General features: G+C 72.5%; 38 protein-coding genes (1 of these 38 only partly in view). 28 read left to right on the forward strand and 10 right to left on the reverse strand.

Annotation, left to right across the window (positions count from 1 at the left end):
* Positions 1–445, forward strand: the end of a protein-coding gene (locus tag VMF51_RS00940) for a GNAT family N-acetyltransferase (RefSeq protein WP_325472502.1). The gene continues 578 nt to the left of window position 1, outside the view; 445 of the gene's 1,023 nt are visible here — the last part of the coding sequence; its start codon lies beyond the left edge, outside the window; its stop codon occupies positions 443–445.
* Between the two features lie 52 nt (positions 446–497).
* On the opposite strand, the gene VMF51_RS00945 is transcribed toward VMF51_RS00940, so the two are convergent.
* Positions 498–1,841: a S1C family serine protease gene (locus VMF51_RS00945; protein ID WP_325472503.1), complete on the reverse strand. Its 1,344-nt coding sequence runs from the start codon at positions 1,839–1,841 to the stop codon at positions 498–500.
* A 254-nt stretch (positions 1,842–2,095) separates the two neighbouring features.
* Here VMF51_RS00945 and VMF51_RS00950 point away from each other — a divergent pair, with 254 nt between their 5' ends.
* Positions 2,096–4,528 carry a collagen-binding domain-containing protein gene (locus VMF51_RS00950; protein WP_325472504.1) on the forward strand — a complete coding sequence of 811 codons (2,433 nt, stop codon included), beginning with the start codon at positions 2,096–2,098 and terminating at the stop codon, positions 4,526–4,528.
* Positions 4,529–4,599: 71 nt separating this feature from the next.
* Here VMF51_RS00950 and VMF51_RS00955 read toward each other — a convergent pair whose 3' ends face one another.
* The gene (locus VMF51_RS00955; RefSeq protein ID WP_325472505.1) at positions 4,600–5,889 is read right to left on the reverse strand and encodes a citrate synthase; all 1,290 of its coding nucleotides are present in this window, start codon (positions 5,887–5,889) and stop codon (positions 4,600–4,602) included.
* 235 nt (positions 5,890–6,124) lie between these two features.
* Between VMF51_RS00955 and rplM the strand changes: the two genes are divergently transcribed.
* The 6 genes from rplM (at position 6,125) to VMF51_RS00985 (ending at position 11,298) form a co-directional block, all read left to right on the forward strand.
* On the forward strand, positions 6,125–6,568 hold the full coding sequence (gene rplM / locus VMF51_RS00960) for a 50S ribosomal protein L13 (RefSeq protein ID WP_325472506.1): 444 nt from the start codon (positions 6,125–6,127) through the stop codon (positions 6,566–6,568).
* 35 nt (positions 6,569–6,603) lie between these two features.
* Positions 6,604–7,101, forward strand: coding sequence for a 30S ribosomal protein S9 (rpsI, locus tag VMF51_RS00965; protein ID WP_325472507.1), 498 nt, complete (start codon positions 6,604–6,606; stop codon positions 7,099–7,101).
* Between the two features lie 124 nt (positions 7,102–7,225).
* Positions 7,226–8,569 carry a phosphoglucosamine mutase gene (gene glmM / locus VMF51_RS00970; protein ID WP_325472538.1) on the forward strand — a complete coding sequence of 448 codons (1,344 nt, stop codon included), beginning with the start codon at positions 7,226–7,228 and terminating at the stop codon, positions 8,567–8,569.
* Positions 8,570–8,591: 22 nt separating this feature from the next.
* Complete coding sequence (locus VMF51_RS00975) at positions 8,592–9,497, forward strand: ATP-binding cassette domain-containing protein (RefSeq protein ID WP_325472508.1); 906 nt, start codon at positions 8,592–8,594, stop codon at positions 9,495–9,497.
* Entirely contained in the window at positions 9,494–10,288 is a 795-nt protein-coding gene (locus VMF51_RS00980) for an ABC transporter permease (RefSeq protein ID WP_325472509.1), read from the forward strand. Before VMF51_RS00975 ends, VMF51_RS00980 begins: the two co-directional genes overlap by 4 nt.
* A complete protein-coding gene (locus tag VMF51_RS00985; protein WP_325472510.1) occupies positions 10,285–11,298 on the forward strand; it encodes a GNAT family N-acetyltransferase in 1,014 nt (337 codons plus the stop codon). The genes VMF51_RS00980 and VMF51_RS00985 overlap by 4 nt, the downstream gene beginning before the upstream one ends.
* Here VMF51_RS00985 and coaA read toward each other — a convergent pair.
* Positions 11,285–12,274 carry a type I pantothenate kinase gene (gene coaA / locus VMF51_RS00990; protein ID WP_325472511.1) on the reverse strand — a complete coding sequence of 330 codons (990 nt, stop codon included), beginning with the start codon at positions 12,272–12,274 and terminating at the stop codon, positions 11,285–11,287. The two genes, VMF51_RS00985 and coaA, sit on opposite strands and share 14 nt — an antisense overlap.
* A 106-nt stretch (positions 12,275–12,380) precedes the next feature.
* On the opposite strand from coaA, the gene glmS reads away from it, so the two are divergent.
* Together glmS and VMF51_RS01000 are read left to right on the forward strand one after the other, a co-directional pair.
* Complete coding sequence (gene glmS, locus VMF51_RS00995) at positions 12,381–14,225, forward strand: glutamine--fructose-6-phosphate transaminase (isomerizing) (protein WP_325472512.1); 1,845 nt, start codon at positions 12,381–12,383, stop codon at positions 14,223–14,225.
* 7 nt (positions 14,226–14,232) lie between these two features.
* On the forward strand, positions 14,233–14,583 hold the full coding sequence (locus tag VMF51_RS01000; RefSeq protein ID WP_325472513.1) for a holo-ACP synthase: 351 nt from the start codon (positions 14,233–14,235) through the stop codon (positions 14,581–14,583).
* Positions 14,584–14,622: 39 nt separating this feature from the next.
* Here VMF51_RS01000 and VMF51_RS01005 read toward each other — a convergent pair whose 3' ends face one another.
* Complete coding sequence (locus VMF51_RS01005; RefSeq protein ID WP_325472514.1) at positions 14,623–15,543, reverse strand: hypothetical protein; 921 nt, start codon at positions 15,541–15,543, stop codon at positions 14,623–14,625.
* 124 nt (positions 15,544–15,667) lie between these two features.
* On the opposite strand from VMF51_RS01005, the gene VMF51_RS01010 reads away from it, so the two are divergent.
* The 7 genes from VMF51_RS01010 (at position 15,668) to tsaD (ending at position 23,021) form a co-directional block, all read left to right on the forward strand.
* Positions 15,668–17,047 (forward strand): NAD(P)H-hydrate dehydratase, encoded by a 1,380-nt coding sequence (locus tag VMF51_RS01010; RefSeq protein ID WP_325472515.1) that lies wholly within the window; start codon positions 15,668–15,670, stop codon positions 17,045–17,047.
* A 16-nt stretch (positions 17,048–17,063) separates the two neighbouring features.
* Positions 17,064–18,230, forward strand: coding sequence for an alanine racemase (gene alr / locus VMF51_RS01015; protein WP_325472516.1), 1,167 nt, complete (start codon positions 17,064–17,066; stop codon positions 18,228–18,230).
* Entirely contained in the window at positions 18,227–19,267 is a 1,041-nt protein-coding gene (locus tag VMF51_RS01020; protein ID WP_325472517.1) for an alpha/beta hydrolase, read from the forward strand. The genes alr and VMF51_RS01020 overlap by 4 nt, the downstream gene beginning before the upstream one ends.
* Positions 19,264–20,703 (forward strand): tRNA (adenosine(37)-N6)-threonylcarbamoyltransferase complex ATPase subunit type 1 TsaE, encoded by a 1,440-nt coding sequence (tsaE, locus tag VMF51_RS01025; protein WP_325472518.1) that lies wholly within the window; start codon positions 19,264–19,266, stop codon positions 20,701–20,703. The genes VMF51_RS01020 and tsaE overlap by 4 nt, the downstream gene beginning before the upstream one ends.
* 9 nt (positions 20,704–20,712) lie before the next feature.
* A complete protein-coding gene (gene tsaB, locus VMF51_RS01030) occupies positions 20,713–21,345 on the forward strand; it encodes a tRNA (adenosine(37)-N6)-threonylcarbamoyltransferase complex dimerization subunit type 1 TsaB (RefSeq protein ID WP_325472519.1) in 633 nt (210 codons plus the stop codon).
* On the forward strand, positions 21,342–21,797 hold the full coding sequence (gene rimI / locus VMF51_RS01035) for a ribosomal protein S18-alanine N-acetyltransferase (protein ID WP_325472520.1): 456 nt from the start codon (positions 21,342–21,344) through the stop codon (positions 21,795–21,797). Before tsaB ends, rimI begins: the two co-directional genes overlap by 4 nt.
* 177 nt (positions 21,798–21,974) lie before the next feature.
* Positions 21,975–23,021: a tRNA (adenosine(37)-N6)-threonylcarbamoyltransferase complex transferase subunit TsaD gene (gene tsaD, locus VMF51_RS01040; protein ID WP_325472521.1), complete on the forward strand. Its 1,047-nt coding sequence runs from the start codon at positions 21,975–21,977 to the stop codon at positions 23,019–23,021.
* A gap of 75 nt (positions 23,022–23,096) precedes the next feature.
* Here tsaD and VMF51_RS01045 read toward each other — a convergent pair whose 3' ends face one another.
* Positions 23,097–25,259, reverse strand: coding sequence for an MMPL family transporter (locus tag VMF51_RS01045; RefSeq protein WP_325472522.1), 2,163 nt, complete (start codon positions 25,257–25,259; stop codon positions 23,097–23,099).
* A 158-nt stretch (positions 25,260–25,417) separates the two neighbouring features.
* On the opposite strand from VMF51_RS01045, the gene VMF51_RS01050 reads away from it, so the two are divergent.
* From VMF51_RS01050 to VMF51_RS01060, 3 genes are all read left to right on the forward strand, one after another.
* A complete protein-coding gene (locus VMF51_RS01050) occupies positions 25,418–26,518 on the forward strand; it encodes an S-(hydroxymethyl)mycothiol dehydrogenase (protein WP_325472523.1) in 1,101 nt (366 codons plus the stop codon).
* On the forward strand, positions 26,515–27,138 hold the full coding sequence (locus tag VMF51_RS01055; protein ID WP_325472524.1) for an MBL fold metallo-hydrolase: 624 nt from the start codon (positions 26,515–26,517) through the stop codon (positions 27,136–27,138). Before VMF51_RS01050 ends, VMF51_RS01055 begins: the two co-directional genes overlap by 4 nt.
* 136 nt (positions 27,139–27,274) lie before the next feature.
* A complete protein-coding gene (locus VMF51_RS01060) occupies positions 27,275–27,892 on the forward strand; it encodes a hypothetical protein (protein WP_325472525.1) in 618 nt (205 codons plus the stop codon).
* 33 nt (positions 27,893–27,925) lie between these two features.
* On the opposite strand, the gene VMF51_RS01065 is transcribed toward VMF51_RS01060, so the two are convergent.
* Positions 27,926–29,095, reverse strand: coding sequence for a class I SAM-dependent methyltransferase (locus VMF51_RS01065; protein ID WP_325472526.1), 1,170 nt, complete (start codon positions 29,093–29,095; stop codon positions 27,926–27,928).
* 199 nt (positions 29,096–29,294) lie between these two features.
* On the opposite strand from VMF51_RS01065, the gene groES reads away from it, so the two are divergent.
* Positions 29,295–29,588 (forward strand): co-chaperone GroES, encoded by a 294-nt coding sequence (gene groES, locus VMF51_RS01070; protein ID WP_325472539.1) that lies wholly within the window; start codon positions 29,295–29,297, stop codon positions 29,586–29,588.
* 81 nt (positions 29,589–29,669) lie between these two features.
* Positions 29,670–31,295 (forward strand): chaperonin GroEL, encoded by a 1,626-nt coding sequence (groL, locus tag VMF51_RS01075; protein ID WP_325472527.1) that lies wholly within the window; start codon positions 29,670–29,672, stop codon positions 31,293–31,295.
* Positions 31,296–31,390: 95 nt separating this feature from the next.
* Here the strand turns inward: groL and VMF51_RS01080 are convergent, their stop codons facing one another.
* The 3 genes from VMF51_RS01080 to VMF51_RS01090 all read right to left on the reverse strand — a co-directional run bounded on the left by VMF51_RS01080 (position 31,391) and on the right by VMF51_RS01090 (position 34,867).
* Entirely contained in the window at positions 31,391–32,743 is a 1,353-nt protein-coding gene (locus VMF51_RS01080; RefSeq protein WP_325472528.1) for a hypothetical protein, read from the reverse strand.
* Complete coding sequence (locus VMF51_RS01085) at positions 32,743–33,273, reverse strand: SigE family RNA polymerase sigma factor (RefSeq protein WP_325472529.1); 531 nt, start codon at positions 33,271–33,273, stop codon at positions 32,743–32,745. The genes VMF51_RS01080 and VMF51_RS01085 overlap by 1 nt, the downstream gene beginning before the upstream one ends.
* 73 nt (positions 33,274–33,346) lie before the next feature.
* Complete coding sequence (locus VMF51_RS01090) at positions 33,347–34,867, reverse strand: hypothetical protein (RefSeq protein ID WP_325472530.1); 1,521 nt, start codon at positions 34,865–34,867, stop codon at positions 33,347–33,349.
* A 97-nt stretch (positions 34,868–34,964) separates the two neighbouring features.
* On the opposite strand from VMF51_RS01090, the gene VMF51_RS01095 reads away from it, so the two are divergent.
* Positions 34,965–35,867 (forward strand): GNAT family N-acetyltransferase, encoded by a 903-nt coding sequence (locus tag VMF51_RS01095; RefSeq protein ID WP_325472531.1) that lies wholly within the window; start codon positions 34,965–34,967, stop codon positions 35,865–35,867.
* A gap of 197 nt (positions 35,868–36,064) precedes the next feature.
* On the forward strand, positions 36,065–37,567 hold the full coding sequence (gene guaB, locus VMF51_RS01100) for an IMP dehydrogenase (RefSeq protein ID WP_325472532.1): 1,503 nt from the start codon (positions 36,065–36,067) through the stop codon (positions 37,565–37,567).
* 9 nt (positions 37,568–37,576) lie between these two features.
* Here the strand turns inward: guaB and VMF51_RS01105 are convergent, their stop codons facing one another.
* Positions 37,577–38,494 carry an NAD(P)-dependent oxidoreductase gene (locus VMF51_RS01105; protein WP_325472533.1) on the reverse strand — a complete coding sequence of 306 codons (918 nt, stop codon included), beginning with the start codon at positions 38,492–38,494 and terminating at the stop codon, positions 37,577–37,579.
* 50 nt (positions 38,495–38,544) lie between these two features.
* Between VMF51_RS01105 and VMF51_RS01110 the strand changes: the two genes are divergently transcribed.
* The 4 genes from VMF51_RS01110 to VMF51_RS01125 all read left to right on the forward strand — a co-directional run.
* Positions 38,545–38,904, forward strand: coding sequence for a helix-turn-helix domain-containing protein (locus tag VMF51_RS01110; protein ID WP_325472534.1), 360 nt, complete (start codon positions 38,545–38,547; stop codon positions 38,902–38,904).
* A gap of 46 nt (positions 38,905–38,950) precedes the next feature.
* Complete coding sequence (locus VMF51_RS01115; protein WP_325472535.1) at positions 38,951–40,057, forward strand: GuaB3 family IMP dehydrogenase-related protein; 1,107 nt, start codon at positions 38,951–38,953, stop codon at positions 40,055–40,057.
* A 7-nt stretch (positions 40,058–40,064) separates the two neighbouring features.
* Complete coding sequence (locus VMF51_RS01120) at positions 40,065–40,850, forward strand: carbon-nitrogen hydrolase family protein (protein ID WP_325472536.1); 786 nt, start codon at positions 40,065–40,067, stop codon at positions 40,848–40,850.
* A 75-nt stretch (positions 40,851–40,925) separates the two neighbouring features.
* On the forward strand, positions 40,926–42,178 hold a 1,253-nt coding region (locus tag VMF51_RS01125; RefSeq protein WP_422656552.1), incomplete at its 3' end, for an IS30 family transposase.

The following is a 42,178-nucleotide window of genomic DNA, read 5'->3' on the forward strand; positions in this document are numbered from 1 at the left end:
GGAGCTGCTGCAGGGCTGGGCCGAGATCACGGCGAGCCTGATGACCGAGGCGCCGACCGGCGAGCTGGACGTCGAGCCCGAGGCCGCCAGCCCGGAGGCCGTCCGCGCCGGCGAGGCCGTGACGGCCAAGCAGGGCCGGACGAAGGTCAACACCGTCGCGCTGACGGCGGACGGCGAGCTGGTGGCGTACTCGGACCTGGCCCTGACCGAGCACGAGTCGGACCGCGCCTACCAGTGGGGGACGCTGGTGCGCCGCGACCACCGCGGCCACCGGCTGGGCATCGCCGTGAAGGTCGCCAACCTGCGGCTGCTGCAGGCCGAGCGCCCCGGCCTGGGTCGGTTGATCACCTACAACGCCGAGGTCAACGAGCACATGGTCGGCGTCAACGACCTGCTGGGCTTCGTGCCGGTGGCGCGGCTGGGCGAGTTCCAGAAGCACCTCTGAGACCCGCCCAGCCGACCGTTCCCCCCACCGGATCCGTCCCCCCACGGTCGGATCAGGACTTGGACGACGACCCGTCGGAGTCGAGCTTCAGCTCGGCGGTCTTCTCGGAGCCGTCGCGCTGGTAGGTGACGGTGACGGTGTCGCCGGGGCGGTAGGACCGGATGGTGGCGATCAGGTCGTCGGAGCTGGAGATCAGCTGGTCGTCCACCTTCGTGATGACGTCGGACGCCTTCAGGCCGGCCTTGCCGGCCGCCGAGCCGTCGCCGATCTCCTGGATCTGCGCGCCCTCGGTGCTCGCCTGCTCCTGCTGCTGTGAGGGGCCGCCGTTGCCGCCCTGGGCGGCGCCCACGTCGGAGACGGTGATGCCGAGCCGGGCGTGGGTCGGCTCCTCGCCGGCCACGATCTGGTCGACGATCGGCATCGCGTCCGAGATCGGGATCGCGAAGCCGAGGCCGATCGAGCCGCCCTCCTGGCTCTGCCCGAACTGCGACGAGGAGCTCGTGGTCTGGATCGAGGAGTTGATGCCGACCACGTGGCCGGCCATGTCGACCAGGGCGCCGCCGCTGTTGCCGGGGTTGATCGCCGCGTCGGTCTGGATGGCGGGGTACGCCGTGGTGTTGCCGTTGCCGTCGCTTCCGACGTCGACGGGGCGGTTGAGCGCGCTGACGATGCCGCTGGTGACGGTGGCGTCGAGGCCGAACGGCGAGCCGATCGCCACGACGCCCTCGCCGACCGACAGGTCGTCGGAGGAGCCGAGCGTGGCGGGCGTGAGGCCGTCGACGTCCTGGGCCTGGATCACCGCGACGTCGGTGAGCGGGTCGGTCCCGACGACCTCGGCGGCCGCCTTCGTGCCGTCGTTGAACGACACCGAGATCCGGCCGCCCTCGCCAGCGAGGGAGACGACGTGGTCGTTGGTCAGGATCTGGCCGTCCGAGCTCAGGATGATCCCGGAGCCCGACCCGGAGCCGCTCGACCCGCTGACGTCGATCTTCACCACCGACGGCAGCACCGAGGAGGCGACCGACTCGACGCTGCCGTCGGCTGCCGGGGTGTCGGGGGTGTCGGCGACCTGGGCCGTCGTCCGCGAGGACGGGCTGGTCCCGGCGGCCGGCTCGTCGTCGAGGGCCGACCAGGCGGCCGCACCACCGACGCCGGCGGCGCCGCCCACGAGGAGCGAGGCCGCGACGACCGCGGCGGCGAAGCCCTTCCGGCCCCGGCGCGGCGGCTGGTGCGCGAGCACCTCGGTCTGGGCGGGCGCCGTGGCCGTTCCCGGAGGCGGGAACGACGGGGGCGGCGGCGGAGGACCGAACACGGGGTGGCTCGCGGTGTCGGTCGGCTGGTCCTGGGGGCTGCCGGGGTAGACCGGCTGGGTGTCGTCGTGGTGGCGGTCGCTCATACCGACGAGAGTGGCCGTCGAGCCTGTGATGATGCTGAGACGGACCTGGAAGAGCGCGAAGAAGCGTCCCCGCCCCGGTGCTGTGCGCCGCGTCACGCCCCGCGGAGCGGCCCGGCAACTGCGCGCCACCAGTCCGCCCACAGCGCGGTAACAGGTCCTCAACAGCCCTTCCCGAGGTGCGTGCGGGCTGCCAGGGTCACGGTGACGACGAGACCTGGGGGGCTTCTTTCGTGGGAACGACTGCACGTGTCCGCGTGGCCGCATCGGCCGCACTGGCACTCGCACTGGCCGGGCTGACGGTGTCGGTGAGCGGGTCGCCCGCCGTGGCCGGCACGGCGTGCGTGAACACCGTCCACCCGTTGGGCCAGGCCACCGGCTGGACCGAGTTCGTCGAGGGCGACGGCTACCGGACGTCGGAGTCGGAGGGGTCGGTCGCCTACGGCGGCGACCTCCCGACCGGGATGACGATCGGGTCCGACCTGACCGTCGCCAAGACGGTCCCGACCCTCGTCGTGGCCGGCACCCACGGCCAGTGGTTCAACCTCAACAAGGGCAGCGCGTACGTCGTCCCGAAGTCGGGCGTCAACCACAACAGCGGCGGCGGCTACCTCGCCACCAACCCGATCGACTTCCCGGCCGCGTTCACCCAGCTGCGCGCGGCCTCCGCCCAGTGGGGAGCCGCGGCGGCCACCGGCACGCTCGTCGAGCAGAGTGACGTGGTCAACCGGATCATCGTGCTGCGTGGCGCCGACCCGAGGCTCAACGTCTTCACGCTCACCCAGGCCGAGCTGAGCGCCGCGAAGACCATCGCGTACGACGTCCCGACCGGCGCCGCGGTGCTCGTCAACGTCCGCGGGGCCGCGGTGAGCATCACCAGCAAGATGACCCTGACGCCGGGCGGAGCCCAGCCGACCACGGCCGGGGTGCGGGCGCGCGGGCCGTTCATCTGGAACTTCCCCGACGCCACCAGCGTGAGCTTCGACGTCGGCTCGGACTTCGGCGGACACGTGATCGCGCCCCGCGCCGACGTGACCGTGCAGCTCGGCGTGCTCGTCGGTCAGGTCGTGGCGAAGTCGTTCCGCTCGCCGAACGAGACCCATGTCGCGTTCCTCCCGGCGACCGTCTGCCTGCCCGGGCCGACCACGCCGACCGTTCCCACGGAGCCCGACCGTTCCGACGTCACCGTCGCCAAGGCCGTGTCGGCCGCCAGCCCGCGCGGCGGCGACCAGGTCACCTACACGCTCACCGCGCGCAACCTGGGTGCGGCCGCCGCAACGGGCGTCGTGGTCCGCGACGTGCTGCCGGCCGGTCTCACCGTGGAGTCCCTGTCGAGCGGCTGCGCGATCGTCGGACGCACGGTCACCTGCACGGTCGGGACCCTCGCGCCCGGCGCGTCGCGGGCGTACGCCGTCGTCGTCACCGTGGACCCCGTCGCGGGTGCCGGCGCTCCGGCCGACCGCTGGGCGCTGCACGAGCTCACCCCGACCAAGCACGAGTGGCACGTCGACCTCGAGGCGGGGGAGACGAGGACGGTCTCGGTCGGCTGTCCGGTCGGCGGCGCGATCCTCAGCGACGGCCAGCTCCGCGTCGACCACGTCGACCAGGGCACCGGCGCGCTCACCGACGTCCGGGTGCTGCGCCAGGAGGCCACCGGCCTCGGGACCTGGAAGGCCGTCGTACGCAACGACGCCACCGGGCGCGCGCAGGCCAAGGCCTTCATCGTCTGCCTGCCGCCGACGACCGAGGTCACCCAGGGCCACCGCCACGCGCTGGACGCGGACACCGCCCCGGTGACGTCGGCGTACACCTGGGCCGCGGGGCGGCGTACCGCCACCCTGTCCTGCCCGGCCGGGACCGTCCCGATCGCTCCCGGCTACACGACGACCGGCGGCGCTCCGCGCTGGTCCGGTTCCGAGCCGTCCGGTGCCACGGGCTGGCGGTTCGTCTTCGACCTCGACGAGGCCACCACCGTGGTCCCCTCGATGCGCTGCCTGCGCCGGGAGGTCTCGGCCGCCGGCGGGCACACGCACGACCTGGTGCTCCAGCACGTCGCCCGCACCGTCACCGTCCCGCCGGGCCAGGTCGTCGAGGAGCAGGTCGTCTGCTCCGATCTCGCGAAGGGGATCACCGCCACCTGGTCGCTGCCGGCCGGCGTCGTCCACCTCGGCAACGACCCGCGGCTCAAGGCCCGTGCCTTCCGGCTGCTCAACACGACCGGAAGCGCGCAGCAGGTGCTCCTCGACCTGGAGTGCCTCGGCGACCGCCCCGGTCCGGAGGTCCGCGGCCACGACCTGCCGGTCGTCGTCGACAACACCGCCACGGTGACCTCGACCTCCGAGGACGCCAACCCGGCCAACAACAGCGCCTCGGTCTCGATGAGCGTCCAGCCCGGCGCGGTCACCGCGACCGCGCTGGCCGCCGCCCGGACGACCCGGCGGGTGGCCGTGGTCCGCATCGTCTCCTCGATGCCCGGCACCGGGACGGTGCTGCTGCGCTCCCAGCGGGCCGTGCTCGCCCGGGGCAAGGTGGCGCTGCGCGCCGGGACGGTCACGGTCGCGACGGTGAAGCTCACGAAGAAGGGCCGCAAGGTCTTCCGCAAGCGCCGCGCGGCCCGGACGGTCGACGTGGTCGTCGTGCCCGCCCGCGGTGCTCGCGACGTACGACGGGTCGTGCTGCGGCGCGGCTGACGCTCAGCGCCTGAACGCCACGACCCCCGACGGTGAGCCGTCGGGGGTCGTGGTGGGTGGTGCGGTGCTCGTTACCGCCAGCGCTCGGAGGCCGGGACGAAGTTCAGCGTCCGGTCGCCGGTGTAGATCTGCTTCGGGCGCGCGATCTTCTGCTCCTTGTCCTGCACCAGCTCGTTCCACTGGGCCAGCCAGCCCGGGGCGCGGCCGATGGCGAACAGGACGGTGAACATCTCCGGCGGGAACTGCAGGGCCTCGTAGATCAGGCCCGAGTAGAAGTCCACGTTGGGGTAGAGCTTGCGCTTGACGAAGTACTCGTCCTCGAGCGCGATCTTCTCCAGCTCCTGGGCGATCTCGAGGAGCGGGTTGATCCCGGTGACCTCGAAGACGTCGTCGCAGGCCTTCTTGATGATCTTGGCGCGCGGGTCGTAGTTCTTGTAGACGCGGTGACCGAAGCCCATCAGCTTCTCGTCGCCGTTCTTCACGCCCTCGATGAAGGCGGGGATGTTCTCCTTGCTGCCGATGCGCTTGAGCATCCGCAGCACCGCCTCGTTGGCGCCACCGTGCAGCGGGCCGAAGAGGGCGCCGACGCCCGCGGCGACCGCGGAGTACGGGTCGACCTGCGAGGAGCCCACCGAGCGGACCGCGTTGGTGGAGCAGTTCTGCTCGTGGTCGGCGTGCAGGATCAGCAGCACGTCGAGGGCCTTGACCAGGCGCTCGTCGGCCTCGTACTTCTGCTCGCTCATCTTGAACAGCATGGAGAGGAAGTTCGCGGTGTAGCCGAGGTCGTTGTCCGGGTAGACGAACGGCTTGCCCTGGGCGTGCCGGAACGACCACGCGCCGAGCGTCGGCATCTTGGCGATCATCCGGACGATCTGCATGTGCCGGTTGTCGGCGTCCGAGATGTTGCGCGCGTCGGGGTAGAACGTCGAGAGGGCTCCCACCGACGCCATCAGCATCCCCATCGGGTGCGCGTCGTAGCGGAAGCCCTCCATGAACGACTTGACGTTCTCGTGGACGAACGTGTGGTACGTGATCTCGTGGACCCACGAGTCGTACTCGGCCTTCGTCGGGAGCGAGCCGTGGACGAGGAGGTAGGCGACCTCGAGGAAGGTCGACTTCTCGGCCAGCTGCTCGATCGGGTAGCCCCGGTACTCGAGGATGCCCTTCTCGCCATCGATGTAGGTCACGGAGGACCGACAGGACGCGGTGTTGACGAAGCCCGGGTCGTAGACGGCGAGGCCGGGAGTCTCTTCCGACGCCTTGATCTTCCCGAGGTCGGCAGCGCGGATGGTGCCGTCGACGATCGGTACGTCGTACTCCTGTCCGGTGCGGTTGTCACGGACGGTGAGGGAATCAGTCACCCGGGCAACTTATCCGTTGCCGATGAACCGTCGACACCCGGTGTCCGCCTCGCGGTCCCCTCGAGGTTTTGACCCCCGTGCTGAGTGGCCCGTATCTTGAGTGGTCGCGCCCCTGCCGCTCTCTCCTCGAGGGCAGACCCGGACGAGTTGGAACCGGGCAGTGTTCGTCAGAAGGCGCAGCACCACCACCCGATCGGCATCCCGGACGGGTCCCTACGAACGAGAAGGCTCTCCTGTGCGCACGTACAGCCCGAAGCCCGGTGACATCCAGCGCGCGTGGCACGTCATCGACGCCACCGACATCGTCCTCGGCAAGCTCGCCGTCACCTCGGCGAACCTGCTGCGGGGCAAGCACAAGGCGATCTTCGCCCCCCACGTCGACACCGGTGACTTCGTCATCGTGATCAACGCGGAGAAGGTCGCGCTGTCCGGCACCAAGAAGACCACCAAGATGGCCTACCGCCACTCCGGCTACCCGGGCGGCCTCTCGGCCACCCCGATCGGTGAGCTGCTGGAGAAGGACGCCCGCAAGGCGATCGAGAAGGCCGTCTGGGGCATGCTCCCGAAGAACAAGCTCGGTCGGCAGATGCTGAAGAAGCTGAAGGTCTACTCCGGCCCGACGCACCCCCACACGGCCCAGCAGGCCGTGCCCTTCGAGATCACCCAGATCTCCCAGTAATCGCATCCGTCGACGAGATCTGAAGAGGAATCACAGTGCCTGACAACACCGAGGTCGAGGAGACCTTCGAGACCAACGAGCAGGGCGTCGCCTACAGCTCGGAGAGCGCCCCGTCCGCCGACGCCCCGCTGCGTCCCGCGACCATCGCTCCCGCCGGCGCCACCGGCCGCCGCAAGGAGGCCGTCGCCCGCGTGCGGATCGTCCCTGGCACCGGCCAGTGGACCGTCAACGGCCGCACGCTGGAGTCGTACTTCCCGAACAAGCTGCACCAGCAGGTCGTCAACGAGCCCTTCGCCGAGCTGCAGCTCGACGGCCGCTTCGACGTCATCGCCCGCATCCACGGCGGCGGCATCACCGGCCAGGCCGGCGCGCTGCGCCTGGGCGTGGCCCGCTGCCTCAACGCGGTCGACGTCGAGGCCAACCGCCCCGCGCTGAAGAAGGCCGGGCTGCTCACGCGTGACGCCCGCGTCATCGAGCGCAAGAAGGCCGGTCTCAAGAAGGCCCGTAAGGCGCCCCAGTTCAGCAAGCGCTGATTCTGGAACGCGTGCCGGGCACCTCGCGGCGTTGCCGCCGCTCGACGACCCGCTCCGCTCAGAGGTCGCCTTCGCAGCGGCGCCTTGCGAGGCACTCCGGCACGCGTCCCAGAAAGTCGTGATGATGACGAAGCTTTTCGGCACGGACGGGGTCCGGGGTCTGGCGAACGGTCAGCTGACCGCTTCGCTGGCCCTGGACCTTTCCGTTGCCGCCGCCCGGGTCCTCGTCGACCGCGGTGGGTACGCCGGTAAGCGGCCGCTCGCCGTCGTCGGCCGGGACACCCGGATCTCGGGTCAGTTCCTGGAGCACGCCGTGGTGGCCGGTCTGGCCTCCGCCGGCGTCGACGTGGTGCGCGTCCGGGTCGTCCCGACGCCCGGCGTCGCCTACCTCACCGACGCCCTCGGGGCGGACGTGGGCGTGGTCATCAGCGCCTCGCACAACCCGATGCCCGACAACGGCATCAAGTTCCTCGCCCGGGGCGGGGTCAAGCTCGACGACGCCATCGAGCAGGCCATCGAGGAGCTGATGGGTCAGCCCTGGCAGCCGCCGACCGGCGGCGACGTCGGGCGGGTCACGCCGTACGCCACCCCGATCCAGGAGTACGTCGGCCACCTGGTCGCGACGACCAAGCCGCTCAGCGGCCTGAAGATCGTCCTCGACTGCGCCCACGGCGCGGCGTCCGAGGCCGGGCCGATGGCGCTGCGCGAGGCCGGCGCCGAGGTGATCGCGATCCACGCCGAGCCCGATGGCCTCAACATCAACGACGGCTGCGGCTCGACCCACCTCGAGCCGCTGCGCGCGGCCGTGCTGGAGCACGGTGCCGACGCCGGCTTCGCCCTCGACGGCGACGCCGACCGCTGCCTGGCGGTCGACCACCGCGGCGAGGTCGTGGACGGCGACCAGATCATGGCGATCCTGGCGCTGGGCCTGCGCGACGCCGGCCGGCTCGCCGACGACACCGTCGTCGTGACCGTGATGAGCAACCTCGGCTTCGTCCGGGCCATGGAGCGGCACGGCGTCACCGTCCGGCAGACCGCGGTCGGTGACCGCTACGTGCTGGAGGCGATGAACGCCGGCGGCTTCTCGCTCGGCGGCGAGCAGTCCGGGCACGTCATCCAGCACGACTACGCCACCACCGGCGACGGCATCCTCACGGCCCTGCACGTGCTGGAGCGGATGGTCGTGACGGGGGAGTCGCTGGCCTCGCTGGCCGCGGTGATGACCCGCTTCCCCCAGGTGCTGCTCAACGTCGCCGGGGTCGACCGGACCCGCACCGACGACCCGGCCCTGCTCGCCGCGGTCGCGGCCGAGGAGGCGGCGCTGGGCGACAGCGGCCGCGTCCTGCTGCGGGCCTCCGGCACCGAGCCGCTGGTCCGGGTGATGGTCGAGGCCGAGACCCAGGATCGCGCCCAGGGCGTCGCCGAGCGGCTGGCCGACGTCGTCCGGGACCGGCTCGCCCTGACCTGAGCAGTCTCCCTAGGGTGGGGCCATGTCGACCGGGCCGACCTTGACCATCCAGGGCGTGACCAAGCAGTTCGGACAGGTGCGGGCGGTCGACGACCTCTCGTTCACCGTCCGACCCGGTGTGGTGACGGGCTTCCTGGGACCCAACGGCTCCGGCAAGACCACCACCCTGCGGATGCTTCTCGGCCTGGCGCAGCCCACGGCGGGTCGCACGCTGGTCGACGACCGCCCGTACGTCGAGCATCCGCGACCCGCCCGCCTGGTCGGGTCCTCGCTCGAGCCCGGCTTCCATCCCGGCCGTACGGGTCTCGCCCACCTGGAGTCGTACGCGCCGCAGGTCGGCGTGAGCCGCGCTCGCTGTCGCGAGGTGCTCGACCTCGTCGGCATGGGGGCGTACGCCGACCGCCGGGTCGGCGCCTACTCGATGGGCATGAAGCAGCGGCTCGGCCTCGCCACCGCTCTGCTCGCGGACCCGCCCGCCGTCGTGCTCGACGAGCCCGCGAACGGCCTCGACCCCGAGGGCATCGTGTGGATGCGCGGGCTGCTGCGCCGCTTCGCCGCCGAGGGCCGCACCGTACTGGTGTCGAGCCACGTGCTCAGCGAGGTGCAGCACACCGTCGACGAGGTCGTCGTCATCGCCCGCGGCCGGCTCGTGCACGCCTCCTCGCTGGCCGACCTGGCCGCCACCGCCGAGGCCGGGACCCTGGTGGTGGCCGCCGACCGGGCGCGGCTCTCCCGACTCGCCGCCGACCGCGGCTGGCGCGCCGAGCCGGAGGGCGACGGTCTCCTGCTGCGCGGGGTCACCGCCGCCGAGGCCGGCGCCGCGTGCTTCGCCGCGGGGATCGAGCTGCACCAGCTCGCCACCCGGGGCGAGGACCTGGAGGCGGCCTTCCTCCGCCTGACCGCGCTCCCCGAGGCGGAGGCGGCATGAGGGCCGCGCTGCTCGCCGAGCACCGCAAGCTGGTCTCCACGCGGCTGTGGTGGATCCTGCTGCTCGGCATGGGGGTCTACCTCGCGTTCATCGGGGCGGTGATGGCTTTCTCCTTCACACTCACGGGCGAGGACGCCGGGACGCCCCCGCTCGCGGGTCGCGACGCCGCGACCGCGACGTACTCCCTGGTGAACGCGATCGGCTACGTCTTCCCGCTCGTGGTCGGCAGCCTCTCGGTCACCACCGAGTTCCGGCACCGCACGATCACCCAGACCCTGCTCGTCGAGCCGCGCCGCAACGTCGTCGTCTCCGCGAAGCTGCTCGCGACCGTGCCGGTCGGTCTCGCGCTCGGACTGGTCGGGGTGTTCGCCCTGGTGGCGACGAGCGCTCCCGTGCTGGCCTGGCGCGGCGACGGGGCCTACCTGAGCGACCCCGAGGTGATCGCGGTGCTGGTCCTCGGCGTCGTCACGACCGCGCTCTGGGCGGTCATCGGGGCCGCGTTCGGCATGCTGCTGACCAACCAGGTCGCGGCGGTCGTCGTCATCCTCGCCTTCACGCAGCTGGTCGAGCCGATCGCGCGCACCGCGCTCGGCGCCGTCGACGCCCTGGCCGGCGCGTCGGCGTACCTGCCCGGAGCGGCGGCCGACGCGCTCATCGGCGCCAGCCTGTTCGGGGAGATCGCGGGGATCGACCTGCTGCCGCGCTGGGGTGGTGCGCTGGTGCTGCTGGCGTACGCCGCGGCGTTCGCGCTGGCCGGACGGCTCACGACCTTCCGCCGGGACATCGGATGAGCGACGTCGAGGTCCGGGTCGTCGACGTCGCCGACGAGGCCGCGCTGCGGGCCTGGTGGGAGGTCGGCCGGGAGGTCACCGCCCACGACCGGCCGTACGACGCGTGGCCGACCTGGGAGGCGGGCCGGCCGATCATGCAGGCGAGCCGCAGCGACCTCGTCCGCACCCGCGTGCTGGCGGTCGGCGACGGCGTGGTCGTCGGTCACGGACTGGTGGTGTGGTGGCTGCTGGAGAACCTCCGGCTGGCCGAGATCGAGGTGCGGGTGCTGCCCGGCCACCGGCGTCGCGGGGTCGGGGCGACCCTGCTGGCCGACCTGGAGCGGCGCGCGGCGGCCGAGGGGCGCACGACGTACGTCGCCACCACCCACGCGGCGGTCGACGCGGAGAGCCCGGGATCGCGGTTCGCCACCGCGCACGGCTACCCGGTCGCGAGCGCCGAGGAGTCCAAGCTGCTCGACCTCGCGACCGCTCCGCAGGGCTGGTCGCCGCTCGAGGACGACGTCGCCGCCCACCTGGACGGCTACCGGGTCGTGGCTGTCGAGGACCACGTCCCGCGGGAGTGGGCGGCCGAGTTCTGCGGCCTGCTCTCGGTCTTCATGACGATGGTCCCCAGCGGCGACCTGGACCTCGAGGACGTCGCGTGGACCCCCGACCGCCTGCGGCAGCACGAGGAGCGCACCGCCGCGTCCGGACGCGCCTGGCTGGTCGCGGTCGGGGTGGCACCGGACGGGCGGCTCGCCGGCTTCACCGAGCTGGGGGTGACCCGGGCGGACCCGCGGCTCGCGACCGTCGGCGGCACCCTGGTGCTGCCCGAGCACCGCGGCTACCGGCTCGGGCTCGGCATGAAGCTCGCGAACCACCGGAGGCTGCTCGAGCTGTTCCCCGCGTGCCCGGTGGTGGTCACGACGAACGCCGGCGTGAACGCCCCGATGAACGCCGTCAACGAGGCACTCGGCTACCGCGTCGTCGAGCGCTGCCTCGACGTCCAGAAGAGGGTCACAGCTTCCTGAGCCGCACGTAGCGCACCGAGTGGTCGCGGTCCTTGCGCATCACCAGCGTCGCGCGGGCGCGGGTCGGGAGGATGTTCTGGACCAGGTTCGGGCCGTTGATCGTGTCCCAGATCCGCTCCGCCTCCGCGACCGCCTCCTCCGGGCTGAGGGCGGCGTACTTGGCGAAGTACGAGTGCGGGTCGCGGAAGGCGGTCTCGCGCAGCCGGAGGAAGCGGGAGACGTACCACTCGCGGATCTTGTCGCGCCCGGCGTCGACGTACACGCTGAAGTCGAAGAAGTCGCTGACCGCGAGCCCGGTGCGGCCGTCGTCGCGCACCCGGGCCGGCTGCAGCACGTTGAGGCCCTCGACGATCACGATGTCGGGGCGCTTGATGACGACCTTCTGGTCGGGCACGACGTCGTACACGAGGTGGGAGTACGTCGGCGCCTCGACCTCGTCCTTGCCGGACTTGATGTCGACGACGAAGCGGAGCAGGGCCCGGCGGTCGTAGGACTCCGGGAAGCCCTTGCGCTGGAGCAGGCCACGGCGCTCCAGCTCCGCGTTGGGGTAGAGGAAGCCGTCGGTGGTCACCAGCGCCACGTTGGGGTGCTCGGGCCAGTGGGCCAGCATCTGCTGCAGCACGCGGGCGGTGGTCGACTTGCCGACCGCCACCGAGCCCGCGAGGCCGATCACGAACGGTGTGCGCGGGGGAGTGCGCTGGTGCAGGAAGGACTCCTGGGCGCGGTGCAGCTGGCCGGCGGCGCTGACGTACAGGCTGAGCAGCCGGCTCAGCGGGAGGTAGACCTCCTGGACCTCGTCGAGGTCGAGGGACTCGCCGAGGCCGCGCAGGCTGCGGATCTCGTCGGCGCTGAGCGGGCTCTCCGTCTCCTCAGCGAGCGCCGCCCAGGCCGAACGGTCGAGATTCGTGTAGGGGGAGGACTCGTGGCCGCCGTCGTGGTGACCGCCGGAAGACCCCAGTGACGACCCCTGTGACATGGGCGCGATTGTTGCAGCAGAGTCGGCCGCGGCGGGTGTGGCGTCCGCCTCATCGGCGGGCAGGTGCTCCCGGGCCGCGCCCCTGCGCCGTCCTAGAGTGGGGCGCATGTGCGGAATCGTGGGCTACGTCGGTGAACAGCAGGCCCAGGACGTGGTCATCGAGGGGCTGCGGCGGCTCGAGTACCGCGGCTACGACTCCGCCGGCATCGCCCTGGTCGACAGGGGAGCGCTGGCCACCGAGAAGCGGGCCGGCAAGCTGGCCAACCTGGAGAAGGCGATCCTCGACGAGCCGCTGCCGCCCTCGACGACCGGCATCGGGCACACCCGCTGGGCGACCCATGGTGCGCCCAACGACGCCAACGCGCACCCGCACCTCGGCCATGCGGGCCGGATCGGCCTCGTGCACAACGGGATCATCGAGAACTTCGCCGACCTGCGGGCGCGCCTGGAGTTCGACGGCCACGACCTGGTCTCCGAGACCGACACCGAGGTCGCGGCCCACCTGCTGGAGCTGCAGGTGGCCTCCGGCGTGGACCTGACGACCGCGATGCAGCGGGTCTGCCAGCAGCTCGAAGGCGCCTTCACGCTGGTCGCCGTCGACGCCGAGGACCCGTCCCAGGTCGTCGCGGCCCGGCGCAACAGCCCGCTGGTGGTCGGTCTCGGTGACGGCGAGAACTTCCTGGGCTCGGACGTCGCCGCGTTCATCGAGCACACCCGCGACGCGCTCGAGCTCGGCCAGGACCAGGTCGTCACCATCACCCGGTCCGGGGTGGAGGTGACCGGCTTCGACGGCTCGCCGGCCGAGGGCACGCCGTACCACGTCGACTGGGACCTGTCGGCCGCCGAGAAGGACGGCCACGACTGGTTCATGCGCAAGGAGATCTTCGAGCAGCCGCGGGCCGTGGCCGACTCGCTCCTCGGGCGGCACTCCCGCGGCGGCCAGCTCCAGCTCGACGAGATGCGGCTGTCCGACCAGGAGCTGCGCGACATCGACAAGATCATCATCATCGCGGCCGGGACGTCGTTCTACGCGGGCATGGTCGCCAAGTACGCCATCGAGCACTGGTGCCGGATCCCCGTCGAGGTCGAGCTGTCCTCGGAGTTCCGCTACCGCGACCCGATCCTCGACTACTCCACGCTGGTCGTCGCGATCAGCCAGTCCGGGGAGACCGCCGACACCCTGCAGGCGATCCGGCACGCGCGGCTGCAGCGCTCGAAGGTGCTCGCCATCTGCAACACCAACGGCTCGACGATCCCGCGCGAGTCGGACGCCGTCATCTACACCCACGCCGGCCCCGAGATCGGCGTCGCCTCCACCAAGGGCTTCCTGACCCAGCTGGTCGCGTGCTACCTGCTGGCGCTCTACCTCGCCCAGGTCAAGGGCACCCGGTACGGCGACGAGATCGACCAGGTGATGCACCAGCTCGAGGCCATCCCGGAGCAGATCGAGTCGGTCCTCGCGCAGGCGCCCGAGATCTACGACCTCGCCCGCTCCCACCTCGGCACCCGCTCGGTCCTCTACCTCGGCCGGCACGCGGGCTACCCGGTCGCGCTCGAGGGCGCGCTGAAGCTCAAGGAGCTCGCCTACCTGCACGCCGAGGGCTTCGCCGCGGGCGAGCTCAAGCACGGGCCGATCGCGCTCATCGAGGAGGGGCTCCCCGTGCTGTGCGTCGTCCCGCCCCGTGGCCGCGACCAGCTGCACGACAAGATGATCAGCGGCATCCAGGAGGTGCGGGCCCGCGGGGCGCGCACGATCTGCCTGGCCGAGGAGGGCGACGAGACGATCACGCCGTACGCCGACCACGTGATCCGGTTGCCGAAGGTCCCGGTGCTGCTCCAGCCGCTGGTCGCCGTCGTACCCCTGCAGTTGTTCGCATGCGAGCTCGCCACCGCGATGGGCCACGACGTCGACCAGCCCCGCAACCTGGCCAAGTCGGTCACGGTCGAGTGAGCGCCTCGTGATCGTCGGGGTCGGCATCGACGTCTGCGACATCTCGCGGTTCGAGGAGTCGCTGACGCGCACCCCCGGACTGCGCGACCGGCTCTTCACCCCCGCGGAGGCGACCCGTCCGCCGGCCTCCCTCGCCGCCCGGTTCGCCGCCAAGGAGGCCCTCGCCAAGGCCCTCGGCGCCCCCGTCGGCATGTCCTGGCACGACGCCGAGATCATCAACGAGTCGTCCGGTCGCCCGCTGCTGGAGATGCGCGGCTCAGTCCGCGAGCGCGCCGAGGAGCTCGGCGTCGTCTCCGTCCACGTCTCGCTCTCCCACGACGCCGGCATCGCCTCGGCCGTGGTGGTGCTGGAGGGCTGAGGCTGGGTCGTGCCCCTGAGCGAGCGTCATGGCGCGCGGTCAGGGACACGACCGCGGTACGCCGAGCGCGCGGAGGTCGGCCGCCACGCGTTCCGGCTCGTCGCGCAGCTCACGGGCCGTGCAGCGGACGATGATCCGGTCCGCCGCTGACAGTGCCCGCTGCCGGGCCAGGTCTGCCTCCCAGTGCTGGACGTCCATGTGGAACGAGCCGTCGACCTCCAGCACCACGGTGCGACCATCCGGGAGGCGCCACTCGCAGTCGGTGAAGCGGGCACGACCGGAAGATTCCTGCCGCTTGGTCTGACGTGCCGGTCCGGCCAGCCCCGCATCCCGACACATCCGCCCGACGTCGACCTCGGCCAGCGACTGGGCGCCGCCGGCGATCTCGCCGAGCACCTGGCGGAACAGGCGCGCCCAGCGGAGCGGCCTCATCCGGTCGACCCACATCAGCAGCGAAGCCGGCGACGCGAGCTCTTGTTGGACGGCGGCGGCCATCAGTCCCTGGGCGGTGCGCCGGGAGCGCTGGTACGCCGCGAAGTGAAGCACCGCCGGCTCGATCCGGCACACGGGCAGGTCGGACGAAGTGTCGCGAAGGGTCGGCAGCGGTCGTCGGGTGCGGACGAACCGGACGCCGGCGACGTTCTCGTCGATGTCGAGACGTTGCGGGATGAGGACCGTGACGTCGTCGCGCGACCAGTTGCGCAGCCCGTGCACCTCGGCTGCGGTGAGGTCTCCGATCAGTGCGGTCGGTCCAGCGTGGAGGACCCCGAGCCACCTCGTCTGGGCACGGGTGAGGGTGCCGGTCGTCGTGGCCACGACGTTGTCGGAGAGCGCGACCCAGCGCTCCGCGGCGATCTGGTTGCGGATCCGGGAGCGGTCGAAGCCGATGGCCCGCAACTGGCGACGGGCGACCAGGCCCTCCTGGCCCGCTGCTAGCGCCCGCCACGTCTCGTCCCGCACGGCACCAGCCTGAACCGAGCCGACGTACCCGCGCGTGGCCTCTCCACAACCCCCGGGTCGTGCCCCTGAACGCGCGCCGGGGCGCGCGCACAGGGACACGACCCGACTGGCTAGGGTCGGTCTGGTGAGGCACGCACACACCGTCTGGCAGGTCCGGGCCGCGGAGGCCGTGCTGCTCGACCGGCTCCCCGAGGGGGCGCTGATGCAGCGGGCGGCGTACGGGCTGGCGCACGCGGTCCTCGACCTGCTGGGGTCGGCGTACGGCCGGCGGGTGCTGCTGCTGGTCGGGTCGGGCGACAACGGCGGCGACGCCCTGTACGCCGGCGCGGTGCTGGCGCGGCGCGGGGTCGCCGTCGACGCCTGGCTGCTGTCCGACCGGGTGCACGACGGTGGGCTGGCCGCACTCCGGGCTGCCGGGGGACGGGTCGTCACCGAGGCCCGCGCGCGTCCCGACGTCGTGGTGGACGGGATCGTCGGCATCGGCGGGCGGCCCGGGCTGCGCCCGGACGCGGAGGCCGCCCTCGAGCAGGTGCGCGGGGTCCCGCTGGTCGCGGTCGACGTCCCCAGCGGCGTGGACGTCGACACGGGCGAGACCCCCGCGAGCCACGTCGTGGCCGATGTGACGGTCACGTTCGGCACCCACAAGGTCGCGCACCTGGTCGACCCGGCGGCGTACGCATGCGGGTCCGTCCACCTCGTCGACCTCGGCCTGGACCTGCCGGCCGCCGACGTCGAGGCGCTGCAGCCCGTCGACGTCGCGCGGCTGCTGCCGCGACCGCCCGCCGACGCGCAGAAGTACGTCCGCGGGGTCGTCGGCGTGCGCGCCGGATCGGCGCAGTACCCGGGCGCCGCCCTGCTCAGCGTCGCCGGCGCGTCGAGCGGCCTGTGCGGCATGGTCCGGTACGTCGGCGAGCCCGCCGTCGCGGACCGGGTGCGGTCCGCGCACCCGGAGGTCGTCGGCGAGGGGCGGGTCCAGGCCTGGGTGGTCGGCTCGGGCGGTGGCTCGTCCGCGGGCGCGGAGCTCGCGGCCGCGCTGGCCGACGGCGTCCCGACCGTCGTGGACGCGGACGCGCTGGCCCACGTGACGGGTCCGCTGCCGGAGACCACCGTGCTCACCCCGCACGCCGGCGAGCTCGCGCGGATGCTCGGGGTCGAGCGGCCCGAGGTCGAGGCCACCCCGCTGGCGCACGCGCGCCGTGCGGCCGCGACATACCGCTGCGTCGTGCTGCTCAAGGGCCGCCACACCCTGGTCGCCACCCCCGACGGCCGGGTCCGGGTCACCGAGACCGGGACCCCGTGGCTGGCGACCGCCGGCGCCGGTGACGTGCTCGGCGGGCTCATCGGCGCGCTGCTCGCCGCCGGGCTGTCGTCGTACGACGCCGCCTCGGTCGGCTCGTGGCTGCACGGCGCGGCGGCCGCCCTCGCCGCGGGCGGCGGTCCGCTCGTCGCGGGTGACGTGGCTCACACGATCCCCGAGGCGGTCCGCGGGCTGCCGAGGCCCTGATGGGAGAATCGAGGGCATGATGCCCGCCGCGCGTGCCGAGATCGTCGTCGATCTCGCCGCAGTCCGGCACAACGTGCGCACCCTCCGCGAGCTGACCGGCGTCGCGATGATGACGGTGGTCAAGGCCGACGGGTACGGCCACGGCATGGTCCCGACGGCCCGCGCCGCGCGCGAGGCCGGGGCCGAGTGGCTGGGCGTCGCCACCCTCGACGAGGCGCTCGAGCTGCGGGCAGCCGGCGACACCGGGCGGATCCTGTGCTGGCTCTACGTCCCCGGCGAGGAGTACGACGCGGGCGTCGCGGCCGGCCTCGACCTGACGGCGTACACGCCCGCCGAGCTCGACGAGATCGAGGAGTCGGTCGGCGACACCGGGCGGACCGCGCGCGTGCAGCTGAAGATCGACACCGGGCTCTCGCGCGGCGGCGCGTCGGCCGCCGACTGGCCCGCCCTCGTGGAGCGGGCGCGCGCGGGCGAGCTGGCCGGGCACTGGAAGGTCACCGGCATCTGGTCCCACTTCTCCTCCAGCGACGAGCCGGACGACCCGGCCAACGACGCCCAGGAGACGGCCTTCCGCGCCGCGCTCGACATCGCCGAGGCGGCCGGGCTGCGGCCCGAGGTGCGCCACCTGGCCAACTCCGCGGCGGCGATCCTGCGTCCGAGCAGCCGCTTCGACCTGGTCCGCTGCGGCATCTCGTCGTACGGCCTGGACCCGGCCCCGGGGGAGAGCCCCGACCTGGGCCTGATCCCGGCGATGACGGCCCGGGCCACCCTGGCGCTGGTCAAGGAGGTGCAGCCGGGCGACGCGGTGTCGTACGGCCGCACCTGGATCGCCGACGCCCGCACGACCCTCGGCCTGGTGCCGGTCGGGTACGGCGACGGCGTACCGCGCCGCGCCGGCAACCATGCCGAGGCGTTCGTCGGCGGTCGGCGGCGGCCCACCCGCGGCCGGATCTGCATGGACCAGCTCGTGGTCGACCTGGGGGGCGAGCACCTGGCGCCGGGCGACGACGTCGAGCTGTTCGGCAGCGGTCGCGACGGCGCTCCGACCGCGCAGGACTGGGCCGAGGCGTGCGACACGATCAGCTACGAGATCGTCACCCGGATCGGCAGCGGCCGGATGCCGCGTCGCTACCTGAACGACCGGACCGACAGCCCGGCCGACAGCGAGGTGGCCCCCGCGTGAGCCTCACCCACCGGGTCCTGGGCACCGCCGCCGGGGCCGCCGGTCTCGCCGCGGCCGGAGCCGCCGTCGGCGTCGCCCGGCGCCGGCGCTCGATCGCCCGCCGCGACTCCGACGGCACCGAGTTCGGCAGCCTGCGCGCTCCGGCGCGGACGCTGGTCGCGGCCGACGGCGTACCCCTGCACCTCGAGGTGGACGAGCCCGAGCAGCGCCGCTCCGACGTCACCGTCGTCTTCTGCCACGGCTACGCGCTCAACCTGGACTGCTGGCACTTCCAGCGCCAGGCCTGCCGGCGGGCCGGGATCCGCGCGGTCTTCTACGACCAGCGCTCGCACGGCCGGTCCGGCCGCTCGTCGCTCGAGAACGCCACGATCGAGCAGCTCGCCGTGGACCTGGCCCAGCTGCTCGACGAGGCCGTTCCCGACGGCCCCGTGGTCCTGGTCGGCCACTCGATGGGCGGGATGACGGTCGTCGCGCTCGCCGAAGAACACCCGGAGCTGTTCGGCGACCGGGTGGTCGGCGTCGGGCTGATCGGGACCACCGCGGGCGGGCTCGACCCGAGCCGGCTGCTGCTCCCGGTGCTGCCCGCGAAGCTCGGCGGCGGGATCGCCCACGGTGCGGTCCGCACGCTCGCCCGCAGCCACCGCACGGTCGACGGGCTGCGCCGGCTGGGCCGGACCGTCGCGACGGTGGCGACCGACGTGTTCGCGTTCGGCGGGCCGGTGCCGCCGGCGTACGTCGACTTCGTCGACGACATGCTCTCCGCGACGCCGTTCGAGGTGGTGGCGGAGTTCTTCCCGAGCTTCCGCGGCCTCGACAAGTTCGACGCCGTCGAGGTGCTCGGCAAGGTCCCGACCACGGTCGTGTGCGGGACCGCGGACCGGCTGACGTCGATCGGGCACAGCCGCAAGCTGCACTCGCGGATCTCCGGCTCGCGGCTGCTCGAGGTCGAAGGATCGGGTCACATGGTGATGATCGAGTCCCACGACGAGGTCGATGCCGCCCTCGCCGAGCTGTACGACGCTGCGGGGTCGCGATGAGCGCGCCCCCGACCGCGCCCACGGTGCACCGCGTCGGCCCCGAGGCCGCGGCCGAGGTGCTCGCCGTCGTCCGCGAGGCGTTCGCCGCCCGCCCGCCGCTCGACCCGCCCGCCGACGCGCTGGCGGAGACCGAGGCGAGCATCGCCGCGCTGCTCGGCAGGCACGGCGGCCTGGTCGCCCGCCTGGGGGAGCAGACGGTCGGGGCGCTGGTCCTCGACCCCATCGGCGGCACCATGTACCTGCGCCGGTTCGGCGTGCTGCCCAGCGCCCAGGGGCACGGGGTGGCCGGCCGGCTGATCGACGCGGCCGTCTACGCCTCCGCCGGGTACGACGACCTCACCGTCGTCGCGCGCGAGGAGCTGCCGCGCACCGTGCGCTTCTGGCAGCGCCAGGGCTTCCGGGAGGTACGCCGGCACTCGCCGAACGTCGAGCTGCGCCGACCGCTGCGCACCTTCGTCTTCGACGCTCCGGACGCCGAGGCCATGCGCGAGATCGGCGAGGCGCTCGCCGCCCGGCTCGAGGCCGGCGACCTGCTGGTCCTCAGCGGCGAGCTGGGTGCCGGCAAGACCACCTTCACCCAGGGCATCGGCGCCGGCCTGCAGGTGCGCGGCGCCGTCACCTCGCCGACGTTCGTGATCGCCCGGGTGCACCCGTCGCTCGTCGACGGTCCCGCGCTGGTGCACGTCGACGCCTACCGGCTCGGCGGCATCGACGAGCTCGACGACCTCGACCTCGACACCTCCCTCGAGGACGCGGTCACGGTCGTCGAGTGGGGCGAGGGCGTGGCCGAGGGGCTCGCCGAGTCGCGGCTGGAGATCCGGATCATCCGGGCGCTCGCCGACGACGACCCCGAGACCGAGGCGGACTCGGAGCTGGACCCGCGCCGGGTGCTGATGACGCCGGTGGGTCCGCGCTGGTACGAGCTCGACGTACCGTCCAGCCACCGGCCTCCATTGGCCGAGAAGCTCAACGAGAACCTGCTGCTCGACTTCCGCCGCTGCGCGGAGGGCGAGCTGGAGCACCTCGACCCCGAGATCCCGCTGGTGCTGTCGCTGACCGTGGCCGAGCACCGTGACAGCTCGGGGGTGCGGACCCTGCTCGTGCGCAACCACTGGAGCCGCGAGTGGGAGCTGTCCGGCAAGGACGTCGACGACGAGCTCGGGGAGACGCCGCGGGAGGCCGCCGTACGCGCCTATCGGTCGGAGACCGGCGGTGAGCCGCCGGAGCTGGAGTTCGTCGGCGTCGCCACGGTCCAGCTGGGCCACGAGCGCCGCATCGAGTACGCCGCCATCTTCCACGGGACGGTCGACGACCCGCCGGCCGCGCCGCCGAGCGGGGACGTCAAGCAGCAGGTGTGGTGGGACCTGGAGTCCGACCTCGACGGGCTCTCGCCGATCGACGCCCACCTGGCGCGGCTCGCCCACGGGCTTTCGTAGGCTCGACCCGTGCTCCTCGCCTTCGACACCGCCACGCCGCTCGTGACCGTCGCCCTGCACGACGGGTCCGACGTGGTGGTCGAGCTGACCTCCGAGCGACCGATGAAGCACGGCGAGCAGCTGGCGCCGCTGATCTCGCAGGCCCTCGAGCAGGCCGGGATCGTCCGTCAGGACCTGACCGCGGTCGCCGTCGGCGTCGGCCCCGGTCCGTTCACGGGCCTGCGGGTCGGGCTGGTCACGGCGCGCACGCTGGCCTTCGTCCTGGAGATCCCGGTGTACGGCGTCTGCTCGCTCGACGTCCTCGCGGCCGAGGCCGCGGCGGGGCTGGGCACTGACTTCGTGGTCGCCACGGATGCGCGTCGCAAGGAGGTCTACCTCGCGTCGTACGACGCCTCGGGCGCGCGGGCCGACGGCCCGGTCGTCGAGAAGCCGGCCGCCGTCGCGACCGACCTCCCGGTGGTGGGGGAGGGCGGGACGCTCTACCCCGACGCCTTCCCGCACGCGACGGGGCCGGCGCGGCCGAGCGCCGGCTGGCTGGCGCGGGCGGTCGCCGAGGAGCTCGCCGAGATCGTGGACCCCGAGCCGCTCTACCTGCGCCGTCCCGACGCCGAGACGCCGCGTCCGCCCAAGAAGGTCTCGTGACCGTCCGGCGCGCGACCCTCGCCGACATCGAGGACATCGCCGCGCTGGAGCAGGAGAACCTCGGGGTCGACGCCTGGTCGCCCGAGCTCGTCGCCCAGGGCATCGCCGGTGACCTGCCGACGGTCTTCTACCTGGTCGCCGAGACCGGCGAGGCCGTCGTCGGGTACGCCGTCGTGAGCGCCGTCGCCGACATCGCCGAGCTCCAGCGCATCGCCGTCACCCCCGCGCACCGGCGCGGCGGCCTCGCCTCCGCGCTCCTCGACGAGGGCTGCCGGCTGGCCCGGGAGAGCGGCGCCGACCGGCTGCTGCTGGAGGTCCGCGACAACAACGCCGGCGCCCTGAGGTTCTACGCAGCCCGCGACTTCGTCGAGATCGACCGCCGGCCGCGCTACTACCGCGACGGCACCACCGCGATCGTGCTGCGCCGGGCGCTGGTCAGCGGCTGCGGCTGACGCGCTGGCTGCTGCAGGCTCATCACGGTATGCAGACCAGTTCGCGCTCCCCACGGCGTACCCACCGTGGAGAGTGCCGGCCGGTCTGCATACCGTGATGAAGCTGGGGCTGCTGCGCCGACACCGCCGGCCGGGGGTCACGCCGGGCGTCTTCGCCCGATCGGGCACGATGGCGGGGTGAGTGACGAGCCCCTGGTCCTCGGTATCGAGACCTCCTGCGACGAGACGGGCGTCGGCATCGTCCGCGGCCACACCCTGTTGGCGGACGCGGTGGCGAGCAGCGTCGAGGAGCACGCCCGCTTCGGGGGAGTCGTGCCCGAGGTCGCGAGCCGCGCCCACCTGGAGGCGATGGTCCCCACGATCGAGCGGGCCTGCGAGACGGCCGGGATCCAGCTCCGCGACGTCGACGCGATCGCCGTGACGAGCGGCCCCGGGCTGGCTGGCGCGCTGCTGGTCGGCGTGGCGGCCGCCAAGGCGCTCGCGCTGGGGCTGGGGAAGCCGATCTACGGCGTCAACCACCTGGCCTCCCACGTCGCGGTCGACCAGCTCGAGCACGGCGCTCTCCCGGAGCCGTGCCTGGCCATGCTGGTCAGCGGCGGCCACTCCAGCCTGCTGCGCGTCGAGGACGTCACCAGCGGCGTCCAGCCGCTCGGCGCCACCATCGACGACGCCGCCGGCGAGGCCTTCGACAAGGTCGCCCGGCTGCTCGGGCTGCCGTTCCCCGGCGGCCCGCACATCGACCGCGTCGCGCGCGAGGGCGACAGCGTGTACGTCGACTTCCCCCGCGGTCTGACCTCGCGGCGCGACCTGGAACGGCACCGGTTCGACTTCTCCTTCTCCGGTCTGAAGACGGCCGTCGCGCGCTGGGTCGAGGCCCGGGAGCGCTCCGGCGAGCCGGTGCCGGTCGCCGACGTCGCGGCGTCGTTCCAGGAGGCGGTCTGCGACGTCCTGGTCCGCAAGGCGCTGGACGCGGCCTCGTCCGAGGGGATCGAGGACCTGCTGATCGGCGGCGGCGTGGCCGCCAACTCGCGCCTGCGCGGTCTCGCCGAGGAGCGCGCGTCGAAGCTCGGCATCCGCGTGCGGGTGCCCCGCCCGGGCCTGTGCACCGACAACGGGGCGATGGTCGCCGCTCTCGGCTCCGAGATGGTCGCGCGGGGGCGTACGCCGTCCGCCCTCGACCTGCCCGCGGACTCCAGCCTCCCGGTCACCGAGGTCCTGGCCTAGGACCCCCGGACGTCGTACGACCCGGGTCCCCAGGGACCCGGGTCGTATGACGTTGCGCGCGGTCGGACCGCGGGCTCAGACCTGGATCGACTCCCGCTCCGGCTGGTCGTCGTCCTTCGGGGCCTTCTCGTCGGCGTGGCCGGGCCACCAGGCGGCGTGCCCGATGAGCGCGGTGAGCGCCGGGGTGAAGAACATCGACATCACGAACGCCGCGATCAGGATGCCGAAGGAGAGTGCGAAGCCCATCGACATCATCAGGCTGTTGCCGCTCAGCATCAGCGAGGCGAACGTGCCGGCGAGGATGACGCCGGCGGCGGCGATCGTCGGGCCCGCGTGCTTGACCGCCTCGGCGGCCGCACCTCGCGGCTCCTTGCCCTCGCGGGCCTCCTCGCGCAGTCGCGCGATCATCAGGATGTTGTAGTCGGTGCCGAGCGCTGTCACGAACAGGTAGATGTAGATCGGCAGCATGAAGATCAGCCCGCTCTCGCCTCCGATGTGCTGGAAGACGATCACGGTCGCGCCGAGGGTCGCGGCGAAGCCGAGGCCGACCGCGGCCATGAGGTACCACGGCGCGACCAGGCTGCGCAGCAGCAGCATCAGGATGATCAGGATCAGGCCGCCCGCGACCGGGAACACGACCTTGTAGTCGCGGACCATCGCCTCCTGCAGGTCGGCGAAGATGCCCGGCGTGCCGCTGACGAACGCCTCGGCACCCTCCGGCGCGGCCGCGTGCGCGGCATCGCGAATCGGACCCTTGACGTCCTCGAGCGCCTGGTCGGAGGTGGGGCTGGTGTCGAGCTCCATCATGAACAGCGCGGTCGAGCCGTCCGCCGAGGGCTGGGCCGGGTAGACCTGGCTCACGCCCCGGGCCTCGGACAGGGCGGCGCCGAACGACTCGAGGTCTGCCTGCTCGAGCGTGCCGTCCTCGGAGGAGACGACCACCGGGACGAGCTCGCTCGCGCCGGCCGCGAAGTGCTTGTTCGAGATCTCCGTGGCCTCGGTCGACTCGACGTCGTCGGGCAGGCTCGAGTTGAAGTCGAACGACGGGCTGAAGCCGAGCGCGAAGACGGCCAGACCGGCCATCAGCAGACCGGAGGCAGCGGCGAACGCGCCGGGCCGGCGCCCCATCGAGTCGCCGATCTTCGCGAAGCGGGCGCCCGTGGGCTCCTGGCGCCACTTCTTCGACGGCCAGAAGAGCGCCCGGCCGAGCACGGTCACGATGGCGGGCACCAGGGTCAGCGCGGCCAGCAGGGTGACGGCGACCGCGATCGCGAGGGCCGGGCCGATGGCCTGGAAGATGCCGAGCGAGCTGAGCAGGAGTGCGAGGAAGGCCACGATCACGGCGCCGCCGGCCGACGCGATCGCCTCGCCCGCGCGCTCCAGGGCGTGGACGACGGCCGCCTTGGTGTCGGCCCCCTGGCGCAGTCGCTCGCGGTAGCGGAACAGGAAGAACAGGATGTAGTCGGTGCCGATGCCGTAGAGGACGACGACCAGGATCGTCTCGATCGAGGAGTCGGCCTTCAGGTCGAAGGCCTCGTTGGCCCAGCCGATCAGCCCGGTCGCGACCATCGACACCAGGGTCACCACGACCACGGGCATCAGGCAGATGATCACGCTGCGGAAGATGATGGCCAGCAGGCCGACGATCAGCACGATGGTCGCGATGCCGACGATGGCGAGCGCCCGCTCCCCGGACTCCTGGGAGTCCAGGCCCTGCGGGACCGAGCCGGTGCTCAGCGCCGTCAGGTCCGTGCCCTCGGTGAGGTCGGCGAGGTCGTCGCGCATCGCCTTGGCGTCGTCCATGGCCTGGGTGTCGAAGCCGGTCGACCCGTCGGCGAGCGCGATGAAGGCGTTCTGGACGAGGCCGTCCTCGGAGATGGTGGGCTGGCCGTCGGGTCCGACGGTGACCACCTGCTGGACGAAGGTCTCGTCGCCGAGCTTCGGCCCGAGCTCCTCGGAGATCCGCGTGATCTCGGCCTGGTCGGCCTCGGTCAGCTGGCCGCCGTCCTCGCGCTGGAAGACGATCTGGGCCGCCGAGGTGGTGTTCGCCTCGGGGAACTTGTCCTCGAGCAGCTGCACCGCCTGGACCGACTCGTAGTGGTCGGGCAGGAACTCCGACTCCTCCTGCGTGGTCTCCAGCGCGGGCGCGAGCGCGACCACGAAGACCGCGAGCACCACCCAGGCTGCGATGACGAACCAGGGACGACGAGACGTGAAGCGACCTAGAGCACCGAACATAGGGGGCACGCTATCGATCAGCGCCGGTGCCTCGCACCTGACTTAGGTAGGGGTGTTGGACAAACCTGGGGCTCATTTCGGTAAACGCCGTCTCTCCGTCCACCCTCACCCGGGCAGTGCGCACGCCGGCGCTGGGTGCTCGGGCCTACGGTGTGCTCATGCAGCAGGTGAGAGCAGTCGTCGCGAAGGCCAAGGGCGCACCCGTCGAGGTGGTCACGATCAACGTTCCCGACCCGGGTCCGGGGGAGGCGGTGGTCCAGGTGCAGGCGTGCGGGGTCTGCCACACCGACCTGCACTACCGCGAGGGTGGGATCAACGACGAGTTCCCGTTCCTGCTCGGCCACGAGGCCGCGGGCGTGGTCGAGGCGGTCGGTCCGGACGTGACCGCGGTGGCGCCGGGGGACTTCGTGATCCTGAACTGGCGTGCGGTGTGCGGTGAGTGCCGGGCCTGCAAGCGCGGGGAGCTGCAGTACTGCTTCGCGACCCACAACGCGACGCAGAAGATGACCCTCGAGGACGGCACCGAGCTGTCGCCGGCGCTGGGCATCGGGGCGTTCGCCGAGAAGACCCTGGTCGCGGCCGGCCAGTGCACCAAGGTCGACCCGTCGGCCAGGCCGGCGGCGGTCGGCCTCCTGGGCTGCGGCGTGATGGCCGGCATCGGTGCGGCGATCAACACCGGTGCGGTGACCCGCGGGAAGTCCGTGGCGGTCATCGGCTGCGGCGGCGTGGGCGTGGCGGCCATCGCCGGGTCCGCGCTGGCCGGCGCCAGTCCGGTCATCGCCGTCGACATCGATGCCAAGAAGCTGGCGAAGGCCAAGGAGATGGGCGCGACGCACACCGTCGACTCCAGCCAGGTCGACGCGGTGGAGGAGATCAAGCGGATCTGTGCCGAGACGTACGACGGGGCCGACGGCGCCGACGTCGTCGTGGAGGCCGTGGGGCGTCCGGAGACGTGGAAGCAGGCGTTCTACGCCCGTGACCTGGCCGGCACGGTGGTCCTGGTCGGCGTCCCGACCCCCGACATGACGGTGCCCGAGCTGCCGCTGATCGACGTGTTCGGTCGTGGCGGGGCGTTGAAGTCGAGCTGGTACGGCGACTGCCTCCCGGATCGTGACTTCCCGATGCTGGTCGACCTCTACCAGCAGGGGCGCCTGGACCTCGACGCGTTCGTGTCCGAGGAGATCGGCATCGACGACATCGAGGCGGCGTTCGACAAGATGCACCACGGCGACGTCCTGCGAAGCGTGGTCATCCTGTGACCGCCCGGGTCGACCACGCGGTGGTCAGCGGCACCTTCTCCCTCGACGGCGAGACCCACGAGGTCGACAACAACATCTGGGTCGTGGGCGATGACGCCGAGTGTGTGGTCATCGACGCCCCCCACGACGTGGACGCGATCATGGCCGTCGTCGGCGACCGCACCGTGCGCGCGATCCTGCTGACGCACGCCCACGACGACCACTCGCGGATGGCGCCGGCCCTGCGTGAGCGGGTCGTCGCGCCGATCATGCTGCACCCCGACGACCGGCCGCTGTGGGAGCTCACCCACCCTCAGGGCGAGCGCGGCCACCTGTGGGACGTCGACCTGGGCGACGGCTTCGAGATCATGGTCGGCGGCACCCTGCTCCGGGCGCTGCACACCCCGGGTCACGCTCCGGGGGCGGTCTGCTTCCACGCCCCGTCGCTCGGCTGCGTGTTCACCGGAGACACCCTGTTCCAGGGCGGACCCGGCGCCACCGGCCGCAGCTTCAGCGACCGGCCGACCATCGAGGCCTCGATCCGCGCGAAGCTCTTCGCGCTGCCCGACGAGACGGTGGTGCACACAGGCCACGGCGACGACACCACCATCGGGGCGGAACGGGCCGCGCTCGGCGACTGAGTCGTCCCGCCGATCTCGGGACCTCCGGCCCGGGGACCTGCTGTCGTTCGGCTCCTGTCTGAGCACCCCTCCCTAGAACAGGCTGGGACCCAGAGCGAAGGCCACCAGCGCCTCGCCGGATCCCAGGAGGGACCTCATGCGCGCCGCATTCGACAAGCTGATCTCGTGGACGGGGGTGCTCGTCGCGGTCGTCCTGCTGATCGCCGGCGGCCTCCTCACCTGGGCCAACGTGTTCATCGGGGACCAGGTCGAGCAGCAGTTCTCCGCGCAGGACATCGTGATGCCCGAGGGCGAGGCGCTCGCCTCCCTCCCGGACGAGTCGCGCGAGGCCCTCGAGGAGTACGCCGGCAGCCCGCTCGACAGCGGCCCGGAGGCCAAGGCGTACGCCGACCACTACATCTGGGAGCACATGCAGTCCCAGGGCGCGGCGCTGAACGACGGCGAGCCGGTCACCTACGAGGAGGCCAGCGGGAAGGGCCGCGAGCTGACCGCGGCCGTGGCGGAGAACCCGGACGCCACCCAGGCGGAGATCGACGAGGCCCAGGCCTGGATGGACCTGCGCGAGTCGCTCTTCATGGGCAACACGCTGCGCGGCCTGCTCCTCTACGGCTACGCGTTCGCCACGGTGGGCACCATCGCGGGGATCGCGGCGATCGCCGCCTTCGCCGGCGCGGCGGTGCTGCTGGTCCTCGGCGCGGTCGGCCTGGTCCACGCCCGCCGCATCGCCGCCGCGGAGGCGCCGACGACGGCCTGACCCCCGCTCCGTACACGGCCCTGCTGGGCTCGGTCAGAACGGCCGGACCAGCAGGGCCGTTCCCTGTCCGGCGACCCGGGTCAGCACGATCGTCGCCTCGTCGTCGCCGTGCAGGTCGAGCCGTTTGCGCAGCTGCTCGGGGACGACGTCGACGCCGCGCTTCTTGATCGTCAGCCGGCCGATCCCGCGCTCGCGGAGCGCGGCGCGCAGCTGCTTCTCGCGGTACGGCAGCTCCGCCAGCACCTCGTACCCGCGCGCGAACGGGGTCGCGAAGGCCTGGTCGGAGGAGACGTACGCGATGTGCTCGTCCACCAGTCCGCCGCCGACCCCGGCCGCCACGGCGGTCACCAGCCCGGCGCGGATCACCGCTCCGTCGGGCTCGTAGAGGCAGCGGCCCACCGGGACCACGCCGACCTCCCCGAGCCCCGGGTCGTCCTCGTCGGTCAGGGTCGCCAGGCCGCCGTCGCCGATGACCGTGGCCCGACGGGCCGTGGTGGCGAGGCTGCCCGACCACAGCGCGGCCTCCTTCACCTCGCCGTGGTCGCTGACCCACTCGGCCTCGACCTCCGCGGGCACCAGGGCGTGCGGGATGCCCGGTGCGACCTTCACGCACGAGTCGCGGCGCAGCAGCTGCTCGACGAACGGCCACGGCGGCGTCCAGTCGTCGACGTCGAAGGAGCGGCCCCGGCCGGTACGGCGGGCCGGGTCGGCGAACGCCACGTCGAACGGCGACGGGTCGATGGTGGTCGCGTCGGCGACCATGACGGCTCCGGGCAGGCCGAGGGCGTCGAGGTTGGCGCGGGCGACCTCCACGCGCACCGGGTCGAGGTCGACGCCGGCGCAGGTGATGCCGACCCGGGCGGCGGCCATCAGGTCGCCCCCGATCCCGCAGCCGAGGTCCACCAGCGTCGTCGTACGGAACGCCTCGAGCCGGGCGGCCCGGTGGGCGGCGACCGGGAGCCGGGTCGCCTGCTCGAGGCCGTCGGGGGTGAAGTACAGCAGCGGTGCGAGGTCGCCGAACTTCGCCACGGCCCGCACCCGGAGCGTGGCCTGGGTCAACGCCGCCGCGACGTGCTCGGCGCTCGCCTCGCGCCGCAGCGCGGTCTGCGCGCGCAGGGGGTCGTCGCCGACCACCTCGCCGGCGCGGGCGAGCAGGCGCTGTCCGTCGTCGGTCAGCAGCCAGCGGAAGGCGTCGAGGTCCACCCCGGGATCCTGTCAGGTCGACCGAGGGGCGGGGTTCCCTGGCACTCCTTCGATGCGAGTGCTAGTTTCTGGTTGGCACTCTCCCCGTGAGTGTGCCAGCGCTTGCGAGCTCGGCACGATCCCCGCGACGGCGTACCGGAACCGCAGGCACCAGACGTGCACCACCCGCCATCGAAGTTCGAAAGTGGAGGTCGACATCGTGTCGGTCAACATCAAGCCCCTCGAGGACCGGATCGTCGTCAAGCCGCTCGAGGCCGAGCAGACCACGGCCTCCGGCCTGGTCATCCCCGACACCGCCAAGGAGAAGCCCCAGGAGGGCGAGGTCCTGGCGATCGGTCCCGGTCGCGTCGACGACAACGGCAACCGCGTCCCGCTCGACGTCGCCGTGGGTGACAAGGTCATCTACAGCAAGTACGGCGGCACCGAGGTGAAGTACTCCGGCGACGATTACCTCATCCTGTCGGCCCGCGACGTGCTGGCCGTCGTCTCCTGAACCATCTCACCGGGTCGTCCGTCTGAGGTGCCGCTCCGCGCGCGCTTCCGGCGGGCGACCCGTCTCATCTGAGGAGCACTCATGCCCAAGATCCTGGAGTTCGACGAGAACGCCCGACGCGCCCTCGAGCGCGGCGTGGACAAGCTCGCCAACGCCGTCAAGGTGACGCTCGGCCCCAAGGGCCGCTACGTCGTCCTCGACAAGAAGTGGGGCGCCCCGACCATCACGAACGACGGAGTGACCGTCGCGCGTGAGGTCGAGCTGGACGACCCCTTCGAGAACCTCGGTGCGCAGCTGACCAAGGAGGTTGCCACCAAGACCAACGACATCGCCGGTGACGGCACCACCACGGCCACCGTGCTCGCCCAGGCGATGGTCCACGAGGGTCTGCGCGCGGTCGCCGCCGGTGCCAACCCGATGGGCCTCAAGCGGGGCATGGACGCCGCGGCCGTCGCCGTCGGCGACGCCCTGCGTGCGGCGGCCCGCGAGGTCGACTCCAAGGAGGACATGGCCTCGGTCGCCACGATCTCCAGCCGCGACAGCCACATCGGCGAGCTGCTCGCCGAGGCCTTCGACAAGGTCGGCAAGGACGGCGTGATCACCGTCGAGGAGTCCAACACCATGGGCACCGAGCTGGAGTTCACCGAGGGGATGCAGTTCGACAAGGGCTACATCTCGGCGTACTTCGTGACCGACCAGGAGCGCATGGAGGCCGTCCTCGACGACCCCTACATCCTCCTGCACCAGGGCAAGATCTCCTCGATCCAGGAGCTGCTGCCGCTGCTGGAGAAGGTCATCCAGGCCGGCAAGCCGCTGTTCATCCTCGCCGAGGACGTCGACGGCGAGGCGCTCTCGACCCTGGTCGTGAACAAGATCCGCGGCACCTTCAACGCCGTCGCGGTGAAGAGCCCCGCCTTCGGCGACCGCCGCAAGGCGATGATGCAGGACATCGCCACCCTCACCGGTGGCCAGGTCATCGCCCCCGAGGTCGGCCTCAAGCTCGACCAGGTCGGCCTGGACGTCCTCGGTACGGCGCGCCGCGTCGTGATCACCAAGGACAACACGACCATCGTCGACGGCGCGGGCGACTCCGCCGAGGTCGAGGGCCGGGTCAACCAGATCAAGGCCGAGATCGAGAGCACGGACTCCGACTGGGACCGCGAGAAGCTCCAGGAGCGTCTCGCGAAGCTCGCCGGCGGCGTGTGCGTGATCAAGGTCGGCGCCGCCACCGAGGTGGAGCTGAAGGAGAAGAAGCACCGCATCGAGGACGCCGTCTCCGCGACGCGCGCCGCGATCGAGGAGGGCATCGTCCCCGGGGGTGGCTCCGCGATCATCCACGCGGTCTCCGTCCTCGACGGCGACCTCGGCCTCACCGGCGACGAGGCGACCGGCGTCCGCGTGGTCCGCAAGGCGGCCGACGAGCCGCTGCGCTGGATCGCCGAGAACGGCGGCGAGAACGGCTACGTCGTCACCACCAAGGTCCGCGAGCTCGGCGTCGGCAACGGCTTCAACGCCGCGACCGGCGAGTACGGCGACCTGGTCGCCCAGGGCGTCCTGGACCCGGTCAAGGTGACCCGCTCCGCGCTGGTCAACGCGACGTCGATCGCCGCCATGCTCCTCACGACCGAGACCCTGGTCGTCGAGAAGCCGGAGGACGAGGACGAGGCCCCGGCCGCTGCCGGCCACGGCCACGGCCACGGGCACTGAGTGACCTGACTCCACCGCACCACCCGCACCACGCCGAGCCGGCGTGAGTTCACCGCCGAGCCGGCGCGAACTCGCGCCGGCTCGGCGATTTCGGGTCAGTCGAGGAGGCGGCCCAGGTGCTGGGTGGCGCCCCGGCCCCGGTTCTCCGGGGTGTGCCACATCAGCTCGCGCGGCTGGCCCGTCGGGCCGCCCAGGCCGTACGACGAGACGTCCTCGCTGAGCCGCAGGAAGCGCCCGCCGGCGAGGTCGTAGGCGTAGGTGCCGCCGTGCTCGCCGCCGTAGACGGTCAGGTTGACCACCTCGCTCCCGGCGGGCAGCCAGCCCTCCGCGCCGCTGTCCTGGATCGTGACGACCTGCTCGCCGTCGGTGCTCAGGATCTGGACCCGGTCGTCGCGGACGCCGTCGGCGTACGTTCCGCAGTACTGGCTGAGCACGATCCGGTCCCCGGACGCCCCGAGGCCCAGCAGGTTGCAACGCTCTCCGGTGCGGGGGTCGAAGGCCGTCTCCTCGCCGGTGGCCAGGTCGCGCACGTGCACCATGCCGGCGTCGCCGTTGCTCGAGTCGGTCCAGACCATCGCGTCGTCGGTGAACGCGACGTCGCCGACGACCAGCCCTTCGTCCCGGACGTCGTCGGCGTCCGTGAGCGAGACCGACCAGAGCCGGAAGGTGTCGCCCTCGGCGTCGGCGTCCTCGGCCTCGCCGTCGGTGCCGACCGGCCAGCCGCCCTCGGGGATCGCGCCCTGGGTGTCGGGGGTGGTGACGTAGAGCCGGCCGTCGGGCCCGACGTCACCCGCGGGGAGCTCGACGCCGGGCAGGTCGGGCCAGCTCATCGTGCGCCAGGTCCGGGCGTCGCGGTCGAAGACATACGCGAGCTGAGCGACATGGAGGCCGTCTTCCGAGGTGGGTGCCCCCATCCCCGCCAGAACCAGACGATCGGTGCTCAGCTCGACCGGCCAGGTCTGGGTCTGGTCGATGTCGAGGCGGGGCAGCCAGTCCTTGTCGCCGGTGGCCGGGTCCAGCAGCGCGAAACGCGGGTAGCGCTGGTCGGCGCGCGGCCCGTCGCGGAAGAGCACCAGCCCGTCGTCGGTGACCCCGTCGAGGTACTGGCCGTTGTCGGCCTCCAGGTCCTCGTTGGTGTACGACGTCAGCTCCTCGTAGTCGCGGCCCTCGACGGCCGGCTCGGCGTCGCTGAGCCGGATCGTCGGCGCGTCCGGACGCGGCGGGCTCGCCGCGAGACGGTCGTCGTCGACATTCGAGCCCGCACTGGTCAGGGCGAGGGTGGCGGCGCCCGTCACGACCGCTGCGGTCGCCAGGGCCGTGGCGCCGACCAGTCCGCGGCGCCGGCGTACCCGCCGACGACCGGTGGCGACCACCGACGCGACGTCGACGTCACCGGGAGGCGCGTCGTCCGCACTGCTCCGCATCAGCTCTGCGAGATCGTTTCCCATCACTGCCCCCTCATCACGTTGACCACGAGCTCGTCGCGCGACGCGCTCTCGAACACCGACCGCAGCGACGCCAGCGCGCGCGAGGTCTGGCTCTTGACCGTCCCCTCGCTGCACCCGAGCGCGGCCGCGGTCTCGCGGACGTCGAGCTCCTCGAAGAACCGCAGGACGACGCAGGCCCGCTGACGCGGCGGGAGGCCGGCCAGGGCTGCCATCAGTGCGGCCCGGTCGGTCACCGCGGCCGCCACGTCCTCCGTGGTCGGCTGGGCCAGGTCGGGATCGGCCGGGAACTCCCGGCTCGAGCGCCGCCGTGCCTCGTCGATGACCACGCTGGCGACCGCGCGCCGGGCGTACGCCAGCTCGCCGCCCTGCTTCTGCAGCTTCGGCCAGCGCACGTAGACCCGGACCAGCGCCTCCTGCACGTGGTCACGGGCCCGGTCCCAGTCGCCGCACATCAGGTACGCCGTCCGGCGGAGCCGGGTCCGCGCGGCCACGGCGAACTCGGTGAAGGCCTGCTCGGCGTCCGGGTTCACCCGTGTCCCTCTCGTCGTTCCATGCCCTCCCAACGAGGTCAGGAGCGGATCGGTTGCACGCGACCTCGGGCGATCAGCCGCAGTCCGGTTCGACCGGGCCGCGCTCGACGCCGCGCAGCAGGTAGATCCGGCGGCCGTCGCAGCCGGTGCCGTGGGCGGCGTACCGCTCCTCGACCAGGGTGCGAAGCCGTGCTCCGGCGGGCTCGTTCCAGGTCTCGAACCGGACCCACTCGACCAGCCAGGTCGGGGCGTCCGGGCCGGTGACGAGGGCGCCGAGCTCGGCCAGGTCCGGGTCGAGGGTCCGCATCGGCAGGCTCCACAGGTGCTCGTACGGCGACCCCATCCCGCTGGCCAGCTGGAGGTCGGCCCGGCCGCCGAAGACGACCAGGCTGTCGCCCGGCTCGGCCACCCGCTCGATGGCTACCCCGGTGTCGTACTCGTGGAACTCCTGCAGCCCGGCGGCGTTGATGACGACCCAGCCGACCAGGCAGGTGACCGACGAGAGCGCGGCGCCGACGATCACCCCGCGCATCGTGCGACCGCGCCGGTTGGAGCGGCGGGCCAGCAGCGCCGCGGCGAGCGCGGTCGCCGGGAGCAGGGGGAAGAGGTAGTCGCGCCAGAAGCTGCCGCCGATCACCAGGGCGGCGGTGTCGAAGGCCAGCATCGCCGCGGTCGCGGCCGTCACCGCCTTGCCGTCCGCCCACTCCTCGCGGATGTGCAGCACGAAGCCGCCGAGCACCAGCAGCATCCCCGCGACCAGTCCGGCGGTGAGCAGGATGCCGGCGCGCAGCGTCGGCGCGTGCGTGCTGCCCACGGTCAGCGCGGCGGCGGCGTCGGAGCGGAAGCCGCCGACGGCGTACCAGAGCACGTCGAGCTCCACCCCGGCCGAGCGCGCCCAGAGCACCGTCGCGACGAGGGGTACGGCGGCGCCCGCCAGGCCCGCGACCGCGAGCCGGAGGAAGACCCGCCAGTCGATCTCGCGGACCGCCCACGACACCAGCAGCAGGGCGCCCGCGAAGACGAGGCCACCGAGCAGGTTCTGCTTCACGTGCGGGGCGATCCCTGCCGAGAGCCCGGCGAGGACGGCGATCGGGACGGATCGTCGGCGCAGGGCGATCAGCGCGAGGGCGCAGCCCGCCATCACGAACGGCAGTCCGAGCAGCTCGCCCTTGACGGCGACGGCGTCGATGACGGTGTTGGTGGTCAGGGCGGCGACGCAGACCGCCGTCCAGCGGGCCGAGCGCCGGCCCGCCACCAGCCGGGCCGTCCAGGCGGCGGTCACGACGAGGGCCGCGCACGCCAGGGCGCCGACGACCCGGATGAACAGCGGACCGCCGATCTCGTCGGAGATCTTGAAGATCGCGATCAGCAGCGGGGGCCGGTCGACGAAGAACGCGCCGTACACGCTGTCGGGCATCGGGTCCCAGGAGCGGGCGACGAGCAGGAAGCCCGCCTCGTCGGCCCGGATCGGCCGGGTCAGGCCGGGCAGCCGGAGCAGGAACGCCGCCAGGGCGGCGATGGCGACGGTGTGCCGCGAGTCGACCCATCCCGCGATCCGCCGGCCGGCGTCGACGAAGGGGGAGCCGCTGCGCATGGCGGACACCTTCTCAGACACCCCTCCACGGGATTTGTTGCACGTGGGTAACAGGCCGGACGTCGACCGGCAACGTCGCGGAGCCAGCGTGAGGACCATGTTGTGGAGAGTGCGTACGACGCTGCCCGATCGGCCTGGAGCGCTCGCCGTCCTCGCCCAGCACTGCGGGGCGGCCGGGGTGAACATCCTGGGCCTGCAGATCTTCCCGGACGCCGAGAGCGTCACCGACGAGCTGGTGCTGCGCACCCCGTCCGGCTGGGGCGTCGACGACCTCGCCCGGCTGGTCATCGGCGCGGGCGGACTCGCGGTGAGCGCCGCGCCGTGCACCGAGGCGGCCCTCGCCGACCAGCCGACCCGCTACGTCCAGGCGGCGCGGACGATCCTGGCGCAGCCGGAGTCGTTCCCCGAGATCGTCGCGCAGCTCTTCGACGCCGAGTCCGAGCCGCCCACCGGCGAGGGGCCGGCGCACGACGTGATGGAGCTCGTCGTCGGGGACGTCGAGGTGCAGGTACGGCGCCCCGCCGCGTTCACGCCGACCGAGCACGCCCGCGGTGCCGCGCTCGCCGACCTGGTCAGCGACGTGCTCCAGCGCAGCAAGGAGTCGGCCGCGATCGGCTCGAGCACCGGCAGCCGGCGGCTCGGCGCCGGGCGGTCCCCGTCGTACCTCGCGGCCGGCGACTCGGTCTCCGCCGTCGTCGGCGACCTCGTCGTCGGACTCGCGACCGTCCAGCAGCCGCAGCCCGACGAGCCGGACGTGCGCTCGGTCGTGCTCCGGGTCGACCCGACCTGGCAGCGCCAGGGGATCGGCACCCGGCTGCTGGTCGACGCCGCCAGGCTGGCGCACGGACTGGGTGCCGCCGAGATCCTGCTGACCACCCGCTCGGACAACCGCGCGGTCCTCCCGATGGTGCTCGCCGCCGGCCTGCGCGGCCGGATCCGGATGGCCGCCGACGTCCTGACCGTGCGGGTGCCGGTGCGGGGGCTGCGGCTGGTGGAGTGAGGCGGATCGGTGGGCCGGCTCTGCGGGCTCATCACGGTATGCAGACGAGCCTGCGGTTCCCACGGTGGGTACGCCGTGGGAGGCGAGAACTGGTCGGCATACCGTGATGAACCTGAGGCACTCGCGACGCCCCCACTGAGCCGCAGGCCACACGTACGGCGGCGCTCGGACCCGCCGTACGCCGGTAGGCTGTCGGGGTGGAGCTCCCCGACAAGTTCGCTGCCCTCGGTCTCACCTACGACGACGTCCTGCTGCTGCCCGGGCACTCCGATCTGGCGCCCGCGGACATCGACCTGACCTCGCGACTGACCCGCGAGATCTCGCTGAAGGTGCCGCTGGTGAGCGCCGCGATGGACACCGTGACCGAGTCGCGGATGGCGATCGCGATGGCCCGCCAGGGCGGCCTGGGCGTGCTGCACCGCAACCTGTCGATCGAGGACCAGGCCTACCAGGTCGACCTGGTGAAGCGGACCCAGACGGGGATCATCTCCAACCCGGTCACCATCGGCCCCGACGCGACGCTCGAGCAGCTCGACCAGCTGGCGGGGGAGTACCGCATCTCCGGCTTCCCGGTCGTCGACACCGAGGGTCGCCTGATCGGCATCATCACCAACCGCGACCTGCGCTTCACGCCGGTCGCCGAGTGGGCGACCACCAAGGTCGACGAGGTGATGACGCCGATGCCGCTGATCACCGGCCCGGCCGACATCAGCCGCGAGGACGCCACCCTGCTGCTGCGCCAGCACAAGCGCGAGCGGCTGCCGCTGGTCGACGACCAGGGCCGCCTCGTCGGGCTGATCACGGTGAAGGACTTCGTGAAGTCCGAGCAGTTCCCGCTGGCCTCCAACGACGGCGCCGGCCGGCTGATGGTCGGCGCGGCGATCGGCTACTTCGGCGACGCCTGGGAGCGCGCCACCACCCTGATCGAGGCGGGCGTCGACGTCCTCGTCGCCGACACCGCCCACGGCCACGTCACCCTGCTCCTCGACATGGTCCGGCGCCTGAAGTCCGACCCGGCCACCAAGCACGTCCAGGTCATCGGCGGCAACGTCGCCACCCGCGACGGTGCGCAGGCGTTCGTCGACGCCGGCGCGGACGCCGTCAAGGTCGGCGTCGGCCCCGGCTCCATCTGTACGACGCGCGTCGTGACCGGCGTCGGCGCTCCCCAGGTGACGGCCGTCTACGAGGCGTCCCTCGCGTGCAAGCCGGCCGGCGTACCCGTGATCGCCGACGGCGGCCTGAAGTACTCCGGCGAGATCGCCAAGGCGCTGGTCGCCGGCGCCGACACCGTGATGGTCGGGTCGCTCCTGGCCGGCTGCGAGGAGTCGCCGGGCGACCTGATCTTCGTCAACGGCAAGCAGTTCAAGGCCTACCGCGGCATGGGCTCGCTGGGCGCGATGTCGAGCCGCGGCAAGAAGTCGTACTCCAAGGACCGCTACTTCCAGGCCGAGGTCACGAGCGACGACCAGCTGGTGCCCGAGGGCATCGAGGGCCAGGTCGCCTACCGCGGCCCGCTCTCCGCCGTCGCCCGCCAGCTGATCGGCGGCCTCAACCAGTCGATGTTCTACGTCGGCGCGGCCACCGTCCCGGAGCTGCAGGAGAAGGGCCGCTTCGTGCGGATCACCCAGGCCTCCCTGCAGGAGAGCCACCCGCACGGCGTGCAGATGACCGTCGAGGCGCCCAACTACAGCGGGCGGTAGCCACCCGGGTCATCCCGCGGCGGGAGCGGCGATCCCTCCCGGCGCCCGGAGGTCCTCGGCGACGACGTCCCAGTCCGTGCTCCCCGGCCACCGCTCGAGTGCCCGGGCCGAGGTGGCCCGCACCAGCTCCGCCTGGGCCGGAGGGATGCCGGCCTCGCGGCTGGAGGCGACGATGGTCTCCAGGAACGCCAGGCACATGTCGAGGCGTGCCTCGCCCGTGGCGTACGTGCGGAGCTCGACGCTCGCCGTGAGGCCGGGCAGCGAGTCCCGGAGCGTCTCGACGACGGCCTGCGCGTAGGGCAGGAAGCGCCCGGGGTCGATCCCGTGGGCGCTCGCGAGCGTGGTGGCGTGCAGGTGGGCGTACATGCCGGTGAAGAAGATGTCGAGCATCGCCAGGTCGAGCGTGGCCGGAACCGCGTGGTTCGAGCCGGTGAGGTCGCTCGTCCCGCCGAGCCCGTCCCCGAGGACGGTCAGCTCGGCCAGGTCCTCGGACGCGCCGGCGTACAGGACCAGGCAGGAGTCGGTGCCGACGACGGGCGTCGGGACCATCACGGCTCCGGTGACGTAGCGGACGCCGAGCCGGCCCGCGAGGGCAGCGGTCTCGACGGTGGCGTCGGGCGTCCCCGTCGAGACGTTGACGACGACCTGTTCCCGCAGGGCGGGCGCGATCTGCCGCAGCACGCGGCGCGCGGCGTCGTGGTCGCGCACGCAGATCACCACGAGGTCGGCCGCGTCGGCGGCGGCCTCGGGGCTCCGGGCCATCTCGAGCTGAGCGGTGTCGTCGAGACCGAGGTCGGCGGCGCGGCGCGGTGTCCGGTTCCAGGCGACGACGCGGGTGCCGGCCCGGGCGCAGGAGCGGGCGATCGCCGTACCCATGGCGCCGAGGCCGAGGACGGCGATCGTCGGGGTCGAGGGGCTGTTCGTCATGCCTACGATGGTCGAGTGCCGGGAGGTCCCGGTCCAGTACGCACTTCGGTGTGCGTGCTGACCCCCAGGTGAGCGAGGTCGCCATGGAGAAGCCCGCCCCCGAGTGCGGCGTGAACGTCGTCATGGGGCTGATCGGGTCCAAGTGGAAGCCGACCATCCTGTGGTGCCTCTCGGAGGGCGAGCACCGCTTCGCCGAGCTGCGCCGTGCGGTCGGCGGGATCTCCGAGAAGGTCCTCGCCGCCCAGCTGCGCGAGCTGGAGCGCGACGGGCTGGTCGTGCGCGAGGCCCACGAGGGCTTCCCCCTCCGGGTGGACTACCGGCTCAGCGAGCGCGGGGCGGAGCTCGACGATCTCCTCGACCCGATCGCCGCCTGGGGCGACCGCTACCGCGGCGTCGGCGCGGCCCGGTAGCACCTGACGACCCTCCCGGTCGGTGGGCCGTGAAAGACTCGCGCCCGTGACCGACATCGAGATCGGCCGGGCCAAGCGGGCTCGCCGCGCGTACTCCTTCGACGACATCGCCATCGTTCCCTCGCGGCGCACCCGCGACCCGGAGGAGGTCAGCGTCGCCTGGCAGATCGACGCCTACCGCTTCGACCTCCCGGTGCTGGCCGCGCCGATGGACTCGGTGATGTCGCCGGCGACCGCCATCGCGCTGGGACGGTACGGCGGCCTCGGCGTGCTCAACCTCGAGGGGCTGTGGACCCGGTACGAGGACCCGACCGGCCTGCTGGAGGAGGTCGCCGGACTGCGCGGCGCCCAGGCGACCGCCCGGCTCCAGGAGATCTACACCGAGCCGGTCAAGGCCGAGCTGATCACCGAGCGGCTGCGCGAGGTGCGCGACGCCGGCGTGACCGTCGCCGGGTCGCTCTCGCCGCAGCGCACCAAGGAGTTCGCGAAGGCCGTCGTCGACGCTGGCGTCGACATGTTCGTCATCCGCGGCACCACGGTCAGCGCCGAGCACGTCTCCTCCCAGGCCGAGCCGCTGAACCTCAAGGAGTTCATCTACGAGCTCGACGTGCCGGTCGTCGTCGGCGGCTGCGCCACCCACCAGGCCGCCCTGCACCTGATGCGCACCGGCGCGGCCGGCGTACTCGTCGGCTTCGGCGGCGGCGCCGCCCACACCACCCGCACGGTGCTCGGCGTCGCGGTGCCGATGGCCTCCGCGGTGGCCGACGTCGCCGCCGCCCGCCGCGACTACCTCGACGAGTCCGGCGGCCGCTACGTCCACGTCATCGCCGACGGCTCGATCGGCAAGTCCGGCGACCTCGCGAAGGCGATCGCCTGCGGCGCCGACGCGGTGATGGTCGGCTCGCCGTTCGCGCGGGCCACGGACGCCCCCGGCCGCGGCTTCCACTGGGGCACCGAGGCCCACCACGCCGACCTGCCGCGTGGGCAGCGGGTGGAGTTCGAGACGGTCGGCACCTTCGAGGAGATCCTCTTCGGTCCCTCCCGGGTCGCCGACGGCACCATGAACCTGATCGGTGCGCTGAAGCGCTCGATGGCCACCACCGGCTACACCGAGCTCAAGGAGTTCCAGCGGGTCGAGGTCGTCGTCGAGTGAGCCCCGCGTGATCGTCGCCGCGGGTCAGGCGGTCGCGCGGGCCGGCGACTTCGCCGCGAACGTCGCGACCGCGGCCCGGCTCACCGCGCTCGCGGGCAGCCAGTACGTCGAGCTGCTGGTGCTGCCCGAGGCGTTCCTGACCGGGTACGACGCCGCGGTGTTCGCCGGTCCGCTGCCCGCCCCGGCCGACCTCGAAGGGCCGCTGCTCGACCCGCTGCGGGAGGCGGCCGCGGGCACGACCGTCGTGCTCGGTACGGCGCTGGACCGCGGCCCGCGTCGTACCCTCTCGTCGGTGGTGGTCCGCCCCGACGGCCGGACCGACGCGGTGTACGACAAGCAGCACCTCGACGGCCCCGAGAAGGACCTGTTCACCCCGGGCGAGGACGGCGCCTCGATCGTCGTCGGCGGCCTGGAGCTGGGCCTCAGCATCTGCTACGACGGCAGCTTCCCCGAGCACGCCCGCGCCGCGGCCGACGACGGCGCGGTCGCCTACCTGAACTCGATGGCGTACTTCCCCGGCGGCGCGCACCGCCGCGACCTCTACTACGCGGCCCGCGCGCTCGACAACGGCTTCTACGTCGTCGTCTCCGGTCTCACCGGCCCCTGCGGCGCGTCCTCGTTCATCGGCGGCTCCGCGGTCTACGACCCCGAGGGCCGCCCGCTCGTCCGGCTCGGCGAGGAGGAGGGCCTGGCCGTCGCCGAGCTCGACCCGGCCCTGGTCGCCGCCACCCGCGCCCGGCACACCATGCACCACGACCACCGAGCGTCTTTGGGCCGGCGCGTCCGTCGATAGTCCCTGACGTTCGGCACCGGTGGACGCTGGCGGATTCAGCTGGTCGAAGCAACACCGACTGATGGAGGTGTTGTGGTGCCGAGGAAGCGTGTGCCGGACGTGGTCCGGTCGAGGTTCTTCGATCTGGTGTGTGCGGGGTCGTCGTTGGCAGCGGCGGCGGGCGAGGTTGGCGTGGCGAAGCAATCGGCGTGGGAGTGGTGGGGTCAGTCTGCTCCGGTGACGTTGGAGCTGACTCAGGGCAGGAGCGGTGGTCTCACGCTGCGTGCGTGCGTGGATCCGGGCGTGGATCCGGGTGTGGCTCCGGGTGTGGATCCGGGTGTGGATCTGGGCGTAGATCCGGGCGTAGATCCGGGCGTGGTGGGTCGGCGGCAGTTGACGAGTGAGGACCGCGCCGTGATCGCCTCGTGTCTGCAGCGTCGGCGTGAGGGTCAACGGGTCACCCAGGTCGAGATGGCCAGGTTGATCGGGCGTGACAAGTCGGTGATCTCCCGAGAGATCGCTCGTAACAGTGGTCCCGATGGCACCTACCACGGTGGCCTGGCTGACAAGGCCGCTCGGCTACGGCGCCAACGCCCCAAGGCGTTCAAGCTGAAGGCGAACCCGGGGCTGTGCGCGTTGGTCGAGACCGGGATGGACGATGGCTGGTCGCCCGGTCTGATCGCGGCGATGCTGCGCGAAGAGCACCCTGGCAACGACCCAGCAGCGAGGATGGCGCGTGTGTCGCACGAGACGATCTACCGCGCGTTGTACGTCCAGACCCGCGGGAGCCTGCGCAAAGACCTGACCGCTCGGCTCGCCACCAAACGCCGCGCCCGCAAGTCCCACGGCAGTGCTGATGCGCGCGGGAAGAGCCTGTACCGCGAGGCGTTCAAGATCAGCGATCGTCCCGCCGAGGTCGCCGACCGCGCCGTCCCGGGCCACTGGGAAGGTGACCTGATCTTGGGAACCGCGAACGGGTCCGCGGTCGGGACCCTGGTCGAACGCTCGACCCGTTTCACCATGCTGCTGCACCTGCCCGGACGTCACGACGCGGACTCGGTGGCCGAAGCGATGATCCGCGAGATGGGGAACCTGCCCATCCACCTGCGCCGCTCGTTGACCTGGGACCGGGGCAGCGAGTTGGCCGGCTACCGCGACATCGAGGTCGCTCTCGACATGCCGATCTACTTCTGCGACCCCCACTCGCCCTGGCAACGCGGCACGAACGAGAACACCAACCGGCTCCTGCGGTTCTGGCTCGAGAAGGGAACCGACCTCTCGATCCACACCGCCGAGGACCTCGAACGCATCGCCGCGACCCTCAACAAGCGACCCCGCCCTACCCTGGG

Origin of the sequence: Nocardioides sp. (assembly GCF_035503875.1) — a bacterium.
Taxonomy (GTDB): domain Bacteria; phylum Actinomycetota; class Actinomycetes; order Propionibacteriales; family Nocardioidaceae; genus Nocardioides.

Coding starts and splice junctions, on each gene's coding strand:
- VMF51_RS00945 (WP_325472503.1), bottom strand. CDS start 1,841: ATGAGCGACCGCCACCACGACGACACCCAGCCGGTCTACCCCGGCAGC.
- glmM (WP_325472538.1), top strand. CDS start 7,226: ATGACGAAGCTTTTCGGCACGGACGGGGTCCGGGGTCTGGCGAACGGT.
- VMF51_RS00975 (WP_325472508.1), top strand. CDS start 8,592: ATGTCGACCGGGCCGACCTTGACCATCCAGGGCGTGACCAAGCAGTTC.
- VMF51_RS00980 (WP_325472509.1), top strand. CDS start 9,494: ATGAGGGCCGCGCTGCTCGCCGAGCACCGCAAGCTGGTCTCCACGCGG.
- VMF51_RS00985 (WP_325472510.1), top strand. CDS start 10,285: ATGAGCGACGTCGAGGTCCGGGTCGTCGACGTCGCCGACGAGGCCGCG.
- coaA (WP_325472511.1), bottom strand. CDS start 12,274: ATGTCACAGGGGTCGTCACTGGGGTCTTCCGGCGGTCACCACGACGGC.
- glmS (WP_325472512.1), top strand. CDS start 12,381: ATGTGCGGAATCGTGGGCTACGTCGGTGAACAGCAGGCCCAGGACGTG.
- alr (WP_325472516.1), top strand. CDS start 17,064: ATGATGCCCGCCGCGCGTGCCGAGATCGTCGTCGATCTCGCCGCAGTC.
- tsaE (WP_325472518.1), top strand. CDS start 19,264: ATGAGCGCGCCCCCGACCGCGCCCACGGTGCACCGCGTCGGCCCCGAG.
- VMF51_RS01045 (WP_325472522.1), bottom strand. CDS start 25,259: ATGTTCGGTGCTCTAGGTCGCTTCACGTCTCGTCGTCCCTGGTTCGTC.
- VMF51_RS01050 (WP_325472523.1), top strand. CDS start 25,418: ATGCAGCAGGTGAGAGCAGTCGTCGCGAAGGCCAAGGGCGCACCCGTC.
- VMF51_RS01060 (WP_325472525.1), top strand. CDS start 27,275: ATGCGCGCCGCATTCGACAAGCTGATCTCGTGGACGGGGGTGCTCGTC.
- groL (WP_325472527.1), top strand. CDS start 29,670: ATGCCCAAGATCCTGGAGTTCGACGAGAACGCCCGACGCGCCCTCGAG.
- VMF51_RS01080 (WP_325472528.1), bottom strand. CDS start 32,743: ATGGGAAACGATCTCGCAGAGCTGATGCGGAGCAGTGCGGACGACGCG.
- VMF51_RS01090 (WP_325472530.1), bottom strand. CDS start 34,867: ATGCGCAGCGGCTCCCCCTTCGTCGACGCCGGCCGGCGGATCGCGGGA.
- VMF51_RS01095 (WP_325472531.1), top strand. CDS start 34,965: ATGTTGTGGAGAGTGCGTACGACGCTGCCCGATCGGCCTGGAGCGCTC.
- VMF51_RS01105 (WP_325472533.1), bottom strand. CDS start 38,494: ATGACGAACAGCCCCTCGACCCCGACGATCGCCGTCCTCGGCCTCGGC.